Annotated in this window: 49 protein-coding genes, 2 pseudogenes and 1 riboswitch (2 of these 52 only partly in view); of the genes and pseudogenes, 32 read left to right on the top strand and 19 right to left on the bottom strand. The window is 73.1% G+C overall.

Annotated elements, in window-relative coordinates:
- The 5 genes from ACSHWO_RS08020 to ACSHWO_RS08000 form a co-directional block, all read left to right on the top strand.
- Positions 1–408 carry the 3' portion of a (2Fe-2S)-binding protein gene (locus ACSHWO_RS08020; protein ID WP_361089727.1) on the top strand. 195 nt of this gene lie to the left of the window's left edge, so only the last 408 of its 603 coding nucleotides appear in the window; its start codon lies beyond the left edge, outside the window; its stop codon occupies positions 406–408.
- Positions 409–410: 2 nt separating this feature from the next.
- On the top strand, positions 411–2,813 hold the full coding sequence (pucD, locus tag ACSHWO_RS08015; protein WP_438310773.1) for a xanthine dehydrogenase subunit D: 2,403 nt from the start codon (positions 411–413) through the stop codon (positions 2,811–2,813).
- 357 nt (positions 2,814–3,170) lie between these two features.
- Positions 3,171–4,637 (top strand): NCS2 family permease, encoded by a 1,467-nt coding sequence (locus ACSHWO_RS08010; protein ID WP_438310771.1) that lies wholly within the window; start codon positions 3,171–3,173, stop codon positions 4,635–4,637.
- A 67-nt stretch (positions 4,638–4,704) separates the two neighbouring features.
- Positions 4,705–5,856, top strand: coding sequence for an XdhC family protein (locus ACSHWO_RS08005; protein ID WP_438310769.1), 1,152 nt, complete (start codon positions 4,705–4,707; stop codon positions 5,854–5,856).
- A 213-nt stretch (positions 5,857–6,069) separates the two neighbouring features.
- Complete coding sequence (locus tag ACSHWO_RS08000; protein ID WP_438310767.1) at positions 6,070–7,374, top strand: YncE family protein; 1,305 nt, start codon at positions 6,070–6,072, stop codon at positions 7,372–7,374.
- A gap of 22 nt (positions 7,375–7,396) precedes the next feature.
- Here ACSHWO_RS08000 and ACSHWO_RS07995 read toward each other — a convergent pair whose 3' ends face one another.
- From ACSHWO_RS07995 to ACSHWO_RS07980, 4 genes are all read right to left on the bottom strand, one after another.
- Complete coding sequence (locus tag ACSHWO_RS07995) at positions 7,397–9,670, bottom strand: terpene synthase family protein (protein WP_438310764.1); 2,274 nt, start codon at positions 9,668–9,670, stop codon at positions 7,397–7,399.
- 72 nt (positions 9,671–9,742) lie between these two features.
- Positions 9,743–10,969 carry an MAB_1171c family putative transporter gene (locus ACSHWO_RS07990; RefSeq protein ID WP_438310761.1) on the bottom strand — a complete coding sequence of 409 codons (1,227 nt, stop codon included), beginning with the start codon at positions 10,967–10,969 and terminating at the stop codon, positions 9,743–9,745.
- Positions 10,969–11,511 carry a hypothetical protein gene (locus ACSHWO_RS07985; RefSeq protein WP_438310759.1) on the bottom strand — a complete coding sequence of 181 codons (543 nt, stop codon included), beginning with the start codon at positions 11,509–11,511 and terminating at the stop codon, positions 10,969–10,971. Before ACSHWO_RS07985 ends, ACSHWO_RS07990 begins: the two co-directional genes overlap by 1 nt.
- A 149-nt stretch (positions 11,512–11,660) precedes the next feature.
- The gene (locus tag ACSHWO_RS07980) at positions 11,661–12,197 is read right to left on the bottom strand and encodes a hypothetical protein (RefSeq protein WP_438310757.1); all 537 of its coding nucleotides are present in this window, start codon (positions 12,195–12,197) and stop codon (positions 11,661–11,663) included.
- Positions 12,198–12,566: 369 nt separating this feature from the next.
- On the opposite strand from ACSHWO_RS07980, the gene ACSHWO_RS07975 reads away from it, so the two are divergent.
- The 3 genes from ACSHWO_RS07975 to ACSHWO_RS07965 all read left to right on the top strand — a co-directional run bounded on the left by ACSHWO_RS07975 (position 12,567) and on the right by ACSHWO_RS07965 (position 16,595).
- The gene (locus ACSHWO_RS07975) at positions 12,567–13,457 is read left to right on the top strand and encodes a hypothetical protein (RefSeq protein WP_438310755.1); all 891 of its coding nucleotides are present in this window, start codon (positions 12,567–12,569) and stop codon (positions 13,455–13,457) included.
- Between the two features lie 86 nt (positions 13,458–13,543).
- Positions 13,544–15,019 (top strand): hypothetical protein, encoded by a 1,476-nt coding sequence (locus tag ACSHWO_RS07970; RefSeq protein WP_438310752.1) that lies wholly within the window; start codon positions 13,544–13,546, stop codon positions 15,017–15,019.
- Between the two features lie 133 nt (positions 15,020–15,152).
- A complete protein-coding gene (locus ACSHWO_RS07965) occupies positions 15,153–16,595 on the top strand; it encodes a hypothetical protein (protein WP_438310750.1) in 1,443 nt (480 codons plus the stop codon).
- 112 nt (positions 16,596–16,707) lie between these two features.
- Here ACSHWO_RS07965 and cobN read toward each other — a convergent pair whose 3' ends face one another.
- Entirely contained in the window at positions 16,708–20,358 is a 3,651-nt protein-coding gene (gene cobN, locus ACSHWO_RS07960; protein ID WP_438310748.1) for a cobaltochelatase subunit CobN, read from the bottom strand.
- A 53-nt stretch (positions 20,359–20,411) separates the two neighbouring features.
- Positions 20,412–20,515: riboswitch (cobalamin riboswitch) on the bottom strand.
- Positions 20,516–21,123: 608 nt separating this feature from the next.
- Here cobN and ACSHWO_RS07955 point away from each other — a divergent pair.
- The 3 genes from ACSHWO_RS07955 to ACSHWO_RS07945 are packed head-to-tail and all read left to right on the top strand — an operon-like array spanning position 21,124 to position 24,814.
- A complete protein-coding gene (locus ACSHWO_RS07955) occupies positions 21,124–22,641 on the top strand; it encodes a cobalamin biosynthesis protein CobG (RefSeq protein ID WP_438310746.1) in 1,518 nt (505 codons plus the stop codon).
- Entirely contained in the window at positions 22,638–23,285 is a 648-nt protein-coding gene (locus ACSHWO_RS07950) for a precorrin-8X methylmutase (protein WP_438310744.1), read from the top strand. Before ACSHWO_RS07955 ends, ACSHWO_RS07950 begins: the two co-directional genes overlap by 4 nt.
- Positions 23,282–24,814, top strand: coding sequence for a precorrin-2 C(20)-methyltransferase (locus ACSHWO_RS07945; RefSeq protein WP_385849246.1), 1,533 nt, complete (start codon positions 23,282–23,284; stop codon positions 24,812–24,814). The genes ACSHWO_RS07950 and ACSHWO_RS07945 overlap by 4 nt, the downstream gene beginning before the upstream one ends.
- A gap of 546 nt (positions 24,815–25,360) precedes the next feature.
- Here the strand turns inward: ACSHWO_RS07945 and ACSHWO_RS07940 are convergent.
- The 3 genes from ACSHWO_RS07940 to cbiE are packed head-to-tail and all read right to left on the bottom strand — an operon-like array spanning position 25,361 to position 28,155.
- Positions 25,361–26,152 carry a cobalt-precorrin-6A reductase gene (locus ACSHWO_RS07940; RefSeq protein WP_438310741.1) on the bottom strand — a complete coding sequence of 264 codons (792 nt, stop codon included), beginning with the start codon at positions 26,150–26,152 and terminating at the stop codon, positions 25,361–25,363.
- The gene (gene cobM, locus ACSHWO_RS07935) at positions 26,142–26,891 is read right to left on the bottom strand and encodes a precorrin-4 C(11)-methyltransferase (RefSeq protein WP_385849248.1); all 750 of its coding nucleotides are present in this window, start codon (positions 26,889–26,891) and stop codon (positions 26,142–26,144) included. The genes ACSHWO_RS07940 and cobM overlap by 11 nt, the downstream gene beginning before the upstream one ends.
- A 37-nt stretch (positions 26,892–26,928) precedes the next feature.
- Positions 26,929–28,155: a precorrin-6y C5,15-methyltransferase (decarboxylating) subunit CbiE gene (gene cbiE, locus ACSHWO_RS07930; protein ID WP_438318999.1), complete on the bottom strand. Its 1,227-nt coding sequence runs from the start codon at positions 28,153–28,155 to the stop codon at positions 26,929–26,931.
- Between the two features lie 198 nt (positions 28,156–28,353).
- Here cbiE and ACSHWO_RS07925 point away from each other — a divergent pair, with 198 nt between their 5' ends.
- Positions 28,354–29,361 (top strand): oxidoreductase, encoded by a 1,008-nt coding sequence (locus ACSHWO_RS07925; RefSeq protein WP_438310739.1) that lies wholly within the window; start codon positions 28,354–28,356, stop codon positions 29,359–29,361.
- Between the two features lie 16 nt (positions 29,362–29,377).
- Here ACSHWO_RS07925 and ACSHWO_RS07920 read toward each other — a convergent pair whose 3' ends face one another.
- Complete coding sequence (locus ACSHWO_RS07920; protein WP_385849250.1) at positions 29,378–30,037, bottom strand: DUF1326 domain-containing protein; 660 nt, start codon at positions 30,035–30,037, stop codon at positions 29,378–29,380.
- A 202-nt stretch (positions 30,038–30,239) separates the two neighbouring features.
- On the opposite strand from ACSHWO_RS07920, the gene ACSHWO_RS07915 reads away from it, so the two are divergent.
- Positions 30,240–31,097 (top strand): DUF2182 domain-containing protein, encoded by an 858-nt coding sequence (locus ACSHWO_RS07915; RefSeq protein WP_438310737.1) that lies wholly within the window; start codon positions 30,240–30,242, stop codon positions 31,095–31,097.
- Between the two features lie 1,679 nt (positions 31,098–32,776).
- On the opposite strand, the gene ACSHWO_RS07910 is transcribed toward ACSHWO_RS07915, so the two are convergent.
- Positions 32,777–33,808: a trypsin-like serine peptidase gene (locus ACSHWO_RS07910; RefSeq protein WP_385805009.1), complete on the bottom strand. Its 1,032-nt coding sequence runs from the start codon at positions 33,806–33,808 to the stop codon at positions 32,777–32,779.
- Between the two features lie 435 nt (positions 33,809–34,243).
- Between ACSHWO_RS07910 and ACSHWO_RS07905 the strand changes: the two genes are divergently transcribed.
- The 17 genes from ACSHWO_RS07905 to ACSHWO_RS07825 all read left to right on the top strand — a co-directional run bounded on the left by ACSHWO_RS07905 (position 34,244) and on the right by ACSHWO_RS07825 (position 49,316).
- A complete protein-coding gene (locus ACSHWO_RS07905; protein ID WP_438318993.1) occupies positions 34,244–35,302 on the top strand; it encodes a phosphatidylinositol-specific phospholipase C domain-containing protein in 1,059 nt (352 codons plus the stop codon).
- A 95-nt stretch (positions 35,303–35,397) separates the two neighbouring features.
- Entirely contained in the window at positions 35,398–36,609 is a 1,212-nt protein-coding gene (gene tsaD, locus ACSHWO_RS07900; RefSeq protein ID WP_438310734.1) for a tRNA (adenosine(37)-N6)-threonylcarbamoyltransferase complex transferase subunit TsaD, read from the top strand.
- A 51-nt stretch (positions 36,610–36,660) separates the two neighbouring features.
- On the top strand, positions 36,661–37,329 hold the full coding sequence (locus ACSHWO_RS07895; protein WP_438310731.1) for an O-methyltransferase: 669 nt from the start codon (positions 36,661–36,663) through the stop codon (positions 37,327–37,329).
- Positions 37,330–37,432: 103 nt separating this feature from the next.
- Positions 37,433–38,269, top strand: a complete 837-nt coding sequence (locus tag ACSHWO_RS07890; protein ID WP_438310728.1) for a tyrosine-protein phosphatase — start codon at positions 37,433–37,435, stop codon at positions 38,267–38,269.
- Positions 38,270–38,355: 86 nt separating this feature from the next.
- On the top strand, positions 38,356–39,195 hold the full coding sequence (locus ACSHWO_RS07885) for a S1 family peptidase (protein ID WP_438310726.1): 840 nt from the start codon (positions 38,356–38,358) through the stop codon (positions 39,193–39,195).
- A 228-nt stretch (positions 39,196–39,423) separates the two neighbouring features.
- Entirely contained in the window at positions 39,424–40,059 is a 636-nt protein-coding gene (locus ACSHWO_RS07880) for a VOC family protein (RefSeq protein WP_438310724.1), read from the top strand.
- Positions 40,060–40,434: 375 nt separating this feature from the next.
- Positions 40,435–41,319 carry a universal stress protein gene (locus tag ACSHWO_RS07875; RefSeq protein WP_438310722.1) on the top strand — a complete coding sequence of 295 codons (885 nt, stop codon included), beginning with the start codon at positions 40,435–40,437 and terminating at the stop codon, positions 41,317–41,319.
- Between the two features lie 118 nt (positions 41,320–41,437).
- Entirely contained in the window at positions 41,438–41,899 is a 462-nt protein-coding gene (locus ACSHWO_RS07870; RefSeq protein ID WP_438310720.1) for a hypothetical protein, read from the top strand.
- A complete protein-coding gene (locus ACSHWO_RS07865; RefSeq protein ID WP_438310717.1) occupies positions 41,872–42,798 on the top strand; it encodes a hypothetical protein in 927 nt (308 codons plus the stop codon). Before ACSHWO_RS07870 ends, ACSHWO_RS07865 begins: the two co-directional genes overlap by 28 nt.
- Complete coding sequence (locus tag ACSHWO_RS07860) at positions 42,782–44,185, top strand: V-type ATPase 116kDa subunit family protein (RefSeq protein WP_438310715.1); 1,404 nt, start codon at positions 42,782–42,784, stop codon at positions 44,183–44,185. The genes ACSHWO_RS07865 and ACSHWO_RS07860 overlap by 17 nt, the downstream gene beginning before the upstream one ends.
- Positions 44,182–44,595, top strand: coding sequence for an ATP synthase subunit C (locus ACSHWO_RS07855; RefSeq protein WP_438310713.1), 414 nt, complete (start codon positions 44,182–44,184; stop codon positions 44,593–44,595). The genes ACSHWO_RS07860 and ACSHWO_RS07855 overlap by 4 nt, the downstream gene beginning before the upstream one ends.
- Positions 44,596–44,598: 3 nt before the next feature.
- Positions 44,599–44,817: a hypothetical protein gene (locus ACSHWO_RS07850; RefSeq protein ID WP_438310711.1), complete on the top strand. Its 219-nt coding sequence runs from the start codon at positions 44,599–44,601 to the stop codon at positions 44,815–44,817.
- Positions 44,814–45,347 carry a hypothetical protein gene (locus ACSHWO_RS07845; protein ID WP_438310709.1) on the top strand — a complete coding sequence of 178 codons (534 nt, stop codon included), beginning with the start codon at positions 44,814–44,816 and terminating at the stop codon, positions 45,345–45,347. The genes ACSHWO_RS07850 and ACSHWO_RS07845 overlap by 4 nt, the downstream gene beginning before the upstream one ends.
- Positions 45,348–45,370: 23 nt before the next feature.
- Positions 45,371–47,053, top strand: coding sequence for a V-type ATP synthase subunit A (locus ACSHWO_RS07840; protein WP_438310707.1), 1,683 nt, complete (start codon positions 45,371–45,373; stop codon positions 47,051–47,053).
- Positions 47,050–48,447 (top strand): V-type ATP synthase subunit B, encoded by a 1,398-nt coding sequence (locus ACSHWO_RS07835; protein ID WP_438310705.1) that lies wholly within the window; start codon positions 47,050–47,052, stop codon positions 48,445–48,447. Before ACSHWO_RS07840 ends, ACSHWO_RS07835 begins: the two co-directional genes overlap by 4 nt.
- Entirely contained in the window at positions 48,444–49,082 is a 639-nt protein-coding gene (locus ACSHWO_RS07830; protein ID WP_438310703.1) for a V-type ATP synthase subunit D, read from the top strand. The genes ACSHWO_RS07835 and ACSHWO_RS07830 overlap by 4 nt, the downstream gene beginning before the upstream one ends.
- Positions 49,083–49,097: 15 nt before the next feature.
- Positions 49,098–49,316 carry a hypothetical protein gene (locus ACSHWO_RS07825; RefSeq protein ID WP_438310701.1) on the top strand — a complete coding sequence of 73 codons (219 nt, stop codon included), beginning with the start codon at positions 49,098–49,100 and terminating at the stop codon, positions 49,314–49,316.
- A 287-nt stretch (positions 49,317–49,603) separates the two neighbouring features.
- Here ACSHWO_RS07825 and ACSHWO_RS07820 read toward each other — a convergent pair whose 3' ends face one another.
- The 6 genes and pseudogenes from ACSHWO_RS07820 to ACSHWO_RS07795 form a co-directional block, all read right to left on the bottom strand.
- The gene (locus tag ACSHWO_RS07820) at positions 49,604–49,816 is read right to left on the bottom strand and encodes a CBS domain-containing protein (RefSeq protein ID WP_438310699.1); all 213 of its coding nucleotides are present in this window, start codon (positions 49,814–49,816) and stop codon (positions 49,604–49,606) included.
- A 97-nt stretch (positions 49,817–49,913) separates the two neighbouring features.
- On the bottom strand, positions 49,914–50,108 hold the full coding sequence (locus tag ACSHWO_RS07815) for a hypothetical protein (RefSeq protein WP_438310697.1): 195 nt from the start codon (positions 50,106–50,108) through the stop codon (positions 49,914–49,916).
- A gap of 275 nt (positions 50,109–50,383) precedes the next feature.
- A complete protein-coding gene (locus ACSHWO_RS07810; protein WP_438310694.1) occupies positions 50,384–50,689 on the bottom strand; it encodes a PfkB family carbohydrate kinase in 306 nt (101 codons plus the stop codon).
- A gap of 471 nt (positions 50,690–51,160) precedes the next feature.
- Positions 51,161–51,805 carry a protein-L-isoaspartate(D-aspartate) O-methyltransferase gene (locus tag ACSHWO_RS07805; protein WP_438310692.1) on the bottom strand — a complete coding sequence of 215 codons (645 nt, stop codon included), beginning with the start codon at positions 51,803–51,805 and terminating at the stop codon, positions 51,161–51,163.
- 15 nt (positions 51,806–51,820) lie between these two features.
- Complete coding sequence (locus ACSHWO_RS07800) at positions 51,821–52,024, bottom strand: hypothetical protein (protein WP_438319346.1); 204 nt, start codon at positions 52,022–52,024, stop codon at positions 51,821–51,823.
- 162 nt (positions 52,025–52,186) lie between these two features.
- Positions 52,187–52,372 (bottom strand): annotated as a pseudogene (locus tag ACSHWO_RS07795) (universal stress protein); the annotation flags it as partial.
- Between ACSHWO_RS07795 and ACSHWO_RS07790 the strand changes: the two are divergent.
- Complete coding sequence (locus ACSHWO_RS07790; protein WP_438310689.1) at positions 52,307–52,828, top strand: hydrogenase maturation protease; 522 nt, start codon at positions 52,307–52,309, stop codon at positions 52,826–52,828. The pseudogene ACSHWO_RS07795 and the gene ACSHWO_RS07790 sit on opposite strands and share 66 nt — an antisense overlap.
- Complete coding sequence (locus ACSHWO_RS07785) at positions 52,825–53,193, top strand: acylphosphatase (protein WP_438310687.1); 369 nt, start codon at positions 52,825–52,827, stop codon at positions 53,191–53,193. Before ACSHWO_RS07790 ends, ACSHWO_RS07785 begins: the two co-directional genes overlap by 4 nt.
- Positions 53,194–53,338: 145 nt before the next feature.
- Here ACSHWO_RS07785 and ACSHWO_RS07780 read toward each other — a convergent pair.
- The 3 genes and pseudogenes from ACSHWO_RS07780 to ACSHWO_RS07770 form a co-directional block, all read right to left on the bottom strand.
- Positions 53,339–53,497 (bottom strand): annotated as a pseudogene (locus ACSHWO_RS07780) (CorA family divalent cation transporter); the annotation flags it as partial.
- A 328-nt stretch (positions 53,498–53,825) separates the two neighbouring features.
- On the bottom strand, positions 53,826–55,067 hold the full coding sequence (locus ACSHWO_RS07775) for an SWIM zinc finger family protein (protein ID WP_438310685.1): 1,242 nt from the start codon (positions 55,065–55,067) through the stop codon (positions 53,826–53,828).
- Positions 55,064–56,290, bottom strand: partial view of a DEAD/DEAH box helicase gene (locus ACSHWO_RS07770; protein WP_438318990.1) — the 3' end only. It continues 1,590 nt past the right edge of the window; the window shows 1,227 of its 2,817 coding nt (coding positions 1,591–2,817); its start codon lies beyond the right edge, outside the window; its stop codon occupies positions 55,064–55,066. Before ACSHWO_RS07770 ends, ACSHWO_RS07775 begins: the two co-directional genes overlap by 4 nt.

Genomic DNA, 56,290 nt, shown 5'->3' with positions numbered 1-56,290 from the left:
CAGGTCGAGGGCCGCGACGTCGTGACCGTCGAGGGCCTCGCCGACTTCGCCAGGCAGCGCGAGGAGCACGGCCACTCCTGCGGCACCGGTGCGTGCGGCGGCGGCGCCCAGGGCGTCTCCACCGACGAGGCCCGGCGGTGGACCGCCAAGGGCACCGACTCGCAGACCGGCGAGGGCGGCGGGCTCTCCCCGATCCAGCAGGCGTTCATCGACGCCGGCGCCGTCCAGTGCGGCTTCTGCACCCCGGGCCTGCTGGTGCAGGCCGACGCGCTGCTGGAGAGCAACTCCGACCCGTCCGACCAGGACATCCGTGAGGCCCTCTCCGGCAACCTCTGCCGCTGCACGGGCTACGAGAAGATCCTCGACGCGGTCCGCCTGGCGGCCGCCCGCCAGGGAGAGGCGCTCTGACCATGGCCAACACCCGCACCGCGCCCTCCGGTACGCCGACCAACGTCTCCCAGAAGCACAACCAGGGCGGCATCGGCGAGTCCACGCTCCGCCCGGACGGCACCCTGAAGGTCACCGGCGAGTTCGCGTACTCCTCGGACATGTGGCACGAGGACATGCTGTGGGGCCAGACCCTGCGCAGCCCCGTCGCCCACGCCGAGATCGCGAGCATCGACATCTCCGAGGCGCTGGCCGTGCCCGGCGTCTACTCGGTCCTCACCCACGCGGACCTGCCGGCCGCGATGAAGAACTACGGCCTGGAGATCCAGGACACCCCCGTCCTCGCCGACGGCCGCGTACGCCACCACGGCGAGCCCGTCGCCCTCGTGGCCGCCGACCACCCGGAGACGGCCCGCCGCGCCGCCGCCAAGATCAAGATCGACTACCGGGAGCTGCCGGTCGTCACGGACGAGGCCTCCGCCCTCGCCCCCGACGCCCCGCTGCTCCACCCCGGCCGCGACGACCACCACGCCGGCCACGTCCCGCACCCGAACGTCGTGCACCGCCAGCCGATCGTCCGCGGCGACGTGGAGGAGGCCCGCAAGCGGGCCGACGTGATCGTCGAGGGCGAGTACACCTTCGGCATGCAGGACCAGGCCTTCCTCGGCCCGGAGTCCGGCCTCGCCGTACCCTCCGAGGACGGCGGCGTCGACCTGTACGTCGCCACCCAGTGGCTGCACTCCGACCTCCGCCAGATCGCCCCCGTCCTCGGCCTGCCCGAGGAGAAGGTCCGCATGACGCTCTCCGGCGTCGGCGGCGCCTTCGGCGGCCGCGAGGACATCTCCATGCAGATCCACGCCTGCCTCCTGGCCCTCGCGACCAACAAGCCGGTCAAGATGGTCTACAACCGCTTCGAGTCCTTCTTCGGCCACGTGCACCGCCACCCGGCCAAGCTGTACTACGAGCACGGCGCCACCAAGGACGGCAAGCTCACGCACCTGAAGTGCCGGATCGTCCTGGACGGCGGCGCCTACGCCTCGGCCTCTCCGGCGGTCGTCGGCAACGCCTCCTCGCTCTCCGTCGGCCCGTACGTCGTCGAGGACGTGGACATCGAGGCCATCGCCCTCTACACGAACAACCCGCCCTGCGGCGCCATGCGCGGTTTCGGCGCCGTCCAGGCCTGCTTCGCGTACGAGGCCCAGATGGACAAGCTCGCGGCCAGGCTCGGCATGGACCCGGTCGAGTTCCGCCAGCTCAACGCCATGGAGCAGGGCACGATCATGCCCACCGGCCAGGTCGTGGACTCCCCGGCCCCGGTCGCCGAGCTGCTGCGCCGGGTCAAGGCCCGCCCGCTGCCGCCGGAGCGCCAGTGGGAGTCGGCCGGCGAGAGCGCGGACGTCCGTGCGCTGCCCGGCGGCCTGTCGAACACCACCCACGGCGAGGGCGTCGTCCGCGGCGTCGGCTACGCGGTCGGCATCAAGAACGTCGGCTTCTCCGAGGGCTTCGACGACTACTCCACCGCCCGCGTGGTGCTGTCGGTGGTGAACGGCGAGGCCGTCGCGATGGTCCACACCGCCATGGCGGAGGTCGGCCAGGGCGGTGTCACCGTCCACGCGCAGATCGCCCGTACCGAGCTCGGCGTCACCCACGTGACCATCCACCCGGCCGACACGCAGGTCGGCTCCGCCGGTTCCACGTCCGCCTCCCGGCAGACGTACATGACCGGCGGCGCCGTGAAGAACACCTGCGAGGCCGTGCGCGAGAAGGTCCTGGAGATCGGCCGGCGGAAGAACGGCTCCTACCACCCGGCGTGGGCCACCGCCGAGCTGCTCCTCGAAGGCGGCAAGGTCGTCACCGACGGCGGCGAGGTCCTCGCGGACATCGCCGAGCTGCTGGAGGGCGAGGACGCCATCGACATCGAGCTGGAGTTCCGCCACCGGCCGACCGCCGCCTTCGACCTGGTCACCGGCCAGGGCGACGGCCACGTCCAGTACACCTTCGCCGCCCACCGCGCGGTCGTGGAGGTGGACACGGAGCTCGGCCTGGTCAAGGTCGTCGAGCTGGCCTGCGCCCAGGACGTCGGCAAGGCCCTCAACCCGCTCTCCGTCGTCGGCCAGATCCAGGGCGGAACCACCCAGGGCCTCGGTGTCGCGGTGATGGAGGAGATCATCGTGGACCCGAAGACCGCGAAGGTGCGCAACCCCTCCTTCACGGACTACCTGATCCCGACGATCCTCGACACCCCGAGCATCCCGGTCGACTACCTGGAGCTCGCCGACCCGAACGCGCCGTACGGCCTGCGCGGTCTCGGCGAGGCCCCGACCCTGTCGTCCACCCCGGCCGTCCTCGCGGCGATCCGGGCGGCGACCGGCCTGGAGCTCAACAAGACGCCGATCCGTCCGGAAGCCCTCACCGGCACCCTGTAGGACGGCGTCCTCCGGGGGCCGCGAGGCCCCCGGACCCCAGACTCTCCGGGCGGTGCGACAGCGGAACGTCACACCTTCGGCGAAGCACCGCCCGGAGCACACGGAGTCCGGCACACGGGGACCGCACCGCTCGCGGTCCGCCCCACCGGCAGTACCCCCGAAGAGAAGGAAAGGCGACGCCAGCACCCCGGCACCGTCTCCCGTACCGCAGAACCCCCGCAGTACCCGTAGTACACGCAGTTCGCAATCGCGTCGCCTCGGGCCGTCACCCCGGGTCGTGCAGCCAACGGCATTTCCCAAATCCCGCCTCCGAAGACTTCGAGCGGGTGCCCCTGTGAACCTTGGGAGTTAGGCACCATGACCCAGTCCTCCGTGGAGCCCAGGACCAGCGCGGAAGAGGCCGGCGACGGCTCTCGCCACCCCGCCGGGCGTTCTTGGCTCGACCGGTACTTTCACATCACCCATAGAGGGTCGAACGTCGGCAGAGAAGTTCGTGGCGGTATCACGACCTTCATGGCCATGGCGTACATCCTCCTGCTCAACCCGCTGATCCTCTCCGGCAAGGACGTCGCCGGGGACACCCTGAGCCAGAAGGCCCTGATCACGGCCACGGCGTTCGCCGCCGCCGTGACCACGCTGCTGATGGGCTTCGTCGGCAAGGTCCCGCTCGCGCTGGCCGCCGGCCTGTCCGTCTCGGGCGTGCTGGCCTCGCAGGTCGTCCCGCAGATGACCTGGCCGCAGGCCATGGGCATGTGCGTCATGTACGGCGTCGTGATCTGTCTCCTGGTCGTCACCGGCCTCCGCGAGATGATCATGAACGCGATCCCGCTCGCGCTCAAGCACGCGATCACGATGGGCATCGGCCTGTTCGTCGCCCTCATCGGCCTGGTGAAGTCCGGCTTCGTGCACGAGAACCCCGCCCCGGGCGGTGGCCCCGTGACCCTCGGCCCGACCGGCGAGCTCGCCGGCTGGCCCGTGCTCCTCTTCGCCGCCACCCTGCTGCTGATCTTCATGCTCCAGGCCCGCAGGGTCCCCGGCGCCATCCTGATCGGCATCGTCACCGGCACCGTCCTCGCCGCCGTCCTGAACGTCGTCATCGACATCGACGACAAGGCCTGGGCCAGCGGCCCGCCCGTCCTGGAGGGCTCGGCCGTCTCGATGCCCGACTTCTCGCTCTTCGGCCAGGTCGAGTTCGGCGGCTGGGGCGAGGTCGGCGCGATGACCGTCGGCATGATCGTCTTCACCCTGGTGCTGGCCGGCTTCTTCGACGCCATGGCCACCATCATCGGTGTCGGCACCGAGGCCAAGCTGGCCGACGACAAGGGGCGGATGCCCGGCCTGTCCAAGGCCCTGTTCATCGACGGGGCCGGCGGCGCCATCGGCGGCTTCACCGGCGGCTCCGGCCAGACCGTGTTCGTCGAGTCCGCGACCGGCGTCGGCGAGGGTGCCCGCACGGGCCTCGCCTCCTTGGTCACCGGCCTCTTCTTCGCCGCCTGCATCTTCTTCACCCCGATCACGCAGATCGTTCCCGGTGAGGTCGCGGCCGCCGCCCTGGTGGTCATCGGCGCGATGATGATGCAGAACGCCCGCCACGTGGACTGGGCCGACACCGCGACCTCGATCCCGGTCTTCCTGACCGTCGTGCTGATGCCGTTCACGTACTCGATCACGGCCGGTGTCGCCGCCGGTGTGATCTCGTACGTCGCGATCAAGGTCGCCCAGGGCAAGGCCCGCGAGATCGGCGGATTCATGTGGGGACTGACGGCTGTGTTCATCGTCTTCTACGCACTGCACCCCATCGAGGGCTGGCTCGGGGTCCACTGACCCTGACCGAAAAGCACTGACCCTCCACGCATCCGATACTGGAACCCGAACCTCCGAGGAGGCCGCAATGCTGGACATCGCCGAAGAACTGAACCGGTGGGTCGAGCAGGGACGCGACTTCGCCGTCGCCACCGTCGTGGCGGTCGGGGGCAGCGCACCCCGGCAGCCCGGGGCGGCCCTCGCCGTCGACAGCGAGGGCACGGCCATCGGCTCGGTCTCCGGCGGATGCGTGGAGGGCGCGGTGTACGAGCTGTGCCGCCAGGCGCTGGAGGACGGCGAGACCGTCCAGGAGCGCTTCGGCTACAGCGACGACGACGCCTTCGCCGTCGGCCTGACCTGCGGCGGCATCATCGACATCCTCGTCACCCCGGTGCCCGTCGGCTCCCCGGGCCGCGCGGTGTTCGCCGCCGCCCTGGCCGCGGCCTCCCGCGGCGAGGCCGCGGCCGTCGCCCGGATCGCCGAGGGCCCGGACGAGCTCAGGGGCCGCGCCGTACTGGTCCGCGGCGACGGCGGATTCGAGGGCGGCCTCGGCGGCCACCCCGAACTCGACCGCACCGTCGCGGAGGAGGCGCGCGCCATGCTCGACGCCGGCAGGACCGGCGTGCTGGAGATCGGCGCCGACGGCCGGCTCTGCGGGGAACCGCTGAAGGTCCTGGTCGAGTCCAGCGTCCCGCCGCCGCGGATGATCGTCTTCGGCGCCATCGACTTCGCCTCCGCCCTGGTGCGGATCGGCAAGTTCCTCGGCTACCACGTGACGCTGTGCGACGCGCGGCCCGTGTTCGCGACGAAGAAGCGTTTCCCCCAGGCGGACGAGATCGTCGTGGACTGGCCGCACAGATACCTGGAGACCGCCGACGTCGACGGCCGGACCGTGCTGTGCGTGCTCACGCACGACGCCAAGTTCGACGTCCCGCTGCTGCAGCTGGCCCTGCGGCTGCCCGTCGCCTACGTCGGCGCCATGGGCTCGCGCCGCACCCACGAGGACCGCAACCGGCGGCTGCGCGAGGTCGGCGTGACCGAGCTCGAACTGGCCCGGCTGCGCTCCCCGATCGGCCTGGACCTCGGCGCCCGCTCCCCGGAGGAGACCGCGCTGTCCATCGCCGCCGAGATCGTCGCCAACCGCCGCGGCGGCTCCGGGGCGGCCCTGACCGGCGGACACATCCCGATCCACCCCGACACCTCGACCACGGTGGTCGGCAGGATCGGCTCGGTGGCTTGAAGGGGCGGCCACCGGATCAGCGGGGACGGCCACCGGGTCGGTGGCCCGCAGGCATGAGGATGTGAGCCCATGAGTGCATGAGGCCAGAGGCCAGAGGCCGATGACGCCACGAGGGCATGAGGAAAAGGGCGCAGCCAGGGGGGTTGCGCCCTTTCGCTGCACCCTCTATTTTACCCGCCGGTAACAGCGCCTGCCCGCAACGGAGTTGAGCGAATGTCCCGGACCGACCGGCCCGCCCGCACGCCCGTGCACCGCACCCTCCTCGCCGTGGGCGCGCTGGCCGCGGCCGCCCTCGCGGCCGGCACCGCGACGCCGGCGGCCTCGGCGTCCGCGCCCGACGCAGCGCCGCCCCCGGCCTCCGCCGTCTCCGCGGGGCTGCGCGAGGTGCTGTTCGTGGGGAACAACTGGGAGGGCACCGCCGACGTCCTCGCCTCCACCGGCAACCTGGAGCACGTCGGCCGCATCAACGTCGTCCCCGACAAGGAGGAACGCCTCCGGGAGATCTACCTCAACCCGATCAGACTGGGCTTCTTCCTCGGGATCCGGCACACCGCCGGCGAGGGCCACGACCAGTTCGTCGACGACATGTACACCACCCCGGACGGCTCCGCCGTGGTCGTCTCCCGCCCCAGCTTCGCCGACGTCGTCTCCCTCGACCTGCGCACCGGCCGGGTCAACTGGCGCTTCCCGGTGGCCGGGTACCGCTCCGACCACATGGCCGTCTCGCCCGACGGCACCCGCGTCGCCGTCTCCGCGTCCACCGCGAACACCGTGCACGTCCTCGACATCGCGACCGGCCGCCAGGTCGGCTCCTTCACCACCGGCGACAAGCCGCACGAGAACACCTTCACCCGCGACGGCCGCTTCCTGTGGAACAGCTCCATCGGCGACGTGACCTCCGCCCTGGACGCCCCCTGGTTGGACTGGACGAAGGGCGACCGCAAGATCACGGTGGCCGATGCGCAGACCTTCCGCACGGTCCGCACCATCGACATGCGGGAGCGGCTGGACGCCGCCGGTCGCAAGGACCTCTCCGACGCCGTGCGGCCCGTGTCGATGAGCCCCGACGAGTCCACGCTCTACTTCCAGGTGTCGTTCTTCAACGGGTTCGTCGAGTACGACGTCGCCGCCGACCGGGTCACCCGCGTCAAGACCCTCCCGCAGAACCCCGCCACCAGCAGCGACCGCACCACCTGGGTCAACGACTCCCGCCACCACGGCATGTCGATGAGCCCCGACGGCGCGAAGCTGTGCATCGCCGGCACCATGGACGACTACGCCACCGTCGTGGACCGGGCCACCCTCGCCGAGGGCCCGCTGGTCCCCGCCGACAAGCCGTACTGGGCCACCGTCGACGGCGACGGCACCGGCTGCGTGATCTCCGAGAGTGGCTCCGACCGGGTCACCGCCATCGACTTCGCCACCGGCGCGAAGCGGGTGTCCGTCCCCGTCGGCGACCACCCGCAGCGCGTACGGATCGGTCACGTCCCGGCCGGCTGGACGGGCCCCGCGAGGTGACCGTCCAGCCGGTGGCGGCGGGTCAGGCGGGCCGCCGCCCCACGGCGGCCGCCGACACCCCGAACGCCGGCAGACCGAACGAGGCGTGCCCCGGGGCCGGGGCCGGGGCCCGGGCCGGGGCCGGGGCCGCCGGCACCCCGGCCGGGGCGCGGCGCAGGTCCTCCTCCCCGAAACGGCTGGTGCTGCGGTGCCAGTGGAGGTTGGACGCCATCCAGTCCTCCAGCCCCCGTACGTACGCGTCCAGCCAGGCGCGCGCCGTCCGGTCGAGGCCGTGGTCCTCGTACAGCACCGGGAGCTGGTGGTCGCGGATGTGCTCGAACTCGCGGATGCGCTGGACGAGCAGGTCGGAGACGATCCGGAACGCCTGCGGGTAGTCGATGTCGAAGAAGTTCTGGGTGACGAGGACGTGGTTGTGCAGGCCGCCTTCGAACTCGACGTCCCGCTGGTACGAGAAGAGGTCGTTGACGAGGCACCCGACGTCGGCGGCGGCGCTCTCCAGCGAGCGCACCGCCCCGTCCCGCCGGACCGCGGGCGGCACCCCGCCGTCCCCGCGCCCGGCCCTGGCCAGGAACATCGTCAGCTGACTGCCGAAGGTGAGGCGGCGCATCTCCGCGTAGTCGACCGGGTCGGGGATCCGGTTCACGGCGGTGTTGCCGATCTCCCACACCCAGCTGTCCAGCGTCCCGGCGACGTGGCCGCGGAACTCCTCCAGGTCCGCCCCGCCCATCAGGGCGGCCGTCCGGGCCCACAGGTCCTTCAGGGCCCGCTCCATCACGGTGGCCGGCTCCACCCCGGCGCCGTCCCCCTCCGGGCCGAGCGGCATCAGGGCGATCAGCCGGTCCGTCGCCGCCCTCGCCGCTGCGGGCGACTTCGCCCGGCCGAAGACCCTGGGGTAGTAGTCGTCCGCGTACGTGCCCCAGGCCAGCCACATGGCGCTCAGGCACAGTGCGCCGGCCGTGGCACGGGGGTCCATGCCCGCGGAGCACAGGGCGAGGTCCATGCCCACCAGCTCGTCCTCGGTCCACAGGTCCGAGCCGGGGTCGCCGGGCTGCGACCCCAGCAGGCCCGTGTCCCGGCACCAGTCGACCAGTTCGCGGCGGGCCAGGTCGAGGTGCGGGCTGAGGGACAGCGGGAACGGCATGCCGAGGTCGGGCAGCAGCGACGGCCCCACCTTCCGGTACGGCACGTGCGTGAAACTGCGCCGCCGCAGCCCCTCCGAGCGCGGGGTGAGGACGGAACGCCAGTCGAGGGCGGCGGTGCCCGGACCGCCGGGCACGAACGGCAGGGCGACCGGCCCGGCCCCCCGCGCCCCCTCGTTCATGTACCGGCTGGAGACCATGTGCCACTCGTGGCCACCGGACTGCCAGTCCTGCAGGCCCTTCGCGTACGCCAGCACGGCGGCCGCCTCGTCCGGGCCCAGGCCGTGCTGTACGGCGAGGGCGGGCACCTCGGCGAGCGCCGTGTACTCGAACTGCTGGAGCCGGGAGGTCAGCAGGTCGTTCGACAGGTCGGCGGCCTCCTGGGTGGAACAGCCCAGGAAGCTCTCCAACACCAGGACGGCGTTGGAGAGTTCACCCTCCTGCTCCACCTCGCGCTGATAGGAGAACAGGTCGTTGCGGATGTGCACCGCGTCGGCGAACGCGTCGCGCAGCACCTGGAGCGGGCGGGCGTGCGCGACCCGGGCCGGCACCTCGGCGGCCACGTACTCGACCAGACCAGCCGACCAGGGCGCGCCGCCGACCTTGCGGCGCATCTCCACGTACTCCAGCGGGTTGGCCACCCGGCCCATGTTGATGTTGTGGAGCTCCCACATGGACTCGTCCAGGAGGTTCCGCGTGGACTCGGAGAACCGTTCCCTCCAGTCCGTCGACATCACGGGCACGGTCCGCGTCCACAGGTCCTTCAAGCCCGCCTCGACCGGGTTCGTCGGCTCGGGGAACCCCTCCGCGAGGTCCATCGGCATGAACGCGGCCAGCCCGTCGAGGTACGCCCGGGCGCCCTCCCGGTCCTGGGTGCGCTTGTACACCTCCAGGAAGTGGTCGTCGAAGAAGAACACCCACACGTACCAGTCGGTGACCAGGTTCAGCGCGTCACTGCCGCAGTCGGGGTGGGTGTAGGAGCACAGCAGCGCGTAGTCGTGCGCGTCGAGGTCCTCCTGGGTCCAGACGCCCGACCCCTCCAGCATCCCGAAGCCGCGGGCCCACTGCGTGGTGTGGGCTCTCGCCGCCTCCAGGTGCGGGTTCAGTCGGGCCGGGTAGGGGACGTAGAACTCCGGCAGTCGGAACGGCTGCGTCACGGCGGGTCAGGCCTTTCGGTCCGAGGGCACGGGCGGCCCGGACAGCGGCCCCCGCACGAGATCAGCACGGGCCTACCCGCGGCCCCACCGGGACAAGGGGGAGTTCACCGCTTCAGGTGACGCGGCCGCCGATGCCATGACGCCCCCGCCCCGCGGAGGGTAAGCGGACGCCACTCGCAGCAGCCGGGCCGTCTCCTCGCGGGGTGTCCGCCCGCCGCTGGTGCGTGCGAGCGCGGCGGGCAGCGGGGGCACGGGGCGGCCGTCGGCCCGGGCGCGCACGGCGGAGTGCAGCCACCGCGCCTCGGCGCGGGCCGGGTCCTCGTCAGTGTCGTGGCCGGTGTACCCGTCCGTGGCGTCGCCGGGGGCGATGGCGTCGCGGAGGGCCAGTGCGGCGTCGCGGACCGCGAAGGCCCGGTGGGCCACGTCGAGGCTGCGGTCGCCGAGCGTGAACAGGTCCCGTACGCGGCCGACCTGGGTGCCGAGCACGACGTCCGGGACGGCGGTGGTGAGGTCGGACCAGAGCGGGTGGAGCCGCCACAGTGTGTACTGGTCCCGCAGGTAGCGGTAGAGGGCGTCGGCGGGCGGGAGGGACACGCCGAGGACGAGCAGGACCAGGGCGACCGCGGGCAGCACCTCCGAGGTGGTGTCGAGGAGCGGGACGGGGCGGCCGTCGGCGTCCAACGCGACCGCGTCGCCGTGGGTGCAGACGAAGTAGACGCGGTACAGCGTGTAGGCGAAGCCGACCGCGGAGGAGGTGGCCAGGCACCGCACTCCGAGGCGCAGCGGGCCGCGGCGCACGCTGTTGCGGTTACCCCAGAACATCCAGGCGGCCCGGGCGGTGGAGGCGCCGAGGAACAGGTAGAAGATGCCGAGGTAGAGCTTGACCCCGGGCTTGCCGTAGTGGGCGTCGATCCCGAAGGCGCCGCTGCGGTCGTGCGGGAGGAAGAAGACGAAGAGCACGGTGAGGGCCGTGCCGGCCAGTGCGGCGATCAGGTAGCGCAGCCGGGTGTCCGCGAGCCGGGCGCCGGGTTTGGCGTGGACGGCGTACATGTAGTCGAGGATGAAGCAGATCGCCGCCATCGACAGGAGGTGCTTGAGGAGCAGGGTGACGTCCTCGACGCCCGTGCTCGCCTCGAGGAAGCGGTCGATCGCGGGCGGGCGCAAGCTCAGCGACAGGGCGATCGCGGTGAGGGTGGCCCACAGGGAGCGCGAAGCGGTGGTGCGCAACGCAGAGGGCGCCCGCCAGATCGCGACCGCCCAGAGCAGGGCGGGCATCAGGACGGTGAGCACGGGACGCATCAGCGCTTCCTCCAGCGTCGCAGTGGTCGTACGGGGTGCAGCAGGCTTTCGGCGAGACGGTGGGCGACGCCGGCCCCGGGGTCCTTGCCGGCGGTCTCCGCGTCGGCCTCCACGAGGTCCGCGAGGAGCAGGGCGATCATCTCGGCTTCCTGTTCCTCGACGGTGCGGTAGCTGGTGCGGCCCGAGGCCATCGCCTGGCCGACGAGTTCGGGGGTGAGGTCGGGCAGCAGGGCGGTGAGGCGGGACAGGTCGAAGACGCCGGTGTGGCCGCAGATGACGTGCCCGAGCTCGTGGAGCTTGATGAGGTCCTGATGGGCGGGGCTGGTGTGCTGCTCGTAGAAGACGACGTCGAGGCTGGGCAGGGCGATCCACAACCCGCAGGGGGCGTCGGGACCCAGCTCGGGCAGGGGTTCCATGACGATGGGGCGCCCGCGGTGGGCTTCGAGGGAGGCCCGGAACTCGTCGATGGTGAAGGGGGTGGGCAGCGTCAGCTCGGCGAGGATCCGCTCACAGCGTTTGCGCAGGCCACGGGGGAGCGGCATGGCGGGAAAACGTTTCCTTGGGTCGTCGGGTCCCGCCCTGCGGCGGTCACGGAGGGAGTCCGGCCGCTGCCGGGAAGTCCAGGGCCACGTCGAGGGCCTGCGGCGCGGCGACCGGTCGCGGATGCGGCAGCGGCGCGGGCGCCGGAACGTCAACCGTGCGGCGGCTTCGGCCGGTCGGTTCCACCCTGCGCGTCCTTCTCTAGCTGCTGGAGCTTGTCCGCGAGGGCGGCGAGCACGTGCAGACTGGAGTCGGACAGGCCGGACGCGCGCTGCACCAGGCTGATGACCTCCGAGTTGCCGAGCGCCTGCTTCAACCCGCCGATCTTCTCCAGCCGGTCGAGCTGCTCGTCGACGGCGGCCGCCTTGGCCTCGTCCACGAAGTAGGCGGCGCCGACGCGGATGCCGAAGCCGCGGCCCAGCCAGTCGAGGGTGTCGACCGTCGGATTGGGCAGCTGGCCCTTCTGGTTCACACCGTGGTGGAGGTTGCGGATGGTGTCCTTCGAGATGACGTCGCGACCGGCCAGGGTGTTGATGCGCTCGGCCAGCTCGCGGTAGGTGGGGGCGCGGCCCGTTCGGGCGCTCTCGCGGGCGATCAGCCCGTCCAACCGGTCGGCAATGCGCCGGGCCCGCTCCGTGGCGGCGTTCGGTCCATCCGGCAGGTCTCGGCCGGATGCGGCTGCGTTCACCTCTGTGCCTCCGATCGCGATTTCCCTACGGTACCGCCGCAGGATCTTCAGTCGATTTTGATCGATTTCTGAGCAGGAAGCGGAGTCCCTCGAGGGTCTTTCTGTCAGGTGCCCGACTCCGCCGTGCAGTACCGCGGGCGCGCATTGGCTGTACCCGAGTATGCGTTACAGCCTTCCTGAAGTGGAAGTTGTCACACCATCGAACAAGGGTTCCGGAGACGGCGGTCCGGTTGGGCCGGCGGGTGGCCTCGCCTACAGTGACGGCTGTCTGGCGATTTAAATCGCCACCGCGGCGTGTGGGGGCATGAGTCTGCACGCACCGCGGTGTCAGCCATGCCTTCCTCGCAGCCTCACACCGGGAGCACAGCCATGCCCATACGACCCCGAAAGCCCGCGGCCGCCGCCGCATCGGTGAGCCTGGCGCTCTGTGTCGCGGTCCTGGCCACCGGTTGCGGGGGCGGGGGAGGTGGTGGCGGCGAGCGCGCCGCGGAGACACGGGGTGCGGCCGGTGCCGCCGGCGCGGCCTCGTCCACCCCGGCGCCCGGCGCGGCGTCCGCCTCCGCCCCGACCGGGTCGACGTCCGGTTCGCCGGCGGCAGCCCCCTCATCGAACCCCGGTACCAGCGGCGCGACTTCGGCACCAGCCCCCCAGGCGGGGGGCGGGGGCCGAACGGCCCCTGCGGGCGGCGAGGGGACGGCCCGGACGGCGGCGGTCACGCCCGAGTCCGTCGAGAGGATCCCTGGCCAGAAGTCCTTCGGATGGAAGCCGGACGGCCCCCTGAGCAGCCAGGAGATCAAGGGCCGGAAGATCACGCTCAACGAGTGCGCCGCCATCGCCGGGGCCACCCTCTGGCAGCAGCAGGGCTATCTCAGCCCGGCCAAGAACCCGGCCGGACAACAGCTGTTCGCGTTCCCCGACACCACGGCGGCCCAGGCCGCCTACCGCAGCCTCGTCGCGGACATGGACCGCTGCCAGGACTCCTCCCGCAAGGCCCAGGCCACCGGCGGCGTCTCCCAGGACGCCACGGTCGCCGCCACCGCCACCGCCCAGGACTCCGCCGCCTGGTCGCGGCGCTGGACGGGCGCCGGCGGCCTGTCCGCCCCCGAGCGGCAGACGAACCACCTCTACGCGGTCCAGCGCGGCGAGCTGATCGCGCTGTTCCAGTTCGACGAGCTGGCCGATCGCCCCGGCCCTGCCTACGACATCGCGAGCGACGGCCAGGTACTCGCCTCCCTCGCCGAACTGGCCGTCCAGCGCTGACGCGACGCCACGCGACGCGCACGCCGCACAGGACCGCAAGAACCGCAGCCCCGAACACCCTCCGACACCCTTCACCAGGAGCAACTTTGTCCCTCAACCGGAACACCATCGCGCGAGCGGCAGCCGCCGTCACCGCAGCCTGCGTGGCCTCCCTCGTGCTCGCCGGCGCACCCGCCCACGCCGACAGCATCCAGGCGAACTCCGCATCCGTCACCTCGACCGGATCGCTGGGCCAGAACGCCGCCCCCGACGGCCAGGTGACCCGCAGCCAGGTCCTCGCCCGGGCCCAGGCCTGGGTGGACCAGCGCGTCCCGTACAGCTCGAACGGACTGAACGCCCCGTACAGCTGGTGGGCGGACTCCAAGACGGGCGGTCGCTACCGCCAGGACTGCTCGGGCTTCGTCTCCATGGCCTGGCAGCTGGGCGCCAGCCCCAACACGTACGGACTCCCTGCGTACTCGACCGAGATCGACAAGTGGGACCTGCAGCCCGGCGACATCCTCAACAGCTCCGAGCACGTCGTCATCTTCGCGGGCTGGCGCGACAAGTCCGCGGGCACCTTCAACTACTACCAGGAGAGCGGCCGGAGCCGCCCGACCAACTACAACACCGACGGCGACCTGTACGCCTCCAAGCTGTCCACCCATTACATGAGCAGCTACCACGCCCTGCGCTACAAGAAGATCGTCGACGGTGCCGGCGCCTTGTTGGCGGCGTCCGTTTCGGGTGATGTGGCGCGGGTGGGGTTGGTGGGTTCGGATGGTGCGTTGTACAGCACGGAGGCGAATTACGGGGTGGGGCAGTGGACGCCGCGTGGGTGGGCGCGTCAGGACGGTGCGGGTTTGTCGAACCTGGCGAGCGTCACGGTGGGTGGTGTGCAGCATGTGTACGGGATCGGTGGTGACGGCAAGGTCTTCATGAAGGATCAGAATCTGGATTCTGGTCAGTGGAGTCCTTGGTACGAGGTTCCGGGTGGTGCGGGGGGTGCGCGGGGTCTGACGGTCGCGGCCGTGGGTAACGGGGCGTGGTTGGGCATCATCGGTTCGGACGGTGCGCTGTACACGACGACGGTGGATTATGCGGGTGGTGGTTGGGCGGGTGTCTGGACGCGTCAGGACGGGGCTGGTCTGACGTCGCTGGCGAGTACGGTCGTGGACAACGTCCTGCACCTTTATGGCATCGGTGGTGACGGGAAGGTCTTCATCAAGGACCGGAACCTGGAGTCCGGTGCGTGGAGTCCGTGGGTGGAGGTCCTCGGTGGTGCGTCCGGTGCGAGGGGCATCACTGCGGCTGTCACCGGGCGTGCGGCGCGGGTGAACATCATCGGTTCGGACGGCACGTTGTACACCACGACCGCTGATTATGCGGCGGGTCAGTGGACGGGGAGTTGGGTGCAGGTCGATCGCAGCCCGGTGCGTTCCGTGGCGAGCGTCGCGATCGGCAATGTGGTGCACGTGTACGGCGTGGGCATGGACGGCCGGATCTACACGATCGACGCCGACTACAACATCGGTCGCTGGCTCGGCACCTGGGCCGAAGTTCCCGGCGGCGCCGTCGCCTGACAGCTGCCGCCCCGTGGCGTCCGGCCCGCCCGCTCCGCGGGCCTGACGCCCTCCCGGTACGGCCGCCGCCCCGTTGGCAGCGGCCGGTCCAGCCCGGCACCACACCGAACTTCCGATGAGGACGACACCCTTGATGAAGACGTACGTTCGCCATGCCCTCTCCGCCGCCACCGTCTCCGCCTGCCTGCTGGCGCCCGCGGGCCTTTGGTCCGGCACGGCCCACGCGGCCCTGCCCAACCGCTCGTGCGGGACGATCACCTCGGCGGACACGGCCACCGCGAACCGGCTCAGCCCGCTGCTGACCGGCAAGCTCAGCAACCACCTGACCCCGTACCGGCTCTCCTGCGCCAAGGCCATCGTGAACGAGGTCGAGCACCGGGGCCTTTCCAAGCGGGCCGCCGTGATCGCCGTCACCACGGCCATCACCGAGTCAGCCCTGGAGAACAACCCGAACAAGCTCGACCACACCAGCGTGGGCCTCTTCCAACAGCAGGACTGGTGGGGCAGCTTCGAGCAGCGCCTCGACCCGGCCTACTCCACGGACGCGTTCCTCAACGCGATGCTCAAGGCCTACCCGGGCAACTCCTGGGAGAGCGCCCAGATAGGCGCCGTCTGCCAGAAGGTCCAGGTGTCGGCCTTCCCGAACGCCTACCAGCCGAACGCCGTCGACGCCCAGCGCATCACCGACGCCCTCTACGGCACGACTGAGACCGGCGCCTTGTTGGCGGCGTCCGTTTCGGGTGATGTGGCGCGGGTGGGGTTGGTGGGTTCGGATGGTGCGTTGTACAGCACGGAGGCGAATTACGGGGTGGGGCAGTGGACGCCGCGTGGGTGGGCGCGTCAGGACGGTGCGGGTTTGTCGAACCTGGCGAGCGTCACGGTGGGTGGTGTGCAGCATGTGTACGGGATCGGTGGTGACGGCAAGGTCTTCATGAAGGATCAGAATCTGGATTCTGGTCAGTGGAGTCCTTGGTACGAGGTTCCGGGTGGTGCGGGGGGTGCGCGGGGTCTGACGGTCGCGGCCGTGGGTAACGGGGCGTGGTTGGGCATCATCGGTTCGGACGGTGCGCTGTACACGACGACGGTGGATTATGCGGGTGGTGGTTGGGCGGGTGTCTGGACGCGTCAGGACGGGGCTGGTCTGACGTCGCTGGCGAGTACGGTCGTGGACAACGTCCTGCACCTTTATGGCATCGGTGGTGACGGGAAGGTCTTCATCAAGGACCGGAACCTGGAGTCCGGTGCGTGGAGTCCGTGGGTGGAGGTCCTCGGTGGTGCGTCCGGTGCGAGGGGCATCACTGCGGCTGTCACCGGGCGTGCGGCGCGGGTGAACATCATCGGTTCGGACGGCACGTTGTACACCACGACCGCTGATTATGCGGCGGGTCAGTGGACGGGGAGTTGGGTGCAGGTCGATCGCAGCCCGGTGCGTTCCGTGGCGAGCGTCGCGATCGGCAATGTGGTGCACGTGTACGGCGTGGGCATGGACGGCCGGATCTACACGATCGACGCCGACTACAACATCGGTCGCTGGCTCGGCACCTGGGCCGAAGTTCCCGGCGGCGCCGTCGCCTGATCCGGTCGGGCGGTCCGGTCGGCCAGCAGACCCTGCCGGACGCACGGCCGCCCGGCCCACCACGGGGGTGGGCCGGGCGGCCGTGTTCGGGGCGGAGAGGGAGTGCGGGCGGTTATTCCGCGTCCGCCTCCAGGTTGCCCTCCGTGTCCAGGTACACCTGGCGCAGGGCCTCCAGGACCTGCGGGTCCGGCTTCTCCCACATGCCGCGGGACTCCGCCTCCAGGAGGCGTTCCGCGATGCCATGCAGGGCCCAGGGGTTGGCCTCCTCCAGGAAGGCGCGGTTGGTCGGGTCCAGCACGTAGGTCTCGGTGAGCTTGTCGTACATCCAGTCCGCGACCACGCCCGTCGTCGCGTCGTAGCCGAACAGGTAGTCCACCGTCGCCGCCAGCTCGAAGGCGCCCTTGTAGCCGTGGCGGCGCATCGCCTCGATCCACTTCGGGTTGACCACGCGGGCGCGGAAGACCCGGCTCGTCTCCTCCACCAGGGTGCGGGTGCGCACCGTCTCCGGGCGGGTCGAGTCGCCGATGTACGCCTCCGGCGCCGTGCCGCGCAGCGCGCGGACCGTAGCCACCATGCCGCCGTGGTACTGGAAGTAGTCGTCCGAGTCGGCGATGTCGTGCTCGCGGGTGTCCGTGTTCTTCGCGGCCACCGTGATCCGCTTGTACGCCGACTCCATCTCCTCGCGCGCCGGCCGGCCCTCCAGGCCGCGGCCGTACGCGTAGCCGCCCCACACCGTGTAGACCTCCGCGAGGTCGGCGTCCGTACGCCAGTCGCGGGAGTCGATCAGCTGGAGGATGCCGGCGCCGTACGTGCCCGGGCGCGAGCCGAAGATCCGGGTGGTCGCGCGCCGCTCGTCGCCGTGGACGGCGAGGTCCGCCTGGGCGTGGGCCCGGACGAAGTTCCGGTCCGCGGGCTCGTCCAGCCCCGCCGCCAGCCGCACCGCATCGTCCAGGAGGCCGATGACGTGCGGGAAGGCGTCCCGGAAGAAACCCGAGATGCGCAGGGTGACGTCGATCCGGGGGCGGCCCAGCTCGTCGAGCGGGATCGGCTCCAGGCCGGTGACGCGGCGCGAGGCCTCGTCCCAGACAGGGCGGATGCCGAGCAGGGCGAGGGCCTCGGCCACGTCGTCGCCCGCCGTGCGCATCGCGCTCGTACCCCACAGCGAGAGGCCGACGGAGGCCGGCCACTCGCCGTTGTCCGTGCGGTAGCGGGTGAGGAGCGACTCGGCGAGGGCCTGGCCCGTCTCCCACGCGAGGCGGGACGGGACGGCCTTCGGGTCCACCGAGTAGAAGTTCCGGCCCGTCGGCAGGACGTTGACCAGGCCGCGCAGCGGGGAGCCCGAGGGGCCCGCCGGGATGAAGCGGCCGTCGAGGGCCGCCACCACGTGCGCGATCTCGTCCGTCGTGCCGGCCAGCCGCGGCACCACCTCGCGGGCCGCGAAGTCCAGTACGGCCGCCACGTCCGCCGAACGGCCCGCCGCGACCTCGGCCACCGCGGCCGGGTCCCAGCCCGCGTCCTCCATCGCCTGCACCAGCGCCCGCGCGGTGTCCTCCGCCTCGTCGGCGGACGTACGGGTCGCCGCGGACTCGTCCAGGCCGAGCGCCTCACGCAGGCCGGGCAGAGCCGTCGTACCGCCCCAGATCTGGCGGGCCCGCAGGATCGCCAGGACCAGGTTGACGCGGGCCTCGCCGACCGGGGCACCGCCCAGCACGTGCAGGCCGTCCCGGATCTGGGCGTCCTTCACCTCGCACAACCAGCCGTCGACGTGCAGCAGGAAGTCGTCGAAGCCGTCGTCGTCCGGGCGCTCCTCCAGACCCAGGTCGTGGTCGAGCTTCGCCGCCTGGATCAGCGTCCAGATCTGCGCGCGGATCGCCGGCAGCTTCGCCGGGTCCATCGAGCTGATCTGCGCGTACTCGTCCAGGTGCTGCTCCAGGCGCGCGATGTCGCCGTACGACTCCGCGCGCGCCATCGGCGGCACCAGGTGGTCGACCAGGGTGGCGTGCACGCGGCGCTTGGCCTGCGTGCCCTCGCCCGGGTCGTTGACCAGGAAGGGGTAGACGAGGGGGAGGTCGCCCAGCGCGGCGTCGGGCGCGCACGCCGCCGACAGGCCGGCGTTCTTGCCCGGCAGCCACTCCAGGTTGCCGTGCTTGCCCAGGTGGATCATCGCGTCGGCGCCGAAACCGCCGTCCTCGGCGCTGGCCTGGATCCACCGGTACGCGGCCAGGTAGTGGTGCGACGGCGGCAGGTCCGGGTCGTGGTAGATCGCGATCGGGTTCTCGCCGAACCCGCGCGGCGGCTGGATCAGGATCAGCAGGTTCCCGCGGCGCAGCGCCGCGAGGACGATGTCGCCGTCAGGGTTCTGCGAGCGGTCCACGAACATCTCGCCCGGCGCCGGACCCCAGTGCTCCTCGACCTGCTCGCGCAGCTCCGCCGGCAGCTGCGCGAACCAGCGCCGGTAGTCGGCGGCCGGAATGCGGACCGGGTTGCGGGCGAGCTGCTCCTCGGTCAGCCAGTCCTGGTCGTGGCCGCCGGCCTCGATCAGGGCCCGGATCATCTCGTCGCCGTCACCGGAGACCAGACCGGGGATCTCCTCGGCCGGCCCGAAGTCGTAGCCGGCGTCGAGGAGGGCGCGCAGCAGCACCATCGCACTGGCCGGGGTGTCGAGGCCGACCGCGTTGCCGATCCGCGAGTGCTTCGTCGGGTAGGCGGAGAGGACCAGCGCGATCCTCTTCTCGGCGCGGGCGATGTGCCGCAGCCGCGCGTGGCGCACGGCGATCCCCGCGACCCGGGCGGCCCGCTCGGGGTCCGCCACGTACGCGGGCAGTCCGTCCTCGTCGAACTCCTTGAAGGAGAACGGGACGGTGATCAGACGGCCGTCGAACTCGGGCACGGCGACCTGCGTCGCGGCGTCGAGCGGCGACAGGCCCTCGTCGTTCTCCTCCCACGCACTGCGCGAACCCGTCAGGCACAGCGCCTGGAGGACCGGCACGCCCAGGCCGGCGAGCGCGCCCGCGTCCCAGGACTCGTCGTCGCCACCGGCGGAGGCGGTCGCCGGGCGGGTGCCGCCGGCCGCGAGCACGGTGGTGATCACCGCGTCGGCCCCCTCCAAGGTGGCCAGCAGATCCGGTTCCGGGGTGCGCAGGGAGGACACGTACAGCGGCATCGGGGAGCCGCCCGCCGCCTCGATCGCGTCGCACAGGGCGTGTACGAAGCCCGTGTTGCCGCTCATCTGGTGGGCGCGGTAGTAGAGCACCGCGATGCGGGGGACGGGGGTGGGGTCGGGGGTGGCCGCGGGCGCGGGCGTGCCGGGGGCCGACGGCTTCGGGCGCTCCAGGGCGCCCCAGGTGGGCGCGGCGGCCGGAGGCTCGAAGCCGTGGCCGGTGAGCAGGACGGTGTCGGACAGGAAGCGGGCCAGCTGCTCCAGGTTGGCGGGGCCGCCGTGCGCGAGGTAGGCGTGCGCCTCGGCCGCGATGCCGATCGGCACCGTCGACGCCTCCATCAGCTGCGCGTCCGGGGCCTGTTCGCCGGTCAGGACGACGACGGGACGGGTCTGCTCGGGCGCCAGCAGCAGGTCCAGGCCGTCCTGCCAGGCGCGCAGGCCACCGAGCAGGCGTACGACGACCAGGTCCGCGCCGTCGAGGAGGCCGGAGAGGTCGTCGAGGGGAAGGCGGGAGGGGTTCGCGAACCGGTACGGCACAGGGCCGTCCGCGGCCGCTCGGGCGCTGAGCAGATCGGTGTCGGACGTCGACAGCAGCAGGATCATGCGGCGGCAGGCCTTCCTCGGGGTTTCCGCGCCCCGGGCAGTGAGGACGGCGGGAGTTCCTGACTCACCCGGGTCGGCGGCTGCTCTGCCGGGTTCACAGTGGCGGGACCGCGCCGGAATCGCACCGGGCTTCCTCCCATGTCGCCGTCCTCGGCGATGAGCGGGCCGAATGGCACGCCGAAGGTCATCTTAGGTGTCCTCTCCCCGGGCCGGGAGTGGGGGTCGCCGGGCACCCACCGCCCGCGGCGACCGGGGCCGCGGAGCCGGGACACCGCTGGTGGGAAGGGGTGCGGACGGGCCCGCGGGTGACCTTCGTTGGGGGGCGGGGGTGGGCGTGCGGGGTGGGCGCGCGGGGGTGTGGTGGGGGTGTCCGGGGGTGCGATGGGGTGCGATGGGTGCGCGATGGGGTGCTATGGGGTGCGCCGGGTGTGCCAGGTGCGGTGGGAGCGCACTTCTGCCGTGCGACGGCTGCCCGCCCCGCCCCGCCCTGGGCCGCCCCGCCCCGCCCTGGGCCGCCCCGCCACGGCCCGCCCCGCCCCGGGCCGCCCCGCCCTGGGCCGCCCCGGGCCCCCACGCCCGCCTCGCCGGAGTTCCCGCGCCACGACCGCCGCGCCAGGTCCCACGCCGAGCCCCCGCGACCTCGCTCCCACCACAGGCCCGTTCGGCCTCCGCCCTGCGGAACCCGTGCCGGTTGCCGGTGGCCGCAGGTCGGAGGTGGTGACGGCCACAGGTCGGGGGCCGGGATTCGTGGGTATGCTCGCCGCCATGCCCACACCCCCCTCCGCCCCCGCCGCACGGGACGAACCCGTCATACGGGAGCGCGGTGACGCCTGCCCCGGCGCACTGCGCCTCCACGCGGCCGACGACGGATACCTGGCCCGGGTGCGGATCCCCGGCGGGATGCTCGGCGAGGACGCGGCGCTGCTGCTCGCCGACGCCGCCGACCGGCTCGGCGACGGGCACATCGACCTCACCTCGCGCGGCAACGCCCAGCTCCGCGGCCTCGGTGCGAGCTGCGGTGGCGAACTGGCCGGGGTGCTGGAACGCGCCGGGCTGCTGCCCGCGCCCACCCACGAGCGGGTCCGCAACATCGTCGCCTCACCCCTGACGGGCCTGGACCTGCCGGCGCTGCCGGACGTGGCCCCGTGGGTGGCCGAGCTGGACCGACTGCTGTGCGCCGACCCGACCGCGGCCGCCCTGTCCGGCCGCTTCCTGTTCGCCCTCGACGACGGCCGCGGCGACGTGGCGTCGCTGGACGCGGACGTCACCGTCATCGCCCGCGACGCCGAACACGCCCACGTGTTCGTCGCCGCCACGCCGACCGCCGGTGCGCAGATCGCCGACCTGGCCGCCGAGGGCGTGGTGGCCGCCGCCGGTTCGGTGTCGGGCGGTTCGGTTTCCGGCGGTCCGTTGTCCGGCGGCGGTGTGGCGGGCGGCCCCGGGGGCAGCATCGGATCCGGAACGGCCAGCTGCTTCACGGGCGTTGTGACGCCGGCGGTGCTCGTGGCCGCGGCCGATGCGCCGCGCGCCGCGATGGCCGCCGCCCGGTACTTCCTCGACGCGGCCCGCGCGGCTGGCACCCGTGCCTGGCGGGCCGTCGAACTGCCCGCCGAACACGCCCTGGGCGCGCCCGGGTTGGCTGCTCGGTTGGTGGCCGCCGGTGTTCCGGCCACCGTTGTGCCCGTGCCCGTGCCCGTGTCTCTGCCTGTTGCCGGCGTTGCTCCCGCGGACGGGCCCGGGCCCGAGCCCGGGGTCGTCGTCGGGCCGGCCGGGGCCGCCGCGCTCAGCGTGCTCGCGCCGCTCGGCCGGCTGACCACCGCTCAGTGGCGGCTGCTGGCCCGGCTGACCGGCCGGATGCGGCTCACGCCCTGGCGGGGGATCGTCGTCCCCGGTCTGGCGGCCGACCGGGCCCCCGAGGCGCTGGCGGCCCTCGCCGACGCCGGGCTCGTCACCGCCCCCGACCACCCCTGGCGTTCCGTCACCGCCTGCACCGGGCGGCCCGGTTGCGCCAAGTCCCTGGCCGACGTCCGCGCCGACGCCCGGGCCGTCGCGGCCCGCGCGACCGGACCGCTGCCCGTGCACTGGTCCGGCTGCGAACGCCGCTGCGGCCACCCCCGCGGCACCGCGTGGGTCGACCTCGTCGCCACCCCCGACGGCTACGCCCTCTCCGCCCCCGGCGGCAGCCCCCCGCACCACGGCGGCCTCAAGACTTCCGACCAGCTGGCCGCGGCCCTCGCGTCCGCACGCCGCACCACCTCCCACGACGACGCAGCGAAGAAATGAGCGAGTACACAGTGTTCGAGTACGAGAAGGACGGCGCGGAGATCTACCGCCAGTCCTTTGCCACGATCCGCGCCGAGGCGGACCTCTCCGGGCTGCCCGCCTCCGTCGCGCAGGTCGCGGTACGCATGATTCACGCCTGCGGAATGACCGACCTGCCCCGGGACCTCGGCTACACCCCGGACGTCGTCCTGCGCGCCCGCGCCGCCCTGCACGCCGGGGCGCCCATCCTCTGCGACGTGCAGATGGTCGCCAGCGGTGTCACCCGCAAGCGCCTGCCCGCCGACAACGAGGTGATCTGCACCCTCTCCGACCCGGCCGTCCCCGCCCTCGCCCAGCGCATGGGCACCACCCGCAGCGCCGCCGCCCTCGAAGTATGGCGCGACCGCGGCCTGTTGGAGGGCTCCGTGATCGCCGTCGGCAACGCGCCGACCGCCCTCTTCCGACTGCTCGAAATGATCGAGGAGGGCGCGCCGCGCCCCGCCGCCGTCATCGGCGTGCCCGTCGGCTTCATCGGCGCCGCCGAGTCCAAGGACGCCCTGGCAGCCCACCCCTCGAGCCTCGACCACCTCGTCGTCCGCGGCCGCCGCGGCGGCAGCGCCATCGCGGCCGCCGCCCTCAACGCGATCGCGAGCGAGGAAGAATGAGCACCAGCAGCACGAGTGCCGGTACCGGCACCGGTACCAGCAGCGCGAAGGGCCGTCTGTACGGGGTGGGGCTCGGGCCCGGCGACCCGTCCCTCATGACCCTGCGCGCCGTCGAGGTGATCGGCGAGGCCGACGTCGTCGCGTACCACAGCGCCCGCCACGGCCGCTCCATCGCACGCTCCATCGCCGCCCGCCACCTGCGCGCCGACCACATCGAGGAGCCGCTGGTCTACCCGGTCACCACCGAGACCACCGACCACCCCGGCGGCTACCAGGGCGCGATGGAGGAGTTCTACGAGGCCTCCGCCGCCCGCCTCGCCGCCCACCTGGACGCCGGCCGGACCGTCGCCGTCCTCGCCGAGGGCGACCCGCTGTTCTACGGCTCGTACATGCACATGCACAAGCGGCTCGCCGACCGGTACGAGGCCGAGGTCATCCCCGGCGTCACCTCGGTCAGCGCCGCCGCCGCCCGCCTCGGCACCCCCCTCGTGGAGGGCGAGGAGGTGCTCACCATCCTCCCCGGCACCCTGCCCGAGGAGGAGCTCACCGCGCGCCTCGCCGCCACCGACTCCGCGGTCGTCATGAAGCTCGGCCGCACCTTCCCGGCCGTGCGCCGCGCCATGGAGGGCAGCGGCCGTCTCGCCGAGGCCCGCTACGTCGAGCGCGCCACCATGGAGGGGGAGCGGACCGGCGTCCTCGCGGACACCGACCCCGACACGGTTCCCTACTTCGCCGTCGCCGTCGTCCCCAGCCGGGTCGGCAACCCCGGCAGCGTGCCGTCCGGGCCCGGCGAGGTCGCCGTCGTCGGCACCGGGCCGGCCGGGCCGCTGTGGCTCACCCCCGAGACGCGCCGGGCCCTGTCCGACGCCGAGGTCCTCATCGGCTACACCACCTACCTGGACCGCGTCCCCGCCCGGCCGGGACAGATCCGGCACGGCTCCGACAACAAGGTCGAGTCGGAGCGCGCCGAGTTCGCGCTCGACCTGGCCCGCCGCGGCAAGCGGGTCGCCGTGGTCTCCGGCGGCGACCCGGGCGTCTTCGCCATGGCCACCGCCGTCCTGGAGGTCGCCGCGCAGCCCGAGTACGAGGACGTCCCCGTACGGGTCCTGCCGGGCGTGACCGCCGCCAACGCGGCGGCCGCCGCGGCCGGGGCCCCGCTCGGCCACGACTACGCCACCGTCTCCCTGTCCGACCGGCTCAAGCCGTGGGACGTGATCGAGGAGCGGCTGCGCGCTGCCGCCGCCGCCGACCTGGTCCTCGCCCTGTACAACCCGGGCTCGCGCAGCCGGACCTGGCAGGTCGCCAAGGCGCGCGAGCTGCTGCTGGAGCTGCGCTCCGCGCAGACACCGGTGGTCGTCGCGCGGGACGTGGGCGGGCCGGAGCAGTCCGTGCGCATCGTGACGCTGGGGACGTTGGAGCCGTCCGAGGTCGACATGCGCACGATCTTGCTGATCGGTTCCTCGCAGACGCAGGTCACGCAGCGCCCGGACGGGTCGTCCGTGACGTGGACACCGCGTCGTTACTCCTGAGGGAGCGGGCGGCGGGTCCGGGTGTTGCCCGGGCCCGCGCTGTCCGGGCTTTGCCTGGGGCCTGTTGTCCGGGTCTTGCCCGGGCCCGTGTGGTCCGGGCTTTGCCTGGGGCCGTGTTGTCCGGGTCTCGCCTGGGTCCTGTTGTCCGGGCTTGCCTGGGTCCACGGCGTCCTGGCCTGTCCCACTCGGGCGGGGTCGGTGGGGGTCCGGGGGTTTCCCGGCCGCCTATTGTCCTTCCGGGGCGGGCCGGTCCCTCAAGGGCGCTCCTCCTTCGTCGTCGCGTCGCTGCGCGATGGCCTTCGGCCACCCTTGACCGACCGACCCGCCCCGGAATGCCAAAGAGCTGCCGGGAAGCCCCCGAAGGACGGGCCGGGAGGTTCGGGTCAGGGGCGCGGCGTCGTAGATGCGGCGGCCTGTGTTCCCGTGCCCGTTTCCTGGGTCTCCGGATCCGATCGGCTGGCCGCCCGTGTGTGGTGAGCCGCGGTCGGCGCGTCGGATCGCTACGTGCTGCTCATTGGTCGGCGGCTGGCGGGGGTTGGTGCTTCGTCATGGCGTGGTCGTGCAGCGCGTGGAGTGCTCGTGCAGCCAGGCGGCCGCGGCCGTCGCGGTGCCGGCCTCCGGGACGCCCTCGGGGATCGGGGGGCGGCGGACGACGAGGACCGGGATGCCGGCCTCGCGGGCCGCGGTCAGTTTGGGAGCGGTGGCCGAGCCGCCGCTGTCCTTGGTGACCAGGAGGTCGATCCGGTGCCGGGACAGGAGTTCTCGTTCGTCGTCCAGGGTGAACGGGCCGCGGGACAGGAGGACTTCGAGGCGGGGCGGTACCGGGCCCGCCGGCGGGTCCACCGAGCGGACCAGGAACCATGGTTCGGCCAGGTGCGCGAAGGTGTGCAGGCCCGTCCGGCCCGTGGTGAGGAAGACCCGGCCGGCGCCGAGCCCGGGGAGGAGGGCCGCCGCCTCGTCGAGGTGCGCTGCGAAGGTCCAGTCGTCGCCGGGAGCCGGGGTCCAGCCGGGGCGGCGCAGCGCCAGCAGGGGGACCTCGGAAAGGGCCGCCGCGCGGGCCGCGTTGAAGCTCATCCTTTCGGCGAATGGGTGGGTGGCGTCCACCAGGTGGGTGACCCGGTGGGCGGAGATCCAGGCCGCGAGGCCCTCCGGGCCCCCGAAACCGCCGATGCGGATCCCGCCGGGTGGGAGGACGGGCGCGGAGACCCGACCCGCCAGCGAGGTGGTCACCCGGAACGGGCCCGGAGGCGGGGCGGGTTCGGCTGTCAGGGCCTCGGCCAGGCGGCGGGCCTCCGTGGTGCCGCCCAGGATGAGGACGTGCGGCCCCTCAGCAGACATGCCGGTCGCGTTCCGGGGAGTACAGGTGGCTGTCGCGGAACTGCTCGGCGCCGAGCGTGCGGCCCACGACGATGACCGCCGTGCGGACCAGGCCCGCCTCCTTCACCTGGCCGGCGATGTCGGCCAGCGTGCCCCGCAGGATCAGCTCGTCGGGGCGGCTCGCCATCGCTACCACCGCCACCGGGCAGTCGGCCCCGTAGTGCGGCAGCAGTTCGTCGACGACCCGGTCCACGTAGCGGGTGGCCAGGTGCAGCACCAGCAGCGCGCCGCTGCGGCCCAGGGTGGCCAGGTCCTCGCCGGGCGGCATCGGGGTGGCCTGCTGGGCGATCCGGGTCAGGATCACGGTCTGGCCGACGGCGGGGACGGTCAGCTCCCGCTTGAGTGAGGCCGCGGCCGCGGCGAACGCGGGCACGCCGGGCACCACCTCGTACGGGATGCCCGCCGCTTCGAGCCGCCGCATCTGCTCGGCGACCGCGCTGAAGATCGAAGGGTCGCCCGAGTGGAGCCGCGCCACGTCCTGGCCCGCCTCGTGGGCCCGTACGTACTCGGCGACGATCTCGTCGAGGTTCAGCTGCGAGGTGTCGACCAGGCGGGCGCCGGGAGGGCACTCCGCCAGCAGCTCGCGCGGGACGAGGCTGCCCGCGTACAGGCAGACCGGGGCGGCGGCCAGCGTCCGGGCACCGCGCACCGTGATCAGGTCGGCGGCGCCGGGGCCCGCACCGATGAAGTACACGGTCATGTTTGATCCTTGTCGTTTGCGTGGGTGGGCTGCGTCGTCAGCGGGTTTCGCGAGGCTTGGTGACGGACCACTGGGTGACCGGCATCGCCTGCCGCCAGCCCGTGAAGCCGCCGACCGGCACCGCGTGCGCGACGGCCAGTTTCACCAGGTCGCCGCCGTGCCGCCGGTACCGCTCGGTCAGGACCGCTTCCGATTCGAGGGTGACCGTGTTGACCACCAGTCGGCCGCCGGGCGCCAGGGCCGCCCAGGCCGCGTCCAGCAGGCCGGGCGCGGTCAGCCCGCCGCCGATGAACACCGCGTCGGGGGCCGGGAGTCCGGCCAGCGCCGCCGGTGCGGCACCCGTGACCACCTTCAGGCCAGGCACGCCGAGCGCGGCCGCGTTGCGGGTGATGCGGGCCGCCCGATCCGGGACGCGCTCCACCGCCACCGCCCGGCAGGAAGGGTGCGTCCGCATCCACTCGATGCCGATGGAGCCCGAACCGCCGCCGATGTCCCACAGCAGCTCGCCGGGGGCCGGAGCCAGGGCGCACAGGGTCGCGGCCCGGACGTGCCGCTTGGTCAACTGGCCGTCGTGCTCGTACGCGGTGTCCGGCAGCCCCGGCGTCGCGCCGAGCCGCGGGCGGTCCGACGCCGGGTCCCGGCGGCAGTCGACGGCCACCACGTTCAGCGGGTCGCCGGGCGGGTGGTCCCACGTGTCCGCCCGGCCCTCGTACGCGTCTTCGCGCTCGGAGCCGAGCTGCTCCAGCACCCGCATCCGGCTCGGGCCGAAGCCCTGCTCACAAAGGAGAGCGGCGATCTCGTTCGGGGTCGCTGCTCCCGCACTGAGCACCAGCACCCGCCGCCCCTCGTAGAGGGCCGCCGCGAGCCGCGCCACCGGGCGGCCGACCACCGTCACCACCTCGGTCTCCTCCACCGGCCAGCCCAGCCGGGCGCAGGCGTACGACACCGACGACGGGTGCGGGTGGACCAGTAGCCCCCCGGGCCCCAGCTCCTGCGACAGGGCGCGCCCGATCCCGTAGAACATCGGGTCGCCGCTCGCCAGCACGGCGATCCGGCGCCCGGCGTGCTCCGCCATCAGCTTCGGCACCGCCGGCCGCAGCGGACTCGGCCAGGCCACCCGCTCGCCCCGGCAGTCCGCGGCGGGCAGCAGGTCCAGCTGCCGGGGCCCGCCGATCAGCACCTCCGCCGAGACCAGGGCGGAACGCGCGGCGGCGGTGAGCCCGGCCCAGCCGTCGGCGCCGAGGCCGACGACCGACACGGGCATGGGGGACGGCGGTGCGGGGCTCACTGCGCGGTACCTCGGGGCGTAGGGGACGGGCGGACCGCCGGCGGAGTCGGACCCGCCGGTCAGGGGACGGACCCGCAGCCTACTGGCCGGCATGCCCGGCCCCGGGTCCACCCCCGGGCAGCGGCCGGTCTACCCTCGGTAACTCACCGCCGTGAGGAGAGCGAGGGAGCTGACATGCCCGGCTTGAGCGCCTGGAGCGCCCGGAACATCCCCGACCAGAGCGGCCGCACCGCCGTCGTCACCGGCGCCAACAGCGGGATCGGATACGTGGCCGCCCGCGAGCTCGCACGGGCGGGGGCGGAGGTCGTCCTCGCCTGCCGCAGCGCGGCGCGCGGCCACGCCGCCGCGATCCGGCTGCGCTCCGAAGTCCCCGGCGCCGAGGTGGAGTTCGCCCCACTGGACCTGGCCGACCTGGACTCCGTACGGGAGTTCGCGGACGGCTACGCGCGCCGCCGCCCCGCCCTGGACCTGCTGGTGAACAACGCGGGCGTGATGGCCCTGCCGTTCGGGCGGACCGCGGACGGGTTCGAGACCCAGTTCGGCGTCAACCACCTCGGCCACTTCGCCCTGACCGGCCTGCTCCTGCCGCGGCTGCTCGACGCGGCGCCCGGCGCCCGGATCGTCAACGTCTCCAGCGGCTTCCACGTGCTCGGCGACATCGACCACGACGACCTGGGCAGCGAGCGCGACTACCGGCGCTGGACCGCGTACGGCCGCTCCAAGACCGCCAACCTGCTCTTCACGCACGAACTGGCCCGGCGGCTGGCGGCCGCGGGCTCCACCATCGTCGCGGCGAGCGCCCACCCCGGCTACGCCGCCACCAACCTCCACACGGGCGCCACACGGCTCGGGAGCGGGAGCGGGAGCGGGAGCGGGAGCGGGAGTGGGGAAGGCGCACGGCTCATGGCCCGGCCGACGGCCCAGCTGATGGCCCGCCTGATGGAACTCGGCAATGCCGTCATCGCCCAGCCCGCGGCAGCAGGCGCCCTCCCGACGCTGTACGCGGCCACCGCGCCCGGAGTCCGGCCCGACGAGTTCATCGGGCCGCGGCTCGGCTGGCGCGGGGCGCCTGCCCGCTCCTGGCGGGCGAAGTGGACCCTGGACGACGACTCGGGCCGGCGCTTGTGGGCCGCCTCGCAGGAGCTCACGTCGGTGACGTACGCCGCTCTCGCCGGCGGCTGAGCTCCTGCTGTCGCCGTCACACCTCGTCGGGTCCGGCCCAGTCGAACGGGATGTACTTGCTGGACTGCCCGGGCCGACTCCACTCGAAGCCGAAGGCGCCGGCCCGGTTGGCCGTCGCCCGGCCCCAGGTCACGACCTGCCCCGGCCCGGTCTCACAGCCCGGCATGTTCGTCGACTGGACCCGCGCCCCCTCGGGGGTGGTGGGCCCGGTGAGTGCTTCGCCGCGGGCCTCGACCAGGCCGGGGACGGACGCCCACCAGGAACTGAGGTCCGCGGAGACCTCCATCTCGACGGGGGCGAAGTCCATGCCCCGCATCTCCGCGCCGAGCGTCTCCCCGAGCCGGGCGGGCCATCCGCCGGCCTGACCACTGAAGATCATCTGGAGTGCCTCGCGCTGGGCGTCGTCGGCGCTCTCGTCGAAGAAGACCGCCGCGAAGGCGTCGGAGTGCTCGGCCCACAGATTGCCGACGAAGGAGCCGAGCATCAGCACGTTGAGCCCGTCCAGGGGCACGTCACCGTACCGCCCCTCACGGATGTGCCAGGCCAGGACGCCGTCGCAGGCGCCGTACGTGGGCGGCTGCGCGAACGTGCAAGGACAGGGCACCTGGCAGCGGCACGTGTCGAACCAGTCACCCACCGCGTGCCACTTCGGGACCGTCACCGTTTCCGCGGACATCTCGCCGCCTCCTCGTGACCGTGAAGACCGTCCTCCTCCATCCCATTCTCCCCTCCACCGCGAGGCGGGGCCGCACGAGCGACCGCGTGCGACGCCGCAGCGCGGCGGGGAGGGGCGGCGCGGCGTCGTACGCGGCGTCGTACGCGGTCGGCGCGGAGGCGGGTACCGCGCGGGGAGCGCGGCCCTGTGCTGTCCTGAACGTGTGCGCCGCCTCGACCGCAGGGCCCTCACACCACCGCTGAGACCGGCGAACCTCCTGCCGGCGCGGGAGCTCGCCCTCGCCTGGTCCCTGATGGCGGTGCTGGCACTGCTCGCCTGGGTCGTGGTGCTGGGCCAGGCCCGGGGCATGGGCGTCGAGCCGGGCACCATGGGCCTGGGCCTGCCGCTGTTCCTCCTCCTCTGGGTGATCATGATGATCGCCATGATGTTCCCGTCCGTCGCACCGGTCGCGGTGACCTGGGCGCGGTCCATCGGCCGCGGATCGGCCGGCGCGGCCCGCGCGGTACGGCTGACGGAGTTCGCCGGCGGCTACCTGCTCGCCTGGACGGCGTTCGGGCTGCTCACGTACGGCATCCTCACCCTGACCGGCTCCGCGGTGCAGGAGCACCCCGACGCGGGGCGCTGGATCGGCGCGGTTGCGTTCCTGCTGGCCGGGCTCCAGCAGCTGGGCCCGCTGAAGGACGTCTGCCTGCGGCACTGCCGCAGCCCCATGGCCCACCTCGTCCGCTACGCGGGCTTCCGCCCTTGGGCCCGCGACCTGCGGGTGGGGATGCACCACGGCCTGTACTGCGTCGGCTGCTGCTGGGGTCTGATGATCGTCCTGATCCCGCTGGGCGTGATGAACGTCCTGGCCATGGCGGCCCTGTCCGTGGTCATCTTCGTGGAGAAGCTGTGGCGGCTCGGACCGGTGTTCTCCCTCGCGGTGGGCGCCGCCTTCCTGGCCCTCGCGGTCCTGGCCCCGTTCCACCCCTGGCTCCTCCCGGGCCTGCAGGCGCCACCGCAGCCGATGCCGGACACGGAGCACATGAAGATGCTGGCAGGGGTGGGGCACGGTGGCTGACCGGCTCCGGTCCTGAGCCGGACGTACGGGCGGCGGGGGCCACCCGGGCTCTGAGCCGAGCGGCTGGGCGAGGCTCCGGTGGCGGGAGCACGGCGGGGCTGGTGGCCGGATGCGGCGGGGCTGCGGCGGGCGGGATCACGGCGGGGCGGGGGGCGGAGGGGGCGGGCCGGGAGTGGAGGAGGCGGGATGCCCGCGCCGGGGTCGGAGGAGCATCCGGGGGTTTCCCGGTAGCCCATCGTCCTTCCGGTGCGAGCCGGTCCCTCAAGGGCGCTCCTCCTTCGTCGTCGCGTCGCTGCGCGATGGCCTTCGGCCACCCTTGACCGACCGGCCCACCCCGGAATGCCAAAGAGCTACCGGGAAACCCCCGAAGGATGGCCAGGGGGCACGACAACCAGAAACGGCCCCCGCCAGAGCAGCAGACCCCCGGCTCCGCCCCGCGGCATCCCAGGCGCCCGGGACCGCCAGCTGCCGACCGGCACCGGGCACGCGGGCACAAGGGAGGCCCCAAGACCCCCCGTCGCAGCCCCCAGCCCCGCCCAACGCCCCAGATCGCTACGCGCTCCTCGCGTCTCGGCGACCGACGCCCGTCTGGGGCTGGTGGGCGCAACAGATCGCTACGTGCTCCTCGCGTCTCGGCGGCGGACGGCCGTCTGGGGCGGATGGCCCAGCAGACCGTGCTACCGGCGCCCGTTTTCCGGTGCCTGACGGCCGTCTGGAGCGCGGACGCGCGACAGATGGCCGCGAGCTGCCGTGGACATGGGCGTCTGACGGGCGCCTTGCCGCTTCAGCCGCCAATCTGCCGCGCTACCGGTGAGCGCATGACGGCTGTGGGGCAGCAGGCAGCGTCTCGGGCGCTTCCCAGCTCCAGCCGGCCGTCCGCCGCCGGGAAGGGAGGAGCGTGTAGCGATCGCCGTGCCCACCAGCTCCAGGCGGCCGTCCGCCGCCGAGAAGGGAGGAGCGTGTAGCGATCTGTCGCGCTCCCGGCCCCAGGCGGCGGTCAGTCGCCGAGAAGGGAGGAGCGTGTAGCGATCTGTCGCGCTCCCGGCCCCAGGCGGCGGTCCGCCGCCGAGACGCGAGGAGCGTGTAGCGATCTGTCGCGCTCCCGGCCCCAGGCGGCGGTCAGTCGCCGAGAAGGGAGGAGCGCGTAGCGATCTGGGGCGTTTGCGGGGCTGGACGGGCTTCTCGTCGACATTTCCGGCGGGTTGGGCGCCCATCGCTTCTGATCGGGCTCGGATCCGGGCTTCGGGAGGGGACTTTGGTGCCGGCGCCTGGCGGTCCGGGGGCGGAGATGCTGCGAGGCGGAGCGCGAGGCCTGCGTCTCGGACGTTGCCCGTCCCTCGAATTGCCCCCTGACCGTCCTTCGGGGGCTTCCCGGCAGCTCTTTGGCATTCCGGGGTGGGTCGGCTTGTCAAGGGTGGCCGAAGGCCATCGCGCAGCGACGCGACGACGAAGGAGGAGCGCCCTTTACTGGCCGGCCCGCCCTGGAAGGACAATGGGCGGCCGGGAAACCCCTCGGGCCGTTCGCCCCGGAGTCAGCGAGCGCTGTCGGCCTTCTGGGCCCGGCTTTTGGCTCCCGGCCAACCCGGGCCGCCGCCGTCCCGTCCCCCCGTCCCCCCTCATTCCGTCATCCCGTCATTCCGCCCCCGCCCCCCACCCCCCTCCGCCCCCGTCCCCCCGCCTCAGTGGGTCGGCTGTGACTGGCCCTGGCCCTGGCCCTGGCCTGCGGGGGGTCCGGCCTGGCGGCGGCCCGGGTTGGCCGGTCCCGTGGTGGCCCGTTCGTACAGCGCGCGGATGCCTTCGCCGAAGCGGCTGCTGTACGAGGTCCGCTCGTCGCCGCCCCCGTCCCGGCCGCCGATCAGCCCGATCAGGGTGTGCCCGTCGGTCAGCATCGGGCCGCCGCTCGTGCCGTTGGGCACGTCCGCGCAGTCCAGCCGTACCTGCGTGGGCCCTTCGGCGCGGGCGGTGTTGAAGCACTCCAGCGGTTGTTCGGCGGTGTTCGGGTAGCCCACCAGCCGGGCCGGCGCCGGCAGTTCGGCGTCGAACCGGGCCGTCTCCGCCCCCGTCACGTCCTCCAGCTCCTCGCCCGGCCGCCCCGGCCGCCGCAGCCGTAGGAAGGCCACGTCGTGGTCGGGGTCCTGGTCCTCGGTCCACCGCGGGTCGACGTCGATCCGGGTGGGCACCCACACCCCGTACGGGGCCTGCCCGTCCCGGTAGCCGGGCACGAACGCGAGGTTGGTGCGGAAACCGAGGGCGGCCCGGTACACGCAGTGCGCGGCGGTGGCGACGAGGTCTCCGGCCGGGGAGTGGACGACGACGCCCGAGCAGTGGTGGTCGGGGTCCCCGTCGCTGCCGGGGGAGAACAGTGCCCCGACCGTGGGCTCGCCGGCGGCGGGCCGTGCCACCAGGGGGTCGGAGGGCCGCCACCCGCCGGTGCGCCAGTTCGTGGTGCGTCGCGGGGTGGCCTGCCGGGCGCGCAGCCCCGGATCGGCCTCGGTCTCCCGTACGATCCCGTCCAGTACGGCCGATGCGGTGCGGTCGGCGGTCTCCGGGTCCTGCAGGTACGTTCCGCGGGCCCGGTCGCCCGCCGCCGAGTTCGTCACGATGCCGCGCAGCTGCCACGCGTACGCGGCTACGCCCGCCAGCACCGCGCAGCACGCGACGATGAGCAGCCGGCGACCGATGCCCCGCCGCCTGTGCCCTCTGGTGCTCATGTGACTCGTGACTCCCGCCCGCTGCCTGCCCTGATTCCCGACTCCGCCTCCTGTTCGACGGGGGCGGCCGCGGCGGGAGTTCCGCATCCGGGTGTGGCCGTCCTCACAACCGTCCGGCCCGCTCCGGCCAACTTCCTTTCAGGGGGGTGGACCTGACCGCCGTCGGGTTGTCCGTACCGCTTCCTTGACGGTCATCCGTCGGCCTTCCCGTAGACACCCGACTGCCCTAGCCTCGCGGCGATTTGCCAAGTGACCAGGCAGTAGGGAAGTGGTCGTTCGGTCTGCTGCGCATGCGCCGCAGGCGCCGGGCCACGTCCCGTACCGAGGGGAGTCGACACCATGGGATCGCGGATCCGGATGACGGGCGGCGGGGCGACGGGTGAGGTGGTAGAGCCGGCAGCGGTCGGCGCGGTCGGCATGGTCGGCACGGCCGGGATGACGGGCGCCGCGCGGGCAGCCCTCACGGCCCTGGCGGCTGTGACGGCCCTTGCGCTCCTGATCGGCGGCGCCGCCCCGGCGGGCGCCAGCCCCGGTGCCGCGGGCGCCGACCTGCCGTACGCGGCCTCGACCGGCGTCGGCGTGCACAACGCCTACGACAAGAACAAGAACGCGTACTTCGCGGACGCCCTCGACTCGGGCGCGGCGATGCTGGAACTCGACGTCTGGACCAACTTCTTCGGCAACTCCTGGCGGGTCTCCCACGACAACCCGTTCGGCAACGACAGCAACTGCGAGAACGCCACCACCCCCGCCCAGCTGCGCACCAAGTCCCGCAACCAGAACCTCGCCGGCTGCCTCTCCGACATCCGCAGCTGGCACGACGCCCACCCCGGCCACCGCCCCGTCGTCCTCAAGCTCGAACTCAAGGACGGCTTCGCCGCCAACCTCGGCCGTGGGCCCGCCGAACTCGACGCGCTCCTCGCGTCCAAGCTGGGCGACGCCCTCTACCGGCCCGGCCAGCTCGCCGCCGGCCACTCCGATCTGGACACCGCGGCCCGGGCCGGCGCCTGGCCGGGCCGCGCCGCGATGGCCGGGAAGTTCCTCGTCGAGCTGATCCCCGGCACCCTGGAGGAGGGCAACGCCAACGACACGTTGCGGACCGACCGGGAGTACGCCATGCACCTGCGCTCCCTCGCCTCCGCCGGCCGGCTCTCCCAGGCGGCCGCCTTCCCCGCCGTGCACCGCGCCGAGGCCGGGGATCCGCGCGCCCGGTACGCCGACGCGTCGCTGCGCCCGTGGTTCGTCGTCTTCGACGGCGACGCGAGCGCCTATGCGGGCGGCGGCATCGACACCGCCTGGTACGCCCGCAACGGCTACCTGCTGATCGCCACCGACGCCCACGCCGTGGCCCCCGCCATCGACGGGGTGCACCCGACCGAGGCCCAGGCCCTGGACCGGGTGCGGCTGATGGCGCAGCGGCACGCCTCGATCGCCTCGTCGGACTGGTACCCACTGCCGTCGGTGCTGGCGACGGTGGTGCCGCGCGGCCTCTGACCATCGATGGGGGCGGCGGGAAGCCGCGGCCCGTAGCCCGGTAGCCTTATTGCGAAATACTCGCAATAAGGTGTGAAGGTGGCGGCGGCAGCACGATGGGCAAGACGACGGCATCTCCGGTGGTCCTGGGCATCGAGTCGTCCTGCGACGAGACCGGCGTGGGCATCGTGCAGGACGGCCGCCTGCTCGCCCACGTCGTCGCGTCCAGCATGGACGAGCACGCCCGCTACGGCGGAGTCGTCCCGGAGATCGCCGCCCGCGCCCACCTGCACGCCCTCAACCCCGTCGTCCGCCGGGCCCTCGACCAGGCGCGACTGCGGCCCGGCGGGATCGACGCGGTGGCCGTCACCACCGGCCCCGGCCTCTCCGGCGCGCTCCAGGTCGGACTGGCCGGCGCCAAGGCCCTCGCCTACGCCGTGGGCGTCCCGCTGTACGGGGTCCACCACCTCGCCGGGCACGTCGCCGCCGACACCCTGGAGCACGGGCCGCTGCCCGACCCGTGCGTGGTGCTGATCGTCTCCGGCGGCCACACCTCGCTGCTCCTCGTACGGGACCTCGTGCGCGAGCCGATCCTGCACCTCGGGGACACCGTGGACGATGCCGCGGGGGAGTGCTTCGACAAGGTGGCCCGGGTCTTCGGGCTGCCGTACCCGGGTGGCCCGGCCATCGACCGCGCCGCGCGCGGCGGCAACCCGAAGGCCGTGGCGTTCCCCCGGCCGCTGACGGGCGGCGCGGCGGGCCGCCGCGGGCAGGACGCACACCCGTACCAGGCTCCGCACCCGTACCCGGCCCCGCCCCTGCACCCGGCCCCGCCCCCGCACCCGCTCGCGTCCCCCTACTCCTTCTCCTTCTCCGGGCTGAAGACCGCCGCCGCCCGCTACGCCGAGGCCTGCCGGCAGCGCGGCGAGGAGCTCCCGCTCGCCGATGCCGCCGCGTCCCTGCAGGAGGCCGTCGCCGATGTGCTGACCCGCAAGGCGGTGGCGGCGTGCCGCGACCACGGCGTGAAGACGCTGGTCGTGGTCGGCGGGGTCGCCGCCAACTCCCGTGTCCGCGAACTCGCGCAGCGCCGCTGCGCCTCGGCGGGGATCGAACTCCGGGTGCCCCCGATGACGTTGTGCACCGACAACGGGGCGATGATCGCAGCGGTCGGTGGCCTGCTGGTCCGCGCGGGAACCGAACCCGCCCCGTACGACATGACCGTCGACCCGTCGGCGCCCCTGCACCACGCTTCCCTGCACCCGCTGTCCGGCAGCGGCGCCGGCCGCCCGCCGAGCCCGACCGTTTCCGCAGCCGCGCACCGTCGTTGACCACCCGGACGGCGGCGCCGGGCCCCGTTCTCCCGCGAAGGGGTGCAGCGCATGGACAGGACCGCCGACACGGCGAAGACGGTGCCGATCACCCCGGAGGTGTACGCGTACCTGCTCGCCCAGACCGACCCGCCGACGCCCGCGCAGCAGCAACTGGTCGCCCGTACGCGCGAACTGGGCGACGTCGCCGTCATGCAGGTCCCGCACGAGCAGGCCCGCCTCCTGACCCTCCTCACCCGGATCACAGGTGCCCGCCGCGTCGTCGAGGTCGGCACGTTCACCGGCTACTCCACCCTCGCCCTCGCCGAAGGCCTGGCGCCGGGAGGGCGCGTGGTGACCTGCGACGTCTCCGAGGAGTGGACGGCGATCGCCCGGGAGGCCTGGCGGGCGGCCGGTGTCGCCGACCGCATCGACCTGCGGCTCGGGCCGGCCGCCGACACCCTCGCCGCCCTACCGTACGAGGCCGAGATCGACCTGGCCTTCCTGGACGCCGACAAGGGCGGCTACCGCACCTACTGGGACGAGCTCGTGCCGCGGCTGCGGCCGGGCGGGCTGCTCCTCGCCGACAACGTCCTGTACGGCGGGGACGCGGCCCGGCCCGACGCCACCGGAAACGCCCTGTCGATCCGCGAGTTCAACGCCCGTGTGCGCGCCGACGCCCGGGTCGACTCCGTCCTCCTCCCCCTCGCGGACGGCCTCACCCTCGCCCGCAAACGCTGAAGGCGGAACGGACCGCCCGACGTACGCCCACCCTGCGGCCCGTCCACGGGGCAGGCACGTGCATCCTTGGTCGCACGATCAACAACCGACCAGGGAGCGCCAGTTGAAGAACGCGCCGCACGGAACGCCGCCGCCGCACCCCACGGCGACATCGACACACCACCACCCCCACCGCCGCCACATCCCCTTCGACCGCCTGCACAACTTCCGCGACCTGGGTGGCTACCGCGGTGCCGACGGCCGTACGGTCGCCTGGGGCGCGCTCTACCGCGCCGACTCGCTCGGCAAGCTCCGGGTCGGTGAGGGCGCCGACTGGGACCGTTTCCTCGCCCTGGGCGTACGCACGGTCATCGACCTGCGCTACCCGTGGGAGATCGAGGCCAAGGGCCGGATCCCCGAGCAGCACCGCTTCACGTACGCCAACCTCAGCATCGAGCACCGCCCGTACGATCAGGCGGCCATCGACCCCGACATCGACCCGTGGCGGTACCTGGCCGACCGGTTCGGGGAGGTCGCGGAGGACGGGGTCGAGGAGATCCGGCAGGTGATCGAGCTGATCGCCACCGGGCCGGCGGGCCCCGCGGTCTTCCACTGCACCTCGGGCAAGGACCGCACCGGACTCGTCGCCGCCCTCCTCCTCACCCTCCTGGGGGTGTCCGAGGAGGACGTCCTGGCCGACTTCGCACTGACCGAGCTGGCCACCGAGCGGCTCCTGGCCGACTGGCACGCCTCCAACCCGGACCGCACCATGCGCTGGCCCTCGTACGGTCGGGCGCCGGCGGTCGTCCTGTCCCTGGTCCTCGCCGACCTGTCGGCGCGCTACGGCTCGACGGCCGGCTACCTCGCGGACCGTGTGGGCATCACCGCGTCGACCGAGCGCGACCTGAGAGCCCGCTACCTCACGGGCGTACCCAACCAAGCCACGCCCATTGCCAGTTGAGCCCCGGGCCCCAACAATGCGCATGACAATCGAGGACCGGAATCACGATGTCCGGTTGCCCAGTCGTCAGCAGAGGGGACCCCCACATGAACAAGCCTCTCGTCGGCGCCGCGCTGTCGCTGCTCCTGTCAGGTGCGGCGACCGCCCCGGCCACGGCCTCCACGCACCGGGACCGCACGGAGGCCGCGGCCGTCGCCGTGAACTTCGCGGGCACGGTCGCGCTCAGCAACTGCTCCGGCTCCGTCGTCCGCACGCCCACCTCGCAGCCGAACGACCCCGCCCTGGTCCTCACCAACGGCCACTGCATCGAATCCGGCTTCCCGGAGCCGGGCGAGGTGATCAGCAACCAGCCGTCCAGCCGCTCGTTCACGCTGCTCAGCGCGTCCGGATCACGGCTCGGGACGGTACGGGCCGGCAAGATCGCGTACGCGACGATGACCGACACCGACGTCGCGGTCTACCAGCTCACCAGGACGTACGCCCAGATCCAGAGCCAGTACGGCATCAGCGCACTCACGTTGAACGACGCCCGCCCGGTGCAGGGCACGGCCATCAAGGTCGTCTCCGGGTACTGGAAGCGGATCTACAGCTGCAACGTCGACGGGTTCGCGTACCGCCTCAAGGAGGGCGACTGGACCTGGAAGGACTCGCTCCGCTACACCCCCTCGTGCAACACCATCGGCGGCACCTCGGGCTCCCCCGTGATCGACGCGACCACCAACAAGGTCGTGGCGGTCAACAACACGGGCAACGAGAGCGGCGGCCGCTGCACGGTCAACAACCCGTGCGAGGTGGACGAGAACGGCACGGTCACGGTCCGCCAGGGCATCAACTACGCCCAGCAGACCTACCCCCTCGTGGCATGCATAGGCTCCGGCAACCTGTTCGACCCCACCCTCCCCACCTGCACCCTCCCCAAGCCCTGACCCGGGCCGCACGCCACCCGGCCCCGCCGTGGTCGACGCCCCGGGCGTCGACCACGGCCCCAGTCGCGGCATTGTCCGTCCGACGTCGTGATCTGCCAGGCTTCGACCGGGTCTCCCCGCCGGGATGACGGTGACCGATCCGCTTCACGGCTGAATCCACGGCGGAGGCGGCCGGGACGGCGGGCGTGGCGTAGGCATGTGTGCGGGGTGTCGGGTGATGATGACGCAGTGCGACTTGATCACGTGTCCTATGCGGTGGCCCGCGACAGCTTCGTCTCGACCGTCCAGTGGATCGGATCGGCCCTCGGCGCCGGGTTCGTCGACGGGGGCGTGCACCCGCGGTTCGGCACCCGCAATTTCATCCTCCCGCTGAGCGGCGGCACCTACGTCGAGGTCGTCACCACTCTCGACCACCCCGCCGCCGACCGCGCCCCCTTCGGCCAAGCGGTCGCGCGCCGCGCCGCCGAGGGCGGCGGCTGGCTCGGCTGGGTGGTCTCCGTCGACGACATCGCCCCGGTCGAGGCCCGCCTCGGCCGCACCTCGGCCGAGGGCCACCGCGTCCGCCCCGACGGATTCGACCTGAGGTGGAAGCAGATCGGCCTGCTGGAACTGCTGGAGGACCCGCAACTGCCCTACTTCCTCCAGTGGTTGGTCCCCACCGAGGAGCGCCCGAGCGCCGACCCGCGAACCTCCACCACCATCCACGGGCTCTCCATCGCCGGCGACGCCGCCTCCATCGCCGAATTCCTCGGCGAACCGGCCGACCACCCCCTCGACCAGATCGACGTCACCTGGGTCGAGGACGAGGAGCCGGGCCTGGTCTCGGTTGAGTTCGCCACCGCCCACGGCCCGGTCACGATCTGACGCGGTGAAGTGCCTCGCCAAGGACAAGGACCCGCGCCACATGACGGCCGGACACTGATCAGCGAAGCGGACCTCGCCGGGCACCTGGACGAGCAGCAGGTCGGGAAGTTCGTCGAGGCCGTCTGCGCCTGACACGACTACGGCACGAGGCCACTGCCGGTAGGGACGGTGGCCGGTCCCCGGTGGGAACCGAGGGATGCGGGGACCAGCCGCGAACCGTCTCCTGGCACGCGAGCTGAGCCACTGGCTCCGGGCTCCGGCGATCGGTTCGCGTCGCCGGTCCACCGCACCACGGTCATCTGCCGGTCGGTCGATCTGTGGCCGCCGAACGCCGCCGGGGAGAGGCTTGAGACGGGGGCTGAGCGGAGGAGAACCGTGAGTGGTCTGGTGATCGTGGGAGCGGACGGCTCGGCGTCGAGCCTCGTCGCAGTGGAGGCAGCGGCCCGGGAGGCCCGGTGGCGAGATGCGGGGCTGCGGATCGTGCACGCCTTCCACTGGCCGGCGGCGTGTGTGCCGCTGTGGGGTGCCCTGCCGATGCCGGACGAGGGCGAGGTCCGGAAGATGGCCGAGGGCCTGCTGGCCGAGGCGGTGGAACGGGCCAGGACAGTGGCGCCTTCGGTGGACTTCACCCATGCCGTGGTGACGGGGGATCCGGTGACGGTCCTTGAGGCGCAGTCGCGTGCGGCGGAGCTGGTGGTCGTCGGGTCCCGGGGCATGGGCGGGTTCGTCGGGCTCATGGTGGGCTCCACGGCGGTGCGGCTCGCGGCGCACGGCCGATGTCCCGTGCTCGTCGTGCGGGACTCGCCGGAGCCGGCCGGGCCGATCGTGCTGGCGGTCGACGGTTCCCGGGCGGGCGCGGCGGCGGTGGACTTCGCTTTCGCGGAGGCCGCGCTGCGCGGCGTCGGCCTCGTCGCCCTGCACGCCTGGACCACGTGGAACGCACCCGTGCCTCCGCCGCAGGATCCCTCGGAGCCGTACGCGAGCGCACCGGGCATGCTCGCCCGGGCCGAGGAGCGTCTGCTCGCCGAGGCGCTCGCGGGGCGCCGGGAGAGGTACCCGGACGTCCCGGTCGAGCATCGCGTCGTGCACGGAGCCACACGTGAGGCCCTGATCGAGGCGAGCAGCACCGCGCAGCTCCTGGTCGTCGGGGCTCGGGGCCTCGGTGGTTTCAGCGGCCTGCTGCTGGGCTCGGTGAGCCAGGCGGTGCTGCATCACGCGCACTGCGCGGTCGCTGTGGTGCGCCGGCCGGGCGGGCACTGACCCCGGGGCCCTCCCCGGCGGTCGGTTTGGACGACCGCTCGGGCCGGGCCGCGGTTCGAGGCGACAGCTCGGGCGGGGGTGGCGAGACTGGAAGCGAAGTGAGAGAGGAGGTCGCCTGATGCGACTGCGGACCTTTCTCGCACGGTTCCGGCTGGTGGGCGCGCCCGGTGCGGCCGTCGCCGCGGTGCCCGCCGACCGGACGGGCGATCCTGCCGCAGAGCTCGGTCCGGTGCTCGCTCGGCTCGCGGGAGTCCAGAAGGAGGCGTCGGAGATCCGCGCCAGAGCCGGGGACGAGGCCGCGGCCCTCGTGCGGGAGGCGGCCCGGCAGGCCGCCGGCATCGTGGCCGACGCCCAGGAACAGGCGGGTCGGGTGCGGGCGGAAGCCGTGGCTTCCGCGCTGGCGGCGGCTCGCCGTGAGGAGACCGCCCTTCTCGCGGGTGGCCGGAGTGCGGCGCAGCAGGTGCGCACGCGGGCCGCCCTGCGGATCCCCGGTCTCGCCGACCGCGTCGCCGCGTACGCTCTCGGACGCCTCGACGCCATGGGGAGCGACGAGTGGGCGCCGGGTGGGTCGCCGGTGTGATCAGGGCCAGGGCTCTGACGTCCCAGCGACTGGGTGCCGCCGCCGCCCGGGAGCTGGCCGCGAGCGCGTCCCTCGGGCACGCGCTGCGCGGCCTGGCCGGCTCGCCCTACCGAGAAGCCGCCGCCGCGGACTCCTCGCTCGCCGACGCGCAACGCGGGGCCTCCTCGGCGCTCCTGTGGAATCTGCGGGTCCTTGCGGGGTGGCTGCCACCCGCCGGAGCCCGCCTGCTGCGGCCGCTCGCCGCAGGCTTCGAGATCGCCAACGTCGAGGCGCTCCTGAAGTCCTTCTCCGGGGCCTCGCCCCCTCCGCGGGCCTACCGTCTGGGTGCGCTGGGCACGGCGTGGCGACGGCTCGAACGGGCCGATTCCGCAGGTGCCGTCCGCCAGGTGCTCGCTGCCTCGCCCTGGGGCGATCCCGGTGCCGAAACCGCCTGGGCCGTCTCCGTCGGCATGCGCATGGCCGCCGCCGCGCGGACCGCGGAGGTGGGGCCCGCACGCACCTGGGCCGAGGGCAGGGCAGCCCTGTTGACGGCCCGCGAGATGTTCCTCCACGGCCGCGTCCTGCCGACGCCGGTACGGCACCGAGCGGCGGACGTCCTGGGAGACCGGGCCCTGAAGGCATCGGGCTTCCGTGACTTCCGCGACCGGCTGCCCGCCGGAGCCCGGTGGGCCGTGGAAGGCGTCGACGACCCGGCGGACCTGTGGCGGGCGGAGGCCCGCTGGTGGGCGGTTCTGGGCCGGGACGCGGAGGACATGCTGCGCGGCTCCGCGTACGGACCCGCCACGGTGGTGGGCGCGGTGGCCGCGCTGTCCGTGGACGCGTGGCGCGTACGCGCGGCCCTGGAGCTCGCTGCGCGGGGCGGAGGCCCCATGGAGGTCTTCGATGACCTGGTCGGTTGAGCACCTTCTGCCGGTACGGATGCGGCGAGTGGCCCTCGTGGCCCCGTCGGCGGCGATGCGGGACACGCTCGTGCGCATCGCCGACGAAGGTTGCGTCGAACTGGACCGGGCGGAGAGCGGGGAGTCTGCCGGGGCGGCCGCGGCATCGCGGGGACTCCCGTCCGACCCGGGTTCCGGAGCGGTGCTCGCGCCGACCACCCCCGACCTCGACGCGCTGCGGCGGGCACGTCGCGAGGACCTGCTGGCCGGTGAGGCACAGGTGGCGGCCATCGGCCGGGCCGCTGTCCGGCGTGGGGAAGTCGCGGCACTGGCGGGCTGGTGCCCCGCCACGGACGTGCCACGGCTGGCCGCACGCCTCGCCGCCGTGGGAGCAGCCGTGGTGGTCCTCCCGACACCGCGCGGGGTCGAACCGCCGACCCTGCTGCGGGGCTCCCGAGGAACGGCGGGCTCCTTCGCGGGGCTGGTGACCACCTACGGCACGGTGCCCTACCGGGACGTGGACCCGTCATGGCCCTCCGGCGTCGCCTTCGTCGTGATGTTCGGCGTCATGTTCGGGGACGCCGGATACGGCCTGCTGCTTCTCCTGCTGGCCCTCGCACTGCGCCGCGGTCTCCCTCCCTTCCCCGCGCGGTACCGCCGGATCTGGCCCTTCCTGGCCGGGGCCGGGTCGGCCACCGTCCTGGCGGGCATCGCGTACGGGGAGTTCTTCGGGCCGACCGGGGTCCTGCCCGTCCTGTGGCTGGCCCCCCTGGACTCGCCCGAGCGGCTGCTGACCGCCTCGATCGTGTTCGGCGGGGTACTCCTCGCGCTCGCCTACGTGGCGGGGACGGTCAACCGATGGCGCGAGGGCGGCCCGGCGCGTGCCGTGTACGCCCCGTCCGGCTGCGCGGGCTTCGTCGTGTACGCGTCCCTCGCCCTTGTGGGCGCCGGGTTGTATGCGGACCAGCGGGCCTACGTCGTCGCGGGGGCCGCGCTCGCCCCCCTGGGCCTGCTGCTCGCGGGCGCGGGATTCCTCGCCGCCACGCCCGGCGGTGCGGCGGGTGCGGCCGAGACCGGCGTGCGCCTCTTCGAGGTCGTCGTGCGAGCCGGCACGAACACGGTCTCCTTCGCTCGTCTCGCGGCGTTCGGCCTCACCCACGCGGCGCTGGCGCACCTCATCTGGCAGGGAACCACCGGTCTTGCACGTCAGGGGCCCGGGCCGCTCGTGGCGGCTGTCGTCCTCTTCGCCGTCGCCACGGCCGCCGCGTTCGCCCTGGAGGCACTGATCGCCGGAGTCCAGGCCCTCCGCCTGGAGTTCTACGAACTGTTCTCACGGGTCTTCGAGGCGCAGGGGCGCCCGTTCCGTCCCTGGTACGTACCCCTGGCCGACCCGGAGGTGACCACATGACCGCCTGGCTGATCGCACTCCCCTTCCTCGCCGCCGGCTTCTGGGCCTTCCGCACGCTGGCCCGACGCGACGGGAAACGCTCCGTCCGATGGCTCCTCGTGTCGAACCTGCTGATGCTCGTGGGAGCCCTCGGCCTCCTGGTCATGGGCCTCGCCGGGGTCGCACTCGGCGCCCCGGCCCAGGCCGCGGCGGCCGAACCCAACGGGACCGCCCTCATCGCCGCGGCCATCGCGGTGGCCGGGGCGTCGATCGGCGCGGCAGTGGCCGTCGCCTACACCGGTGCCGCCGCGCTCGCCGCGCTCAGCGAACGGCCCGAACTCTTCGGCCGGGCGATGGTCATCGTCGGACTCGCGGAGGGCATCGCCGTCTACGGTCTCGTGGTCGCCATCCTTCTGATCGGAAAGGCATGAGGCATGGGGACCGTCGCGGCCGTCGGCGAGCACACGAGGGTGAGCGGACTCGCCCTCGCCGGTGTCGACGTGTTCGAGGCCGAGTGCGCGGAGGATGTACGCGAGGCATGGTGGTCGCTTCCGGACGACGTGTCCCTCGTGATCCTCACCCCTGCGGCGGCCGGGGCTCTGGGAACGGAGCTGCCGGACCCCCGGTTCCTCACGGCGGTGATGCCGTCGTGATCGCGAGGCGGCCCCGCCACAGTCGGCGGGCACGGCTGGAGCGGGAACTCCTCCCGGTGCGCGACGCCCTGCTCCGTGCGGCGCACGCCGATGCCGACGCCGTCCTGGCGAGAGCGGCCCAGGAGGCGGACGAGCTCGTGGCGGCGGCACAGGACGAAGCCGCAGCCATCCTGGAGCGGGCCGGGCACCAGGGAAGAGCCGAGGGGACGGCAGCCGCGAAAGCCCGCCGCACCGCAGCCCGCCAGGCCGCCAGGGAACTCGAACTGGCGGCGGAGTCCGAGGCGTACGCGGACCTGCGCGCCCGGGTACGCGAGGCGGTTCGGCGCGCAGTCGCCGACCGGACCGCCCAGGACCGGCTGCGGCGTCGCGCCCACGCGCTGCTGGGCCCCCGAGCCGCCACAGCCGCCGCTCCGGGAGGCGGGCTGACGGTGGTGGCCCCCGGCCGCAGGGTCGACCTCACTCCGGACACCCTGAGCGACCGAGCCCTTGAGCGGTTCGGAGCGGAAGCGGAGGCCCTGTGGGTGCCGTGACCCCGCCGCCCCGGGTACGGCGGGTGGCGGGCCCTCTGGTGGAGGTGGACTACACCGACGGCTTGGCCATGGGGGAGCTGGTCCTGCTGGGCGAGGCCGGGCTGACCGCGGAAGTGGTGGCGATCAAGGGCGAGGTGGCCACCCTCCAGGCGTACGAGTACACCGGCGGCCTCGCCCCCGGCCACCCGGCCCGCCGGCTGCGTAAGCCCCTCTCGGTGCGGCTGACCCCCGGGCTGCTCGGCGGTGTGTTCGACGGTCTGCTCAGGCCCCTCACCGGCGTCGGCGACCGACTGTCGCCGGGGGCCTCCGCGTCACCACCGGGCGAACGGACCTGGACCTTCAGCCCACGTGCGGCGGCCGGACAGCACGTGACCCAGGGCAGCGTACTCGGCGACCTGGGCGGAGCCACCCGTTCGGTTCACACCCTGCTCCTGGCACCGCCCGGCTGTACGGGACTCGTCGACCGCATCGCGCCGGAAGGCCGGTACGGGGAGGACGAGGTGCTGGCTGTGGTCGCGGGCACCGAGGTGCGCATCGCGTCCGAGTGGCCGGTACGCGTCCCGCGCCCTGTACGGGAACGCCTCGTCGCCCGCGAACCGCTCACCACCGGACAGCGGGTGATCGATCTCCTCTTCCCCGTGGCCCGGGGGAGCACGGTCGGCGTGCCCGGCGGGTTCGGCACCGGGAAGACCATGCTGCTCCAGCAGATCGCCAAGTGGTGCGACGCCGATGTCATCGTCTACGTCGGCTGCGGAGAACGCGGCAACGAGATGGCCGACGTGATCGACGAGCTGTCGCAGTTGGAGGACCCGCGCACCGGTGGCCGGCTCTCCGATCGCACCGTGACCGTCGCCAACACCTCCAACATGCCGATGATGGCGCGCGAGGCGAGCGTGCACACCGGTGCCACGGTCGCCGAGTACTTCCGGGACATGGGACTCGACGCCGTGGTCATCGCCGACTCCACGTCCCGCTGGGCCGAGGCACTGCGGGAGTTCGCCGCACGCATGGGCCGGCTGCCGGCCGAGGAGGGCTACCCGGCCGACCTCGCCTCCGGACTGGCGGCGTTCTACGAGCGCGCCGCCGCCGTACGCACCCTGGGGGACACCCCGGGCTCCGTCACCGTCATCGGAGCGGTCTCCCCGGCCGGCGGCGACCTCACCGAACCCGTCACCGCGCACACGGAACGCTTCGTACGGTGTCTGTGGTCCCTGGACCGCGACCTCGCGTACGCCCGGCACTACCCGGCCGTGTCCTGGCCCGACTCCTTCTCCAGGGATGCCGCCGCGCCGGCCGGGGAACCCGACGGGGCCGCCGAGCGGCGCGGAAGGGTCGCGGCACGCCTCGCCGAGGCCGACCGGCTCGCCGGCCTCGTCGAACTCCTCGGACTCGCCGCCCTGCCGCCCCGCGAACGGGTCAGCGTCCTCGGCGGCAGGCTGATCCGCGAGGGCGTCCTCCAGCAGAACGCGCTCTCGCCCCGGGACGCCTACTGCACGCCGCGCAAGACCGCGGCCCTCGCGGACGCCCTCCTGGCCGTGGTCGACCGGTGCCATGCGCTCGTCGACGCCGGAACGGAGGTGGAGACCGTCGAAGCCGTCGACTTCACTCCGGTCCTGCGGGCCCGCGACACAGCCGGGCCGGACGATCCGACCGCCGTCACCGCGGCCCGCGACACGGTGCTGACACGGCTGGCGGAGCAGGCGTGAGCGGCGGCTACGAGATCGAGTACACGGGCGTGCGGGAGCTGCACGGCCCGCTCGTCGTGGTCGAGGGGATCACGGGCGTGGGGTGGGACGAGTACGTCCGGATCACGCTCGACTCGGGCAGCCGGCGCCACGGGCTCGTCCTGGAGGTCGACGGGGACCTCGCCGTGGTGCAGGTCTTCGAGGACACCGCCGGGATGAGCCCGGACGCCACGCGGATCGCCTTCGCGGGAACGCCGCTGCACGTACCAGTCGGTGACGGCTGGCTGGGCAGGGTGTGCAACGGACGGGGCGAACCCGTCGACGGCGGGCCGCCGGTCCTGGGCAGGGTCCGGGCGGCGATCGGCGGCACACCGATCAACCCGGCCCGCAGAGAACCGCCGACGGAGCCGGTCCTGACCGGTGTGGCCGCCATCGACGTGCTCACCACCCTGGTACGAGGCCAGAAGTTGCCCCTCTTCTCCGTCGCCGGACTGCCGCACCTCGAACTCGCGATCCAGGTCGCCGCCCAGTCCTCGTGCGGGGACGAGCCGTTCAGCGTCGTCTTCGCCGGGATGGGCCTGACCCACGCCGACGCCGCCCTCGTCCGAGAAGGACTCGCGGAACGCTCCGCCGACGGCGAGCTGGTCCTGCTGCTCAACACCGCGGACGACCCGGTGATCGAGCGGCTCCTGACACCACGGCTCGCCCTCACCGTCGCCGAGGACCTGGCGTTCCGCGGCGGCCGTCACGTCCTCGTCGTCATGAGCGACATGACGGCCTACGCGGAAGCGCTGCGCGAGGTCTCCGCCGCCCGCGGAGAGATCCCGGCACGGCGCGCCTACCCCGGCTATCTGTACAGCGACCTGGCCTCGTTGTACGAGCGCTGCGGAAGGATCCGCGACCGGCCGGGGTCGGTCACCGTCCTTCCCGTGCTCACCATGCCGGCCGGGGACATCACGCACCCCGTCCCCGACCTCACCGGATACATCACAGAGGGCCAAATCGTGCTGTCGAACACGGTCCACGCCCGGGGCGTCTACCCTCCGGTCGACGCCCTCGCCTCGCTCTCCCGGCTCATGCGCAAGGGCGCGGGGGCGGGCCGCACGCGCGACGACCACCTTCCGGTCGCCGCACAGCTGATCGCCGCGCTCGCCCGGGCCCGCCAGGTGCGGGAGCTCGCCGATCTGATCGGCGAGCAGGCGCTGAGCCCCGTCGACCGGCGGTACCTGGACCTGGAACATGCTTTCCTGCGCCGCCTTCTCGCTCAGCGGCCCGGTGAGCCACGCTCCCTGGACGAGTCCCTCGACGAGGCGTGGCACGTCCTCCTGACGCTGCCCGACGGCGAACTCGGGATGCTTCCGGAGGCCCTGCTCGTGACCAGGAGGGCATCAGCCGACACAGAGGACGAGGGATGACAGGGCGACGAGTCCCACCGGGGCGGGCGGGTCGCCTGCGCCTGCGCCTGCGTCTCGACACGGCGCTGAGGGGAGCCGACGTACTGGAGCGCAAGCTGCTGTTCCTGATGGACCGGGAACGAGCGCTGCGGCAGGCCGAGGAGGCCGCCGCCCGGCTCTGGTCGTCCCGGCTCCGCGAGGCCGAGACGTGGCTGCTGCGCGGCACGCTGCTGAGTGGCGAGCAGGCCCTCTCCCAGGCGGCCACCGCCGACCGGGCGACGGTCACGATCGCGTACACGACCGCCATGGGCGTACGGCACCCCGGCGGTGTGACGTGCACACCCGCCGCCCGCTCACCGGACGATCCGACGCCGCGCAACAGCGCGCTGGTCCAGGCCGAGGCGGCCTACCGCGACGCGGTCACGACGGCGGCCGAGTACGCGGCCGCGTGCGAGGCCACCCGCCGCGTGGCCGCCGAGGTCCGCAGGACGCGGCAGCGCGTCCGCGCGCTACGCCACCACTGGATCCCCCGGCTGAGCGGGGAGCTGGCCGCCGCCGAACAGAGTCTGGAGCAGACGGAGCACGAGGAGTCCGTCCTCAGACGGTGGGCCTCCGCATCGGGACGGGCGGCGGTCACGGGTTCGAGACGCGTCTGAAGGCGGGAGAACACCATGCGGCCGACGTTCGTTCTGGGGCGGATCGCAGGTGTCGGCCCCCTGGTGGGCCTCGTTCTGGGAGCGCTTCCTCCGGGGGACGCCGGCGGCGGACTGTGGCTGGCGGTGATCGGCTGGTTCTTGGCCGCCACCGCCACCGTGCAGGGGCAGCAGGCGCACCTGCGGGGCGTCCTCGCGGGCGTTCCGGTGCGACCCGGGAGGGCTTGCGACGGCTGAGCGGGGCGATTCCTCAGCCGGTTCCCCTCCGGGCCTGCGCCTGGCCGGGAGCGTTCCCCGGCGGACCTGTCAGCCCCCGGGGAGGGCCGTTCGGCCCCTGCGGGTCTCGCGGATCGAAGGAAGACTGGATGAGGGGCGACAGGCGTTGGCCGGAGCCGAGCTCCGGGGGCCTGGGGCGTCCACGGCACCCGCGTCGACGGGCCGCAGGTCTCCCGCCCCGGCACACGGGAGGAGGAATCCCCGGTGGCCCGCTCGGCTGGTCGCACGCCTGGTACCGCTCGGGGTCGTCAAGGGATGAAAGAGCCGGGCGGGTGTCCGCGGAGGGAGGTCCGGGTGGTTCCTCGATCGAGTACGCTCCAGCCGACCGGGCCCAGGAGGTCGGCCAGGCCCTGGAAGACGTCGATGAGCATGTCGTCCACGGTGAGGACGCCCACCACTCGGTGGTCCTCCAGGACGGGCAGGCGACGGACCCCGGCCGTGCGGAAGGTCCGGTAGGCCACGTGGATCGTCGGTGACGTCCACCGTGATCACGGGCGAGGTCATCACCGAGTCGACCACCTCGTCCGCGTAGAGGCTTCTGGCGACAGTGGCCAGCCCTCACAGTCCCTGGGCCAGGAGCAGTTCGTGCGCCAGCCGGGCGCCGTGTGCCGCTTGCCTCTCCCGCTCGACCTCCTCCGAGGGGATCTCCTCCAGCCCTTTGGCCAGCGCTTTCACGGCCTGGGCCAGGACCTGCACCTGGGTCTCCAGTACGCGCAGCCTCTCGTGCTCGTCCGGGGCGATGTTCTCGGACATCTCGTCTCCTTTCGCGGGGAAAAAACGGGGGAGCGGGCTCGCCCTCTTCGACCAGGATGACGCCGGGTGGTAGCTCGTGGCGAACGGCAGTTCGGGTACCTCCACCCGGTGCGGCGGCATCCCGGATGATGGCACGCGGCGCCGAGAGCCCGCTCGGGAGCGATGACGAGACCCTCCTTCCTCCACCCCTGTACGGCCAGCAGGAGCCGTGGCGGGAAGGCGCGGGGCGCCGGGGACGACTGAGGGCCGGCGCCGCACTCAGGACACGCGAGTTCTCACGTATGGGCCTGGAACTCGCTCTTCACTTCGGGCAGGAGAGCTCGGGCCACTTCCGGGTGGAAAGGCTCGGTGCTGGGGGTGAGCATCGCTGCGGCGGCCACGGCCACCAGGGCGCAGGCGCTGACGGGGTCGTCGCCGGCGGTCAGCCGTGAGGCGATGGCGGCCACCATGCCGTCTCCCGCGCCGGCATCGCTCAACGGCTCCGGCGGTGTGGACGGCAGTGGCCCGTCCTCCGAGCCGGACGACACCACGGGCGACGTTGATCCCTCCGCCCCCGGCGGCCACCGGCCTGACCCGGGCACGGTTCTTGCCGATGGCTGTCAGGTGCCCGACCTCCCAGGCGAGATCGACGGTGGGGTTGATCGTCAGGGTGAGCACTGACGGCCCGGCGGCCTCGCTCCGGGCGCCCGGGGCCGGCGGTTCGGGGGAGCTCATCGTGGTACCTGGGCGGTTGGGCCCATCCCGGCTCGGCGTGTCGTCGGCTTGACGTGGTCCTGCGTCATCGCGCCCACCTCCGCGGACAGGGAGACGACTCGCTTCCCATGCTGGGGCAGCGCGAGGTCACCCGCATGCCGACCCGCTCGGCCCAGCCCGGGCCGACCCGCACCGCCCTGCATCCGGTGTACAGAGCGTGGGCCTTTCGGTCCGCCGTAGGGGACCTGGCCGACGTGTGCGGGGGCCGCGGAGCGCCGAGCCGCTCACTCCGTACGGCTGGCCGACCGTCGATGCCGTGCACCGTGCGGTCAAAGGGCAGGGAACTCGGTCGGTGCGTATCAGCGCTGATGGTAGCCATGTGCCCCGTACAGGCGGACGAAGTGGGCCGCTGTGACCGTTGCACGGTGCATCAGGCCGTGGTCCTGCCGCTCGTACAGCTCCACGTGTTCCCGTCCGCCCGGGCCGATGGGCTGGACGAGCCGGCCACCGGTCCGCAGCTGTGCGACCAGCGGCTCCGGTACCTCGGGGAAGGCCGCGCAGACGATGACGGCGTCGTACGGTGCACGGTCCGGCACTCCGAGGGTTCCGTCGCCGAGGACGATCGTGGTGTTCTCGATGCCCTGCGCGGCGAGTCGGCGGCGGGCCCCCTCCACCAGATCCGGCCAGCGTTCGACGCTGACCACATCCGCGGCGAGGCGGGCCAGCAGCGCGGTCTGCCAGCCGTAGCCGGTGCCGATCTCCAGGACGCGTTCGTCGCCGGTGAGGCCGAGTGCGGACACCATCATGGCGACCAGCGAGGGCTGGGTGGTCACCTGGTCGCGCGGGAGCGGTACGGGCGTGTCCCGGTAAGCGGACGCCACGTGCTCGGCGGGCACGAACTCCGCCCGCGGGGTGGCCCGGACAGCCTGGAACAGCCGCTCGTCCGTCACCCCTGCGGCCCGCGCCGCTCGGACCAGATCCTCGGGAGATGGCGCGTGCTTCATGGGCCAGAGCCACGTTCAGGCGAGGCCGGCGATCAGCAGGAGGACTGCCGAGCAGGTCAGCAGCGCGGGACAGATATTGATCCGTTCCCGGACCGGGATCCGGCGGTTGTCCGTGGAGATCTGCGCGAATCCGCCGACGACGACCCGGGTCGGGATCGCGTGCGAAACCCCCCACAGACCGGCCAAGCCGGCGGCGACATACGCGAGAACCTCTTCCATGCTCCCAGGGTCCGCTCGCGGCCCGACCCGCGCTACACCAGTCGGTCTCCCCGGTGAGGGCCCCTGGCCGCTCCGTCCGTCTCGCGTCCTCGCCCCGATCCCCCCGATGGGGGACCTCACCCGTCTGCGGTCTCTGATGCGACGGGTGGGCGGGCAGCTCGCGGGGTGCACGCTGTGCCCGCCGACCGACCCGAGGAGCATCCCGGTGAATGCCCCGCGCCCGCGGCCGCCGACCACCAGCAGGCCGGCGTCCCCGGATTCCTCGATCAGCACGGCCGCCGGGTGACCCTCGACGACCCGGGGGCCCACCGGCACCTCCCGGTGTGGCCCGAGGACCTCCACGGGCATCCCGAAGGCAGGGCTACGGGTTCGCCTCCGCACGGAACTCCCGGAACGCGGCGAAGGCGCGCGGGCCGTAGGCGGGTGGAACTCGCCTCCTCCGGTGGTGACCCGGGGCGGCTGATCGGGATGTGGCAGGGCGCGACGCTCGGCATCGTCGTCGATGCCGCGCACGCCCGTCCCGGGTGCCCCGGCCGGGTACACCGGCTGGAGGTGACGCAAGGGGAACTGGCAGCGTCGGCAGCGGCCAGCTCGCACGGCATGGGCTTGGGCGAGGCCGTCGAACTGGCTCGCGTCCTGGGATGGCTGCCGCAGCGGCTGATCGTCTTCGCGGTCGAAGGCGAGGGCGCCTCGGTCGGCCGCGGCCTCTCCGCGCCGGTCCAGGCCGCTGTCGCGTCGGTGGCCGACCGCGTACGGCGAGAGATCCTGCGCCACCGCGGGGCCCTGAAGGGGCTGTCGGCATGAGCGGACCGAGGCAGGCGTGGCGCGTCGAGATCTCCGGCACCGTCCAGGGCGTGGGTTTCCGTCCGTTCGTCCACCGCACGGCCAACGCGCTGGCCTGGACGGCTGGGTGCGCAACGTCGACGGCGCCATGTGGTCGCGGCGGCGGCCGGGCCGCGGGAGGCGCTGGAGGAGTTCCTGCCCCGCTGCCGGGATCAGGCCCCGCCCCCGGCTCGGGTTTCGCCGTGCTGGAGAGCGCGGCGGGAGGGGTGGCCGGACCGGTGCGCCAGGTCCCTGCGGGGCCGCAGCGCCGGCCCGCACTCGTGGAAGTACTACCTCCGGAGCGAGTAGGCAGTGGAGCGCCGCTGCTGGCCCGGAGGGCGCGGTGACGGTGACCGAGGAGGAGGACCGGCCGCCGGCCTACGCGCTCCTGGGCGTGCGCCCCTGCGATCTGGCCGCCATCGCCACACGGGACCGCGTGCTGATGGGCGGTCCGCACAGTCGACCATTGGTGTTCGGTGTGTCGACTAAAGGCCAGTCCCGCCGCTTGAAGACGAAGTACAGGCTCGTGCACACCGCCGCCATCAGCAGGATCGCGAACGGATAGCCGAACGTCCAGTTCAGCTCGGGCATCGCGTCGAAGTTCATCCCGTAGATGGTTCCCACCAACGTGGGTGCAAACAGAATGGCGGCCTACGCGGACTCCTTGAAGTTGTCGTTCTTAACGCGTTGACCTGCGCGGATCGCTGCATGAGGCGCGCTGACCTGCGGCGTTGCGTGTTTCCGACGCCTTCATGGTGACGCTGAATTCCCCAGATTCTCCCCAGCGGCAGCGGGGTCTCGATGGTGCTTTCCGCTGGTGAGGCGGCCCTCCTCAGGCTTGCCGAGCCACTTCGCGCCGGCGCGGCGGACGGACTCGGAGGCGACGGTGAAGAAGCAGGCCGGGCTGACGGGTACCGACCCCGGGGCCGAGGCGGCTGCGTGTGGGTTGACGAGGCGATCCACGGGCCTGTCCTACGCGTCACCTCTCGGTCTGTTGCCAGACGGAGGTGAGTGCCGTGACGGGGTCGCCGTCGGCCGGTGCCGCCGGCCACCAGTCGCCGTCGTCATCCTGGAGGTAGGGGTACCAGCGGGTGTCGGGGCCCAGGCGCAGCTGGATGCCGTGGCCGGTGAGAGTGAGGCGGTTGCGCCAGGCCCGGAGGGCGACCGGGGTGGTGGTCATTTCGGTGAGGGTCTCGGTCAGGGCGCTGCGGGCTGCTGTCATCGCCGTCGGGTCGGGGGTGTGGGGCTGTTCGGCGACGGTGATGCCGGTTGGGCCGCCATACCGCCAGGCGCGGGCGAGTCGGGCGAACGCGATCGGTTTGGCACCGGTGTTCTGGATGAGGTGGTGGAACCACTCGGGTCCGCAGTCGCTCGCGGCGATCCGTGCCGCGTCCTCGCGCTGGGTCAGGTGCAGGCTGGTGGTGTCCTCCGCGAGCAGCCGGGCAGCACGTGTGGCGGTGTCCGCCATGAGGCGTTCGAGGTCCGCGGTGGACAGACCGGTGCCGGGTGGCGGGGCGGTGGGCAGTGCGGCGGTGTGGGGGGCCGGTTCGGGGAGCTCTGGAAGCGGTGGGTGTTCGGCCAGGGCGGCCCAGGCCGCGTAGGCGCCGACCGCCGGGAGGCCGGCTGGGGCCGGTGGGGTGGCGGTCGCATGGGCGGCCGCACGGCGGGCCCGCAGCTGGGCGAGGACCTCCTCCCGTCCGCGGCCGCGCAGGGCGAAGACCACGAAGGGGTCGGCGTCGATGGTGGAGGCGATGGCGTAGCAGAGCGCGGCGGCGTGTTTGCAGGGGTAGCCCCAGTCGGGGCAGGAACATTCGGGGTCCAGTTCGGCGGGCTGCGGGAGCAGGGGGACGCCGGCGTGGCGAGCGTCGTCGACGAGTTCGGCGGGCATCTCGCCGTCGAGGAGTGCGGCGAGATGCCCGGCCCGGGCCGCGATGGTGTCGAGGAGGGTGTCCCACTGGGTGTCGGTGAGGACGGGCAGGTGGACGGCGGAGCGGTAGGGGCGGGGCCTGCTGCCCTGGACGGCCGCTGTGACCTGGCCGGGGGCGACGATGGTCGGGCCTACCATGCCCTGGCGGGCGTAGGTGCGTCCGCGGGACAGGCGCCCCGAGTCAAGGGTGGAGTCCTCCAGGGCCGTCACCCATGCCTGGCCCCACCAGGTCGCGGCGAAGGCGCGCCTGCCGCGGGCGGGCGTGCGGCGCGGGCCGGGGATCGAGGGGCTCATGCCTGCCTCCCCAGGGCGACGAGTTCGGCGAGGTCGGCGTCGGACAGTTCGGTCAGAGCAGCCTCACCGGAACCGACCACGGCGTCGGCGAGAGCGCGCTTGGATTCGAGAAGCCTCGCCACCTTGTCCTCCACCGTCCCCTCCGCGAGCAGCTTGTGGACCTGTACGGGTTTGTCCTGGCCGATGCGGTAGGCGCGGTCGGTGGCCTGGTCCTCGACCGCCGGGTTCCACCATCGGTCGTAGTGCACGACGTGGGTGGCACGGGTCAGGTTCAGGCCGGTGCCCGCGGCCTTGAGGGAGAGCAGGAACACCGGCACATCCCCGCGCTGGAAGCGGTCCACCGTCTCCTCGCGCGCGGCGACGGGGGTGCCGCCGTGCAGGAAGAGAGTGGGGACGCCTCGTTCCGCGAGGTGCTTGTGCAGCAGGGTCGCCATCTGCCTGTACTGGGTGAAGACCAGCGCCGACTCGCCTTCGGCGGTGATGGTGTCGACCAGTTCGTCGAGCAGGTCGAGCTTGCCGGATCGGCCGTGCAGCGGTGTGGACTGGCGCAGGTACTGGGCCGGGTGGTTGCAGATCTGCTTCAGCGCGGTGAGGAGCTTCAGGATCAGGCCGCGGCGGGCGATGCCCTGGGCTTCGGCGATCTTCGCCATGGTCTCGCGGACCACCGCCTCGTACAGGCTTGTTTGTTCGGCCGTCAGCGGCACGACGCGGTCGGTCTCGATCTTGGCGGGCAGTTCGGGCGCGATGCCCGGGTCGGACTTCCTGCGGCGCAGCAGGAAGGGACGCACGAGACGGGACAAGCGCTCAGCGGCCTGTGGGTCCTCACCCGACTCGATCGCGCGGGCGTGGCGGTCACGGAAGACGGCGAGCGGTCCGAGGAGTCCGGGGGTGGTCCAGTCGAGGAGCGCCCACAGTTCGGAGAGGTTGTTCTCCACTGGGGTGCCGGTGAGGGCGACGCGGGCGCGGGCGGGCAGGGCACGCAGTTCGCGGGCGGTGACGGCGTAGGGGTTCTTGACGTGCTGGGCCTCGTCGGCGGCGATCAGCGACCAGGCGTTCTCGGCGAGGGTCTCCCGGTCGCGGCGCAGGACGCCGTAGGTGACCAGGACGATCTCGTCGTCGGCGAGGTCCTTGAGGTGGCGGTCGCCGCCGTGGTAGCGGCGCACCGGCGTGGCCGGCGCGAACCGGGCCGCTTCGCGCTGCCAGTTGCCCAGCAGCGAGGCGGG

Source organism: Streptomyces pallidus (ex Mingjun et al. 2026) (genome assembly GCF_051550185.1).
Lineage (GTDB): Bacteria > Actinomycetota > Actinomycetes > Streptomycetales > Streptomycetaceae > Streptomyces.
This window is presented reverse-complemented; position numbering and strand designations above follow the sequence as displayed.

Bases quoted from the DNA above. Each gene is read 5' to 3' on its own strand.
- pucD (WP_438310773.1), top strand. From the start codon at position 411: ATGGCCAACACCCGCACCGCGCCCTCCGGTACGCCGACCAACGTCTCC.
- ACSHWO_RS08010 (WP_438310771.1), top strand. From the start codon at position 3,171: ATGACCCAGTCCTCCGTGGAGCCCAGGACCAGCGCGGAAGAGGCCGGC.
- ACSHWO_RS08005 (WP_438310769.1), top strand. From the start codon at position 4,705: ATGCTGGACATCGCCGAAGAACTGAACCGGTGGGTCGAGCAGGGACGC.
- ACSHWO_RS08000 (WP_438310767.1), top strand. From the start codon at position 6,070: ATGTCCCGGACCGACCGGCCCGCCCGCACGCCCGTGCACCGCACCCTC.
- ACSHWO_RS07990 (WP_438310761.1), bottom strand. From the start codon at position 10,969: ATGCGTCCCGTGCTCACCGTCCTGATGCCCGCCCTGCTCTGGGCGGTC.
- ACSHWO_RS07985 (WP_438310759.1), bottom strand. From the start codon at position 11,511: ATGCCGCTCCCCCGTGGCCTGCGCAAACGCTGTGAGCGGATCCTCGCC.
- ACSHWO_RS07975 (WP_438310755.1), top strand. From the start codon at position 12,567: ATGCCCATACGACCCCGAAAGCCCGCGGCCGCCGCCGCATCGGTGAGC.
- ACSHWO_RS07965 (WP_438310750.1), top strand. From the start codon at position 15,153: ATGAAGACGTACGTTCGCCATGCCCTCTCCGCCGCCACCGTCTCCGCC.
- cobN (WP_438310748.1), bottom strand. From the start codon at position 20,358: ATGATCCTGCTGCTGTCGACGTCCGACACCGATCTGCTCAGCGCCCGA.
- ACSHWO_RS07955 (WP_438310746.1), top strand. From the start codon at position 21,124: ATGCCCACACCCCCCTCCGCCCCCGCCGCACGGGACGAACCCGTCATA.
- ACSHWO_RS07950 (WP_438310744.1), top strand. From the start codon at position 22,638: ATGAGCGAGTACACAGTGTTCGAGTACGAGAAGGACGGCGCGGAGATC.
- ACSHWO_RS07945 (WP_385849246.1), top strand. From the start codon at position 23,282: ATGAGCACCAGCAGCACGAGTGCCGGTACCGGCACCGGTACCAGCAGC.
- ACSHWO_RS07940 (WP_438310741.1), bottom strand. From the start codon at position 26,152: ATGTCTGCTGAGGGGCCGCACGTCCTCATCCTGGGCGGCACCACGGAG.
- cobM (WP_385849248.1), bottom strand. From the start codon at position 26,891: ATGACCGTGTACTTCATCGGTGCGGGCCCCGGCGCCGCCGACCTGATC.
- cbiE (WP_438318999.1), bottom strand. From the start codon at position 28,155: ATGCCCGTGTCGGTCGTCGGCCTCGGCGCCGACGGCTGGGCCGGGCTC.
- ACSHWO_RS07925 (WP_438310739.1), top strand. From the start codon at position 28,354: ATGCCCGGCTTGAGCGCCTGGAGCGCCCGGAACATCCCCGACCAGAGC.
- ACSHWO_RS07920 (WP_385849250.1), bottom strand. From the start codon at position 30,037: ATGTCCGCGGAAACGGTGACGGTCCCGAAGTGGCACGCGGTGGGTGAC.
- ACSHWO_RS07910 (WP_385805009.1), bottom strand. From the start codon at position 33,808: ATGAGCACCAGAGGGCACAGGCGGCGGGGCATCGGTCGCCGGCTGCTC.
- ACSHWO_RS07905 (WP_438318993.1), top strand. From the start codon at position 34,244: ATGACGGGCGCCGCGCGGGCAGCCCTCACGGCCCTGGCGGCTGTGACG.
- tsaD (WP_438310734.1), top strand. From the start codon at position 35,398: ATGGGCAAGACGACGGCATCTCCGGTGGTCCTGGGCATCGAGTCGTCC.
- ACSHWO_RS07895 (WP_438310731.1), top strand. From the start codon at position 36,661: ATGGACAGGACCGCCGACACGGCGAAGACGGTGCCGATCACCCCGGAG.
- ACSHWO_RS07885 (WP_438310726.1), top strand. From the start codon at position 38,356: ATGAACAAGCCTCTCGTCGGCGCCGCGCTGTCGCTGCTCCTGTCAGGT.
- ACSHWO_RS07870 (WP_438310720.1), top strand. From the start codon at position 41,438: ATGCGACTGCGGACCTTTCTCGCACGGTTCCGGCTGGTGGGCGCGCCC.
- ACSHWO_RS07860 (WP_438310715.1), top strand. From the start codon at position 42,782: ATGACCTGGTCGGTTGAGCACCTTCTGCCGGTACGGATGCGGCGAGTG.
- ACSHWO_RS07855 (WP_438310713.1), top strand. From the start codon at position 44,182: ATGACCGCCTGGCTGATCGCACTCCCCTTCCTCGCCGCCGGCTTCTGG.
- ACSHWO_RS07850 (WP_438310711.1), top strand. From the start codon at position 44,599: ATGGGGACCGTCGCGGCCGTCGGCGAGCACACGAGGGTGAGCGGACTC.
- ACSHWO_RS07830 (WP_438310703.1), top strand. From the start codon at position 48,444: ATGACAGGGCGACGAGTCCCACCGGGGCGGGCGGGTCGCCTGCGCCTG.
- ACSHWO_RS07825 (WP_438310701.1), top strand. From the start codon at position 49,098: ATGCGGCCGACGTTCGTTCTGGGGCGGATCGCAGGTGTCGGCCCCCTG.
- ACSHWO_RS07815 (WP_438310697.1), bottom strand. From the start codon at position 50,108: ATGTCCGAGAACATCGCCCCGGACGAGCACGAGAGGCTGCGCGTACTG.
- ACSHWO_RS07805 (WP_438310692.1), bottom strand. From the start codon at position 51,805: ATGAAGCACGCGCCATCTCCCGAGGATCTGGTCCGAGCGGCGCGGGCC.
- ACSHWO_RS07800 (WP_438319346.1), bottom strand. From the start codon at position 52,024: ATGGAAGAGGTTCTCGCGTATGTCGCCGCCGGCTTGGCCGGTCTGTGG.
- ACSHWO_RS07785 (WP_438310687.1), top strand. From the start codon at position 52,825: ATGAGCGGACCGAGGCAGGCGTGGCGCGTCGAGATCTCCGGCACCGTC.
- ACSHWO_RS07775 (WP_438310685.1), bottom strand. From the start codon at position 55,067: ATGAGCCCCTCGATCCCCGGCCCGCGCCGCACGCCCGCCCGCGGCAGG.